This is a genomic window from Pseudomonas syringae, from assembly GCF_021606685.1.
Lineage (GTDB): Bacteria > Pseudomonadota > Gammaproteobacteria > Pseudomonadales > Pseudomonadaceae > Aquipseudomonas > Aquipseudomonas syringae_R.
The window spans coordinates 1-40,898 of the sequence record NZ_WKCB01000052.1 but is presented as its reverse complement, the minus strand read 5'-3'; the positions used below and the strand labels follow the sequence as shown (position 1 = coordinate 40,898).

Genomic DNA, 40,898 nt, shown 5'->3' with positions numbered 1-40,898 from the left:
CAGCAAGCCCCCAACAACACCCCCACCTCATCATGGCAAACAGCAAACGGCGGACCCGCCTTTTGCGTCTGATCATAATCAAGCGTAATCAGCAGCCCCTGACAACCCGACGGCAGCAGCCTATTCAAATGCTCGGCATACCGCGCCCGCATCAACGGCGGCAAAGCGATCAACGCAGCGCGATCATAAAGCGCATCACACCCCGCTAACACCTCACCCTCCAGGGCGAAAAAATCCCCACACCACAACTCGATCAAATCGGCCTGGTACACCTTGAACCCACCCCGCTGGGTAATGCGCGGCGCAAGCCCCTGCTCACTGAAAAACGCCTCAACCGCCTGCTCCGACAGCTCCACCCCCATGACCCGCAGCCCCTGGCTTGCCAGCCACATCAAATCCAGGCTTTTGCCACACAGAGGCACCAAGACTTTGGCGCCCTCCTCCAGGCTCAAATGCGGCCAATGGCGTTGCAGGTAAGGATTAACCTGCGGCAAATGAAAGCCAATCTGATTGAGCGCCCAGCGCTCCTGCCAAAACGTGGGTTCCATGGATCACCCCGAAAAATCGATCAAATTGCGCTAAAACTTATATTAGATTTAGATCAATGATCTGATTGAAGATGGGCCCATATTAACGCTCAGGACCCCACTTATGCTCCCCAGCCTGTTTATCTCCCACGGTTCGCCCATGCTCGCCCTGCAGCCCGGCGCCAGCGGCCCGGCGCTGCAACGCTTAGCAGCGCAATTGCCTCGCCCCAAGGCAATTGTGGTGGTGTCGGCACATTGGGAAAGCCAGGAATTACTCGTCAGCGGCAGCGCCGCCCCCGAAACCTGGCACGACTTCGGCGGCTTCCCGCGCGAACTGTTTGCCGTGCAGTACCCGGCGCCGGGCGACCCTCAACTGGCCGGCGAGATTGCCCAACGGCTGCAGGCCAATGGCCTGAACGCGCGTATCGATGACCAACGGCCCTTCGACCACGGCACCTGGGTGCCGCTGTCGCTGATGTACCCCGCCGCAGACATTCCGGTGGTGCAAGTCTCCCTGCCCAGCCGCATGGGCCCTGCCCTGCAGACACGGGTCGGGCATGCCCTCGCCGGCTTGCGCGAGCAAGGCGTGTTGCTGATCGGCTCTGGCAGCATCACCCACAACCTGGGCGAGCTGGACTGGCACGCAGGGCCCGAGAGCATCGAGCCCTGGGCACGCGAGTTCCGTGATTGGGTAGTGACCAAGCTGGCGGCCAACGACGAAAGCGCCTTGCATGACTATCGCCGCCAAGCACCGCATGCCGTTCGCAGCCATCCCAGTGATGAGCATTTATTACCGCTGTACTTTGCACGCGGCGCCGGGGGCGAGTTCAGCATCGCGCACCAAGGTTTCACCATGGGCGCTCTTGGGATGGACATCTACCGCTTCGGCTAACGGAAGTCTAAAGGTGGTAGCTGGCTTGTGTGGGAGCTGGCTTGCCTGCGATGGCATCACCTCGGTTTACGATACGACCGAGGCGCCTGCATCGCGGGCAAGCCCGGCTCCCGCACAAGCCAGCTTCCAAAGCTCATCGAGTGCCACCCCAGAAACCCCAGGCAAAAAAAATCCCCGAACCAGTCGGGGATTTTTTATGTGCGATCAATCAGCCCAAAGGCGGATCAATCTTCGCGGTAGCGACGCAGCTTGAGCTGCTTACCGGCAACGCGAGTGTCTTTCAGCTTGGCCAGCAGTTTTTCCAGACCGTCTTCCGGCAGCTCCACCAGGGAGAAGCTGTCACGGACCTGGATGCGACCGATGGCTTCACGTGCCAGGCCACCCTCGTTGAGGATAGCGCCCAGCAGGTTCTTGGCAGCGATACCGTCACGCGCGCCCAGCGCGGTACGGCAACGAGCACGACCTTCAGCCAATGGCACCGGAGCACGACGCTCACGATCACCACGGTCTGGACGGTCGCCAGTACGCTCTGGACGATCACCGCGTGGCGCGTTGTTCGGCACCAGTGGGCGCTCTTTCTCGATGGCAGCCAGAGTCAGGGCCTGACCGTTGGTCGCTTTGCGCAGCAGGGCTGCGGCCAGGGCACGTGGGGTGCAACCGATATCGGCGGTCAGGCGGTCCAGCAGATCGCCGTGGGTCGATTCAGCGTCAGCCACCAGTGGCGCCAGGCTGTTGGTCAGTTTCTTGATGCGCGCATCGAGAACGGCCTGAGCATCCGGCAGGCGGACTTCGGCAACTTTCTGACCGGTCACACGCTCGATCACTTGCAGCATGCGGCGCTCACGTGGAGTCACCAGCAGCAGTGCACGACCTTCGCGACCGGCACGGCCGGTACGGCCGATACGGTGAACGTAGGACTCTGGATCGTACGGCATGTCAACGTTGAACACGTGGGTGATACGTGGAACGTCGAGACCACGAGCAGCAACGTCGGTCGCTACAACGATGTCCAGGCGGCCATCCTTGAGGGAGTCGATCACCCGCTCACGCTGGTTCTGGGCGATGTCACCGTTCAGCGCAGCGGCTTTGTAGCCTTTGGCTTCCAGGGCACTGGCCAGGTCCAGGGTCGCTTGCTTGGTGCGTACGAACATGATCAGGGCGTCGAAGTCTTCGACTTCCAGCAGGCTCAATACAGCCGAGGTCTTCTGGTCAGCGTGAACCAACAGGTGAGCCTGTTCGATCGCGGTAACGGTCTGAGTCTTGGTCTGGATCTTCACGTGTTGCGGATCGCGCAGGTGGCGTTCGGCAATGGCACGGATCGACTGCGGCAGGGTGGCCGAGAACAGCACGGTCTGACGGGTCGGTGGCAGCGCCTTGAAGATGACTTCCAGGTCATCCATGAAGCCCAGCTTCAACATTTCGTCAGCTTCGTCGAGAACCAGGTGGTTCACGGTCGACAGGACTTTCTCGTCACGACGCAGGTGGTCGCACAGACGGCCCGGGGTGGCGACAACAATCTGTGCGCCGTTACGGATTGCTTTCAGTTGCGGGCCCATCGGCGCGCCGCCGTAAACGGCCACAACAGTAACGCCTGGCATTTGCTTGGCGTAGGTTTCGAAAGCGGTTGCTACTTGCAGCGCCAACTCACGGGTTGGCGCCAGGATCAGGGCTTGCGGCTCGCGCTTGGCAGGATCGATGCAATGCAGGATAGGCAGGGCGAACGCGGCGGTTTTACCGGTACCGGTTTGCGCCTGGCCAATCATGTCCTGGCCGGCCATGATGATCGGGATCGATTGCTGCTGAATCGCCGAAGGTTCTTCGTAGCCGGTCGCGATGACGGCTGCAAGAATGTTCGGGTTAAGATTAAAAGCGGCGAAGCCGCCGGTTTCCTGGGTCATGGGTCTGCCTCTAAGTGCATCCGCAAAGACCCATGCTCCAAAGCTGCGCATGCCGTGTTGAGACTCAAGAGTCGCCCTGGCTGCTTTGTCGGCGGGGATTTGCGAAAACGAATGAATGAAAAAGATTCGTCAAGGGAGAGTCCGCTGTGCGGACGTGCAGCCGAAGCTGACTTCGGGGAATTGCGCTACCTAAACGCGGCCCGGTTAAAGGCCGGCGCGCACTATACCGGAAATAGCTGAAAAAGGGAGCTTTTTTTATCGCAAACAGCCGATAAACCGCGCTGCGTCACAGGCTTTGCAGATAAGCGCGCCAGGGTCTATTTTTCAAATGCCCGGCCCTGCTGGTCACAACGCTTAACCGGTTCACCTACCATGAGTCCGAAACCCTTCCCCGCGCCCGAGGGCACACCCGATGAATCAAGCCAGCAGCAGCCGCGTCAGCCGTGAACTCCGGGGCCATGTCCTGCTGCTGGGTCTGGACCGGGTGGCCAAGCGCAATGCCTTCGACCTGGATTTGCTCAATGAACTGAGCCTGGCCTATGGCGAATTTGATCGAAACGACGACGCGCGAGTGGCCGTGGTATTTGCCCACGGCGACCACTTCACCGCCGGGCTGGACCTGGCCAGCGTCAGTGGCGTAATGGCCGCAGGCTGGAAACCGCCGCTGGGCGGCTGCGACCCATGGGGCGTGTTTGCCGGCCCCCGGGTGAATAAACCGGTGATCGTCGCGGCTCAGGGTTACTGCCTGACTATTGGCATAGAGCTGATGCTGGCGGCGGATATCAACCTGTGCGCGAGCAACACGCGTTTCGCGCAGATGGAGGTGCAGCGTGGGATCTTTCCATTCGGCGGTGCCACATTGCGCTTTCATCAGATCGCGGGCTGGGGCAATGCGATGCGCTGGTTGCTCACCGGCGATGAGTTCGACGCCCATGAAGCCCTGCGCCTGGGGCTGGTGCAGGAGGTGATGGCCAGTGAAGACCTGCTGCCGCGCGCCATCGAGCTGGCCAGCCGCATTGCCCGCCAGGCACCACTGGGCGTTCAGGCTACGTTGATGTCGGCGCGGTTGGCGCGCATGGAAGGTGAAACTGTCGCGGCCGTTGCGCTTGCGCCGATGGTGGAGAAGTTACTCAACAGCGAAGATGCCAAGGAAGGCGTGCGGGCGATGGTAGAAAAGCGGCCGGGGGTGTTTAAAGGTATTTAAGTGCTGGCAGTGATGGCATCATCGGGGGCAAGCCCCCTCCCACACTTGGAATGCATTGCAAATGTGGGAGGGGGCTTGCCCCCGATGAGGCCGGCAAAGACAACTCAGGTCGCCGGCCGAATCGCCTTGATCAACGGCTGCAACGAGTACCCCAACCGCGGCGCCAACGCCTCGGCCCGCGCCGTCAGCGCATCCAGGTCCAGTTCCTGATCCAGCTCCGACGGCACCAGCAAAATCACATTGCCCTCCTTCACCGGCAGCTCCCAGTAGTGCCGGTGATACAAGCCACGCAGCAATGCGGCGCCCAGCGGCTTGCCATCGTCGGTGGCCCACTGGTTGATGACCAGCCAGCCGCCGGGGTTGAGTTTCTTCTGGCAGTTCTCCAGGAAGCTCCAGGCCAGATGCCCGACGCCGGGGCCAACGTCCGTATAAAGATCGACAAAAATCAGGTCGGCCGACTCGGCGGTGTCGAGCAATTGCAAGGCGTCGCCAATCCGGATGTAGAGGCGCGGATCATCATCCAGCCCCAGGTACTCGATGGCCAGGCGCGGCACATCGGGGCGCAGCTCGATGGCTTCAACATCTTCCAGCGGCAAGAACTTGAGGCACGCCTGGGTCAGCGTGCCGGCGCCCAGGCCGAGGAACAGCGCGCTCTCCGGCAGCTCATGGCACAACGCGCCAATCAGCATTGCGCGGGTGTAGTCGTACTCCAGCCAGCTCGGGTCGGCGGTAAACACACAGCTTTGCTCGATGGCGTCGCCAAACTCGAGAAACCGGTAATCGGCCACTTCGAGCACCCGGATCATGCCGAAATCATCATGGACTTCGGCCAGCAGGTGCTCGACACGCTCCTCGCTCATCACTACTCCTAAAGGGTTTACCGCACGGCAAAGGCGCGATTGTCAGCCAACCGGCGGCAACAGGTCACGCACTAATTGCTGATAACATTGGCGCCCCACCGTCAATCAGCCAATCGAGTTCATGATGAGCCAACCCTGGAGCCCCGACAGCTGGCGCGCCCTGCCGATCCAGCAACAACCCCAGTACCCGGACGCTGCACACTTGCTGCACGTGGAGCAGAACCTGGCCAGCTACCCGCCACTGGTGTTTGCCGGGGAAGCCCGCGAGTTGCGCCGTCAGTTTGCCGAGGTGACCCAGGGCCGCGCGTTCCTGCTGCAAGGGGGCGACTGCGCCGAAAGCTTTGCCGAGTTCTCGGCGGCAAAAATCCGCGACACCTTCAAGGTGCTGCTGCAGATGGCCATTGTGATGACCTTCGCCGCCGGTTGCCCGGTGGTGAAGGTCGGGCGCATGGCCGGCCAGTTCGCCAAGCCGCGCTCATCCAACGATGAAACCATCGACGGCATCACCCTGCCCGCTTACCGTGGCGATATCGTCAACGGCATCGGTTTCGATGAAAAAAGCCGCGTGCCGGACCCGGACCGCCTGTTGCAGTCTTACCACCAGTCCACCGCCACGCTGAACCTGCTGCGGGCGTTTGCCCAGGGTGGTTTTGCCGACCTGCACCAGGTACACCAGTGGAACCTGGACTTTATCGCCAACTCCGCCCTGGCCGAAAAATACAGCCAACTGGCCGACCGCATCGACGAAACCCTGGCCTTCATGCGCGCCTGCGGCATGGACAGCTCGCCGCAGTTGCGCGAAACCAGCTTCTTCACCGCCCACGAAGCGCTGCTGCTCAACTACGAGCAAGCCTTCGTGCGCCGCGACAGCCTGACCAACGACTACTACGATTGCTCCGCGCACATGCTGTGGATCGGCGACCGCACCCGTCAGTTGGACGGTGCCCACGTCGAATTCCTGCGCGGGGTGAACAACCCGATCGGGGTCAAGGTCGGCCCGAGCATGAACCCCGACGACCTGATCCGCCTGATCGACATCCTCAACCCGGACAACGACCCCGGCCGCCTTAACCTGATCGCGCGCATGGGCGCAGGCAAGGTCGGCGACCACCTGCCCAACCTGATCCGCGCCGTGCAGCGCGAAGGCAAGCAGGTGCTGTGGAGTTCCGACCCGATGCATGGCAACACCATCAAGGCCAGCAGCGGCTACAAGACCCGCGACTTTGCGCAGATCCTGGGCGAAGTGAAGGAGTTCTTCCAAGTGCACCAGGCCGAGGGTTCCTACGCCGGCGGGATTCACATCGAGATGACCGGGCAGAACGTGACCGAATGCATCGGCGGCGCGCGGCCGATTACCGAAGATGGCTTGTCGGACCGCTACCACACCCACTGTGACCCACGGATGAATGCCGATCAGTCGCTGGAACTGGCGTTCCTGATCGCCGAAACGCTGAAACAGGTCAAGCGCTGAGGCTGTAGTTGCCTGGACTGGCCCCATCGGGGGCAAGCCCCCTCCCACACTTGAATGTATTCACAGATCAAAATGTGGGAGGGGGCTTGCCCCCGATGGGGCCCTAAAGACCAATACCCAGACTAAGCATCGCCCCCCTCAACCGATCAGCACTCGGCCGCTGGCAGTTGAGCTGGACCTCTTCCAGCCCCAGCCAGTCGGCCATGTGCAATAGGTTCTGCGCCAGCGCCTGCATCCCCTCCTCATCCAACCCTGGCTCTTCTTCATGCACGGCGTGCACCGCCAAGCGCCGATTGGCGCGCTCGGCACGCAGGTCGACACGCGCGGCGATCCGCTCGTTGTGCAAAAACGGCAGCACGTAGTAGCCGTACACCCGTTTGTGTTGCGGGGTGTAGATCTCCAGCCGGTAGCGGAAGTCGAACAGTCGCTCGGTGCGGGCACGCTCCCAGATCAGTGAGTCGAACGGCGACAGCAAGGCGCTGGCCGGTACTTTGCGTGGCACTTTCGGCTCGGGCAGGCAGTATGCCGGTTGCTTCCAGCCCTGCACCTGGCAGGTCAACAGTTGCCCGCCTTCGACCAGTTCGGCCAGGCGGGCACGGCTGTCGGCGGGGTCGAGACGAAAGTAATCACGCAGGTCTTTTTCAGTGCCGACACCCAATGCGCTGGCGCTGTGCAGCAGCAGGCCGCGCTGGGCCTCGGCTTCGTTCACGGATGTTTGCAGCGTCTCAGCGGGGATCACCCGTTCCGGCAAATCATAGAGGCGTTCAAACCCACGCCGCCCAGCCACGGTGACCAGGCCCGCGGCAAACAGCCATTCCAGTGCGAGCTTTTCATCGCTCCAGTCCCACCAGGGGCCGGCGCGCTCCTCACGGGTCGACAAACTGCCCGCGCCGAGCGCGCCCTGCTGCTCTACCGTCGTCAGCACGCGCTGGATGACCGCCTGCTGCTCGCGGCCAAAACGCGCCATCTGCGAATAAATGCCCTGCCCCTGCTGCGCCCGCTGCATGCGCCAGCGCATCAACGGGTATAACGCCATCGGCAGCAGCGACGCCTCATGCCCCCAGTATTCGAACAACGAACGCCGCCGACCCTGGCTCCAGGCGGCCTGCTCAAGCAGCAGCGGGGAGTAATGCCCCAAGCGGGAAAACAGCGGCAGGTAATGGGAGCGCACCACGGCATTGACCGAATCAATCTGCAACACGCCCAGGCGTTCGATCATGCGGTTAAGGTGCGCGGCCCTGATCAAGGCAGGCGCTTGGCGCCCGGAAAACCCCTGGGCCGCCAGCGCCATGCGTCGAGCGTGCTTGAGTGAAAAAGACAGGTCGGCGGCCATGGGGTTCTCCGGATGGGCTCGCCGACCACCCTACTGCATCGCGGCTCATTTTCGCAGCGGGTCTTGCCAGAAATGCAGGTGACGCTCCTGCTCTACGTTGCTGCGGTTGAGGCCGATGTCCTTGAGCGCATCATCACTCAAGGTCGCCAGCCTCTGGCGTTCCTCATGCACCGTCTGCCACCGCGCAATCGTGTGTAACAGCCCCGAAAAGGGACGTTTCGCCAACCCTACAAAACCTTTTTGACCTTTCATCTTCTCGCCCTCCTGTGGGGATGACGTCAGTGTGTGCGCGGCCTTATGATCAATCCAACGAATGTTTCTTATGCAATACATCTCGGAGATTCATCAATTGACCAGCTACCCGAGCATCGACACCGAGGTGCTGCGCACCTTCGTCGCCATCGCCGACCACGGCGGTTTTACCCGCGCGGGCGAGGCGGTCAACCGTACGCAGTCGGCGGTCAGCATGCAGATGAAACGCCTGGAAGAAGACGTGCTGCAGCGCAAGCTGTTCGAGCGCGACGGCCGCCAGGTGCGGCTCACGCCCCAAGGTCAGGTGTTACTCGGCTATGCGCGACGCATCCTGAAACTGCACAGTGAGGTGTTCAACACCCTGCGCGAGCCGCATATGGTGGGGTTGGTACGCATCGGCACGCCGGACGACTACGTGATGCGTTTTTTGCCGGGGATTCTCAAGCAGTTTTCCAAGGCCTACCCGTTGATCCAGATCGAATTGCACTGCGAGTCTTCATCCGTGCTGATGCAGCGAAAGGACTTGGCGTTGACTGTGGTCAGCCGCGAGCCCGGTAGAGAAATCGGTGAGTTGCTGCGCACCGACCGCATGGTGTGGGCAGCAGCGCCGTGCTTCTGCGTCGACGAACACGACGCCGTACCGCTGGCAGTTTCCGGCGCAGACTGCCTGTACACCGAGTGGACCCGTACCGCGCTGGATGCCATCGGACGCGATTATCGCCTGGCCTACCACAGCACCAACGTGGCAGCGATCCAGGCAGTGGTCAGCGCGGGCCTCGCGGTGATGATCAGCATGGAAAGCCTGGTGACGGATGATTTGCGCGTACTGGGCAGCGAAGAGGGTTTCCCTGCGCTGCCCTCGATGAACCTGCACTTGCTGCGCAACCCGCAGATGACCTCGCCGATCACCGACTGCCTGGCCGAGTACATCGTCGAAGGCTTCAGACTTTAAAGGTCAGCATCACCGCGCACACCACCAGAAAGCCGCAGAACAGCGCGCGCAGCACGCGCTCCGGCAGCGCATGGGCGACTTTCACGCCCCAACTGATACTCAGCAAGCCGCCGATGGCCAGCGGTACGCCGATCGCCCAGTCCACTTCGTGGTGCCAGGCGTAGGTGACCAGGGTCACGCCGGTGCTGGGCAGCGCCAAGGCCAGCGACAGGCCCTGGGCAACCACCTGGGTGGTGCCGAAAATGCTGGTCAACACCGGCGTGGCAACCACCGCGCCGCCCACGCCAAACAGCCCGCCCATGGAGCCGGAAGCTGCGCCCAGCACGCCCAGCCATGGCCAGGAGTAGCGCATCTGCGCCGTCGGCGGGGCGTTGCGGGTGAACATGCGCAACAGGTTGTAGGCCGCCAGCACCACCAGAAACGCGATAAAGCCGATGCGCATCGCGCCGGCATCCAGGCCCACGGCCCAGATCGAACCCAGCCAGGCAAAGCTGAACCCCATCACCCCCAGCGGCAAGGCGTGGCGCAGTTCAATACGGTTGCGCTGGTGATACCGCCACAGGGCCAGCATCACGTTCGGCACCACCATCACCAGCGCAGTGCCTTGGGCCAATTGTTGATCCAGACCGAACAGCACGCCGAGCACAGGGATGGCAATCAGCCCGCCCCCGATTCCGAACAGGCCACCCACCGTGCCAAGGGCCGCGCCCAATACCAGGTACATCGCTAAATCCAACACCACGCGTTACTCCACACTCTCAAGGTTTGCATGCTACGCAGTCGGCTATGGCACGGAAACGCACAGCAACGCACAATGGCTGTGCCAATCTCGCATAAGCGCACGCCCATGAACCCCAATACCCTCACCGATCAACTGAGCTTGTTCCTCGATGTGCTGGAGACCGGCAGTTTTTCCGCCGCCGCACGTCGGCATCCGCTGACACCGTCGGCGGTGGCGCGGCGTATCGACAGCCTGGAAAGCTCGGTGGGCAGCCGCCTGTTCCAGCGCAGCACCCACGCGGTGGTGCCGACCTCGGCCGGCCTGGCGTTTGCCGAACGGGCCAGGCGGATTGTCAGCGAGTTGCAACTGGCGCGGGCCGAAGCGGTGTCCCTGAGCCATGCGCCAGAGGGGTTGATCCGCGTGGATGCACCAGCAGCGTTCGGCCGACGGCACCTGGCACCGGTGATTGCCGACTTTTTGAAGGTGTACCCGGGTCTGGATGTGCACCTGCATTTGATCGACAGCTTCGTCGATATGCAGGGCGCGCACCTGGGCAAGGTCGACCTGGTGCTGCGCGCCGGGCATATCGTCGATACACGGCTGATCGCTACCCCTCTGGCCAGCATCGTGCGCATCGCCTGCGCCAGCCCGGCGTACCTTAAAAGCCGTGGCACACCGACCCATCCGCGCGAACTGAGCGAGCACGACGGCCTGGATTGGGATGGCCTGGCGCCCATGTTTGCCTGGCGTTTCGAGCTGGACGGACGCCGCGCCACGTATCGCCCCCAGCGCATCCGCATGAGTGCCAACAACGCCGAAGCGCTGTTGTCCGGCGCGCTCGCCGGGCTCGGGATTGCCCATCTGCCGACGTGGCTGGCCAGCGAGTACCTGGTGCGCGGCGAACTGTTGCCGCTGTTTTGCGAAGACGGCTTGCCCAGCCCGGAAACCTCCGGGATCTACGCGCTGCGCCTGGAACAACAGGCCAACGCCCGCAGCCGCTTGCTGCTGGAGTACCTGAAATCCCGATTCAGCCCGGTGCCGCCCTGGGATCTGGCGCTGCAGAGTGGGCTTGTCTGACCGCCCGGACAGAATTATCTGGCGCATTAAAGATTTGCCCGCTAGATTCCAGCCCAGACACGCTTTTTCGAGGCACCGCCATGAGCAAAAACCCTGACCCTTGCGAATCCCTGCTGCTGGACAACCAGCTTTGTTTCGCCCTGCACTCCACCTCGTTGCTGATGACCAAGGTCTACAAGCCGCTGCTGCAGGCGCTGGGCCTGACCTATCCGCAGTACCTGGCCATGATGGTGTTGTGGGAAGAGGACGGTTTGACTGTCGGTGAAATCAGCAGCCGGCTGCTGACCGATCCAGGCTCCCTTACGCCACTGCTCAAGCGCCTGGAAGCCGAAGGCCTGCTCAGCCGTACCCGCAGCCGCGAAGACGAGCGCGTGGTGGTGGTGGAATTGACGGATGCCGGCCGGGCCTTGCAGGGAAAGGCCATGGATATTCCGCAGTGCATCCTTGGTGCCAGCGGGTTGGAGCTGGAGCAATTGCGCAAGCTGCAAGCTGACCTGGTTGCACTGCGCAGCAACCTGCAGAACGCCATCTAAAACACAAAGCGGATCGAAATGTGGGAGGGGGCTTGCCTCCGATAGCGGTGAATCAGCCAATGAATCTTTGACTGATACACCGCCATCGGGGGCAAGCCCTCTCCCACATTGGTTTTAGGTACTCCAAAAAATATTTTGTGAATTTATCTTGCGCGCTAAACATTAGCGCTATACATTTGCCTCACCAACTACTTAGCGCGCAAACATTTAGCGCATACAACCCAGAGGACGACACCATGCAAACTCTCTACACCGCAGTAGCCACCGCCACCGGCGGCCGTGATGGTCGTGCTGTTTCCAGCGACAACATCCTCGACGTCAAACTCTCCACCCCCAAGGAATTGGGCGGTGCCGGTGGCCAAGCCACCAACCCTGAGCAACTGTTCGCTGCCGGCTACTCGGCGTGCTTTATCGGCGCCCTGAAGTTCGTCGCCAGCCAGACCAAACGCAAAATCCCGGATGACGCGTCGATCACCGCCCACGTCGGCATCGGCCAGATCCCGGGTGGTTTCGGCCTGGACATCGACCTGCACATCAGCCTGCCGGGCCTGGCCCAGGACGAGGCGCAAAGCCTGGTCGACGCCGCCCACCAGGTGTGCCCGTACTCCAACGCCACCCGTGGCAACGTCGACGTCCGCCTGCACGTCACCGTGTAACGACCTTTGCCGCCCCAGGAGAAGAACATGAACACAATGGGTAAAGCGCTTGCGGGCACCCTGCTCGCCCTGTCGATCAATACCGCCTTCGCAGCGACGGGCGATGTGGAACACACCACCCAGGCGTTTCTGGACGTATTGAACGCCGGGACCGGCAAACGGATGGAACAACTGACGCCCAAGGAGGCCCGCGCTGTGCTGACGGGCGCCCAGGCGGGTGTGAAGTTGACCCTGCCCAAGGCCGATGTCAGCCAGAAGACCATCCAGGTCGATGGCCAGCCGTTGAACCTGACCATCGTGCGGCCGGCCGGGGTCAAAGGCACGTTGCCGGTGTTCATGTTCTTCCACGGCGGCGGTTGGGTGCTGGGGGATTACCCCACGCACGAACGGCTGGTGCGAGACCTGGTGGTGGGCTCGGGGGCGGTGGCGGTGTTCGTCAACTACACGCCATCACCCGAAGCGCACTACCCGGTGGCGATCAACCAGGCTTACGGCGCCACGAAGTGGGTGGCTGAACACGGCGAGCAAATCAATGTCGACGGCAAACGCCTGGCGGTAGCGGGCAACAGCGTCGGCGGCAATATGGCAGCGGTCGTCAGCTTGATGGCCAAGGACAAGGGCACGCCGGCGATCAAGTTCCAACTGCTGCTGTGGCCGGTGACCGACGCCAACTTTGATACCGCGTCGTACAACCAGTACGCCCAAGGGCACTTCCTCACGCAGAACATGATGAAGTGGTTCTGGGACAACTACACCACCGACGCCAACCAACGCGCCGAGATCTACGCCTCGCCGCTGCGGGCAACCACCGACCAGCTCAAGGGCTTGCCGCCCGCGCTGATCCAGACCGCCGGCGCCGACGTGCTGCGCGATGAAGGCGAAGCCTATGCCCGCAAGCTGGATGCCGCCGGTGTGCCGGTGACCGCGGTGCGCTACAACGGCATGATCCACGACTACGGTTTGCTCAACGTGGTCAGCCAGGTGCCTGCGGTGCGTTCGGCCTTGCTCCAGGCCTCGGATGAGCTGAAACAACACCTCAAGTAAATGCAGCGCCCATGAAAAAGCCCGACGCAAGGTCGGGCTTTTTTTTCGTATCGGCGGGGCCAGAATTACTTCTTGGCGCGACCTTTGTACGAACCACCTTCACGGGTGTCGATCTCGATCAGGTCGTCGATTTCGATGAAATCAGCAACTTGCAGTTCGGTACCGTTGCTCAGCTTGGCAGGCTTCATGACCTTGCCCGAAGTGTCGCCGCGAGCGGAACCTTCGGTGTAGGCAACCTTACGCACGATAGTGGTCGGCAGCTCTACGGAAACCAGACGCTCTTCGAAGAAAATAGCTTCGCAGACGTCTTCCATGCCTTCTTCGATGAACGGCAGAACGGCTTCGATATCTTCAGCGTTCAGCTCGTACATGGTGTAGTCGGTGGTGTCCATGAACGTGTAGGTGTCGCCGCTGATGAAGGACAGGGTCGCTTCTTTGCGGTCGAGGATTACGTCGTCCAGTTTGTCGTCGGCGCTGTAGACGATCTCGGTCTTGTAACCGGTCAGCAGGTTCTTCAGCTTGGTCTTCATGATTGCGCTGTTACGACCAGACTTGGTGAACTCAGCTTTCTGAACCAGCCAAGGGTCGTTTTCGAGACGGATCACTGTACCGGGTTTCAGTTCTTTACCAGTTTTCATTGCATATATCCGAAATTTGGATGGGATTTACAAAAATCAAGGTGGCGTATCATATCCAACTTTCATAAAACTGTACCAGCGCCGTCGCAAGATCGTCCTGCAAGCCTTGTTCCAGACACCACGCTTGTGCGTGCTGGCTGACTTGGGGCCAGTGTTCCAGCAGCATTTTCCACGGCTGAGCCATATCGCCCTCGGTGTTCCAGGCCTGCCACAGTGCAACCAGCGCGGCGCCTGCCGCCGGGGGTAAGGCAGCGGTGTACAGGCTCAGGAAGGCGTCGAGCTTGTCGAGGTGGATGTCTTCGTCCTGGCGATAGATATGCCACAACAGCGGCCGGCCGGCCCATTGGGCGCGCACGAACGAGTCCTCGCCGCGCACCGCATTGAAGTCGCAGCACCACAGCAGCCGGTCGTATTGCTCCTGGCGCACGAACGGCAGCACCTGCACGGTCAGCGCTTCACGCTGATGCACATCGCCCGGCGTCAGGCCTCCTACCTGCAGCCAGCGCGCTACATCACCGAGAATGCGCCCCTCCGGCACCAGTAGATGAGTGGCACGCCCGTCTGTCGATAACACGTCCAGCCAACCGGCAAGCCCGGCATTTTCATAGGCAAACAGCGAGATCAACCGCGCACCCTCTGCCGCAAAAACCCCCAGCCCCTGCAGGAATTGCCGCTGCGCAGCGCCATCCTGCTGAAACGCCTGACGCTGCTCGAGCAGCCCCGCCTCGCGCAACAGGCCACCGGTGCCCGGCCTGAACCCTGGGAAAAAGAAGTACTTCTGCACCCCCTTGAATTTCACCGAGGGCAGCCGGTGGCACCCCACCACCCAGTCTTCGGCACTCAGGTAATCCAGGTTCATCCACAAGGGCACCTGCGCGCGCGCGGCCATGGCTTCCATATACTCAGGCGGCAACTGGCAGGCGAAGGCGGCGATCACCACATCCGCCGCCGGCGCCCCTGCCCAATCGGCCGGCCAGTAGCGCACATCGACGCCTTCCTGCCATTGCTGGTGCACCTGCACATCGATTTCCGGGCACATGCGCTCGAAGGCCCGCAGGTCATCGACCCACAGGCGCACTGCACAGCCGTGCTCCGCCACCAATTGCCGGGCCAGGCGCCAGGTCACGCCAATGTCGCCGTAGTTGTCGACGACGCTGCAAAAAATATCCCAGCGGGCTTTCATCCCGGGCTCCAACGATCAAAGGCTCGATTGTCCGTATAAATGCACCGATGCAGAAGGCTTGATCACAATTATTCTGCACAGCGGCTGTGCGACAATCACTGCCACGCCGCAAATGCCTGCCAGGAGGCCATCATGTCGAATCAATCGTTGTCGCTGCCCAAGCTCACGCTCGCCATCGCCCTGGGTGTATGGCTGGGGTTTATCGCCATTGCACTGACTACCTGGCTGGCATCGCGCTACCTGTTCGCGCATAGCCTGGCGCCAGTGGCCCAGGCGGTCGAGCAATTGGGCAAGCCCGCTGTGGCTGCGCCGGAGCCGCCTAACCGGATGTTCGAGCAATACACCGAGAACCTTCGCAAGCAGGAACAGCAGCAAACCCTGGACCAGGCGCGCAACAACACGCGCAACCTGGCCAACCCCAAATGCCAGTTCTGGCTGCAACAGGACCAGAACGCGCCCTCTGAAAAGAGCCGGGCGAATGTCCTGCAATTTTGCCAATGATCAAGCACAGCCATGAATAAACACGCCGTCCACCAGCTTGTGCTGGAGAAGCTCAGCGCCGACCTCGGCATCGCCCAACGTGCCGCGCAAACCGCCTACGAAACCGCGACCCACGAAGAAAATATCGCCGAAAACAAATACGACACCCTCGGGCTGGAGGCCTCTTACCTGGCAGCCGGGCAGGCCAAACGCGTCGAGGAAATCAAGCAGGCCCTGGCGCTGTGCCTGAACATGCCACTGCGGGCTTACGATGATCAGCGCGGTATTGAAGTGGGCGCGCTATTGGGCCTGGAGGACGAGAACGCTCGCCAGCAATGGCTGTTTCTGGCGCCGGACGCCGCGGGGTTGAAGGTAGATGTGGTGGGCCAGCCGGTGACCGTCATCACCCCGCGCTCGCCCTTGGGCAAAAGCCTGCTGGGCAAGTTCGAAGGGGATGAGGTGGAGATTCTGGTGGCAGGCGCTCGGCAACTCTTCACGGTTACCGAGGCCAAATAAATCCCTTTAGAGCGAGCTTGCTCGCGCTCGGGTGCGCAGCGTCCGCAAAATGTTCGGGGCCGCTTCGCTGCCCAACGGGAGCAAGCTCCCTCGCCACACAAGCTTTTCTCTGCTGGGACGTGTATCAGTGAACCGGCAGTTCTACGCCGTCGAACAGCTCTTCCAGTTCCTGCTTGTTGTGGCACTGGATCGCCTTGGCCATGACTTCGCGGGTCAGGTGCGGTGCGAACTTCTCGATGAAGTCGCACATGAAACCGCGCAGGAAGGTGCCACGACGGAAGCCGATCTTGGTCACGCTGGACTCGAACAGCTCGCTGGCATCGAGCACCACCAGGTCTTTATCCAGGTTGGTATCGACCGCCATCTTGGCGACGATGCCCACGCCCAGCCCCAGGCGAACGTAAGTTTTGATCACGTCGGCGTCGGCGGCAGTGAACACCACTTTCGGCGTAAGGCCGCGATGGCTGAAGGCTTCGTCGAGCTTGGAACGGCCGGTGAAACCGAACACATAAGTCACGATCGGGTATTCCGCCAGGGCTTCCAGGGTCAGCTTCGACAGCTTGGCCAATGGGTGGCCCTGAGGCACGACCACGCAACGGTTCCAGCGGTAGCACGGCATCATCACCAGGTCACCGAACAGCTCCAGGGCCTCGGTGGCAATGGCGAAATCGACGGTGCCATCGGCAGCCATCTCGGCGATCTGCATCGGCGAGCCCTGGTGCATGTGTAACGCCACATCCGGGTACTGCTTGATGAAATCGCGGATCACCGGCGGCAGTGCATAGCGTGCCTGGGTGTGAGTGGTGGCGATCGACAGGGTGCCTTTCTTCTCGTTGGAGAATTCCTGGGCGATCTGCTTGATGCTTTCGACTTTGCGCAGGATTTCGCCGGCAGTGGTGATGATGCGCTCACCGGCCGGGGTAACGCGGGTGAGGTGCTTGCCGCTGCGCGCGAACACTTCAACGCCCAGCTCGTCTTCGAGCAGGCGGATCTGCTTGCTGATACCGGGTTGCGAGGTGTACAGGCTTTGAGCAGTAGCGGAAACGTTGAGGTCGTGGTGCGCCACTTCCCAGATGTAGCGCAGTTGTTGAAGCTTCATATGTGTCCCTCAAAGCAGATAGACGCCACGGGTATCAGCGACGGTATATAACTATATTAAAGGTTTGATGGATAAATCTAGAACTTTTTATCGTTTTCTACCCATCACACGTCATCGCTGCGCCGACGTTGTAACGAGGGCACCAGGTAAACCGGCACCGTAGACAGCTGCAACACCCGAGCGACGGTGCGTCCAAGCGGTGTGGCGGCCGCCGTCGCATGGCTGTGGCTGCCGAGGATCAGCAAATCTACCGAGAGTTTGCGCAATTGCTCAAGGATGACTTCGCACGGGTCCCCCTGAATCACCCGCACCGAGCGGATCCACTTGAGATCCTGCTCGCCCTCCCCCAACTCCTCGCGAAAACTGTCCAGCACGCGCTGCTCGATGGTCGCCATCACGGTGGTCAGCCCCTGGCTCTGCCATTCACTCAAGGCCTTCTCATCAAGGTAGCTCTGCAACACCGATTCGGCGAACAACCCGATGGGCTCGACCACATGAATCACATACAGGTCAGCCTTGAACGTTCGCGCCAGCGCCAGCGCATGTTGCATCACATAAGGCGCGTACAGACCAAGGTCCGTGGCGTACAGCATCGAACGAATCATAGAACCTCCTGGGCTGCCAGGACGGCGGAGATTGAATCAGCTTAGCAGCGCCGCAGCCACATGGATTGACTTAGATCTTCACCTCATTACTGATGCCATGGGGCACATGCCCGGTGGCAACCACCTCCCTGGCCTTCTCGCAATGCCCGGCCTGGTCATCGAAAAACACATCGGCGGCAAACGCCTCCAGAAACGCGGATTTTTCCAGGCCGCCCAGAAACAGCGATTCGTCGAGGCGGATGTCCCACTCGCGCAAAGTGCGGATCACCCGCTCATGGGACGGCGCCGAACGGGCAGTGACCAAGGCAGTGCGGATCGGGCAAGCCTCGTCCGCAAACTCCCGCTGCAACAGGTTCAGCGCGGCCAGAAACCCCTTGAAAGGCCCGCCATGCAAAGGCTGGCGTGCCGACTCACGCTCGCTGGCCTGGAACGCCGCCAGGCCACCGGCCTGGTACACCCGCTCCGACTCATCGGAGAACAGCACCGCGTCACCGTCAAAGGCGATCCGCAGTTCTTCACTGGAAGCCCGGCGTGCACCGCCCGACAAAATGGTCGCCGCCGCAAAGCCGGCGTCCAGAGCGCTGCGCACATCGTCGGCATGGGTCGACAGAAACAGGTGGCAACCGAACGCGGCCAAATACGGATAGGGACTACGACCGCCTACGAACGCGGCGCGGGATATATCCAGGCCGTAATGCTGGATCGAATTGAACACGCGCAAGCCAGTGTCGGCACTGTTGCGCGACACCAACACCACTTCGACTCGGGCACGCCCCAGGCTGGCATTGAGGCTCAGCAATTTCTTGACCAGCGGAAAGGCGTCGCCGGGCTCGAGGATTTCTTCCTCGTGTTCGATCTGGTATTTGCGATAGGCCTCCACCCCTTGGGCCAGGTAGACCTTGTGGCTGTCGCTCAGGTCAAACAGCGCCCGCGACGAAATTGCCAGCACCAGCTTGTCACCCATTCCCTTCGCCATCGTGTTCCCCCCAATCAGCGGTTGTGCCGATCAATAAAACTCAAGGCCTGATACAGCGCCTGCATACGTGGCAACTCGCATCCGGCGGCCCTGGCAGCAGCCAATGGGCGCGCGTAGATAGCCTCCAGTTCCAGCGGGCGTTTGTGCACGTGGTCGTGGTACATGCTCGGCAGGTAGTCGTCCATGGTTTCGGTCATGGCGAACATTTGCTCGGCGTAGCTGGCAGGGATTTCGTGGCCGCAGGCGTGGGCGCCCTTCACCACTTCGGCCATCAGCGCCCGGATCAGCTCGCGGCTGGATTCGTCCGCCATCATCGCCGTAGTCCCGGTGCCCAGCAAGACGGAGAGGCCGTTGTAGGGCACGTTCCACACCAGCTTGTGCCAGCGCGCCTGATGCACATTGGCCATGGCCTGGGACTCGATGCCGGCCTGGCGAAACAACGCGGCGCCGGCTTCGACAATTGCCTTCTGCAACGCGTCGTCATTGGCCGCAGTGCCACTGTGATAACCCAGGTTGACCCGGCCCAGCGCCTGATGCTCGACCACGCCGGGCGCGGAGCGGTGCACGCCGATATAGCACAGCCCACCCAGCAGATGCAGCGACGCCGGCAGGTGTTCACGCAGGCTGTCTTCCACATCGAGGCCGTTCTGCAGCAACACCACTTTGGCATCCGGTGCGGCGACCTGGGCAATGGTCGGCGCCAGGTCCACATTGCCGGTGGATTTGGTGCCCACCAGCAACCAGTCGCACGCCGGCATATCGGCGGCGTTGGCGTAGGCCTGCACCGGGTGCAGATGCAGCTTGCCGTGCAGCGTGCTGTTGAGATGCAAGCCGTGCTCACTAACGGCAGCGTATTCACTGCGCAACAGAAAGTGCACATCGAACCCGGCACGCGCCAGCATCAGGCCGTAGAACCCCCCGATAGCGCCGGTGCCGATAATGCCGATGCGGGGCGAGTGTGCGGTCATGGCAGATCCTCTGGTGTACGGGTGAGTGCTTGATTGATCGCGTCGGTAAGGTCAGCAAGGGTAAGACGTGTCTGTATTTGCCCGAGGAACTGACCCTCGCACACCACGAACAACGCGGGCAAATGAAAGATCTGATAGCGCTCGACCGCCCCCCCGTTCTGCCCGGCATCCACCCAGCACACGCGGTCCAGCGGCAAGCGCCAGCCCGGCAGTTGCTGGCGTGCCCAACGGCAGCTGGAACACCCCTCGCTTGCGAACACCACCAGCGAAACCCCTGGTAATCCCAGCAATTGCTGGTCAATATCCAGATCGGTCAATTCCAGTTCCTTCACTATACTGCTGCTGCCGCCGTCAACTGGACGGTGCTTGGAGTCCGTGTACATGGGTCGTTTTTTACCTCACCCTGATGATGTCGCTGTCGAGTTAATCCAACGTCCCTCTCCTGCCATCCGCCGCCAACGCCTGCACACTATCGGCCTGGGCGGCGTCGCCTGCAATTGGCCGCGCGCCTGGCGCCCGGGTACGGCGGTTGATCTGCAGATCCCGTCGCTGGGCGCCAGCGCACGCTACCCAGGCTATGTGGCATGGTGCCGCAAGGTCGAAAACGGCTATCGCATCGGCATCTCGTTTACCGATGAGCATGCCCTGTTCGGTGCACGCATGGGTGAGCAAGCATGCCGGATAGAGCGCTACTGCCGCCAGCATGAAGACGCCGAGCCCACCCCCGCACAACTCGAAGCCCTGGCCCGTGAGTGGGTGGCGCGCCATGCCGGCGAGTTCTCCCATGAGGCATTTGTGCGCCCGGCACTCGATTAAACCGGGCTTTGCCCATTGTCGCGGGCCCGTGTTACGCGCTAAGGTTCCTCCCCCCTGCATTCAAATCATGCTGTGCCCGCCGCACGGGGATGGCTGGCGGCCGGCACCCGTGACCCTGGCGAGTAACACGATGGCTGATTTACCGATCAACGACCTTAACGTCGAATCCAACGAGACACTGATCACACCCGATCAGCTCAAGCGCGAAATCCCCCTGAGCGACGCTGCCCTGCAGACCGTCACCAAGGGCCGCGAAGTCATCCGTGACATTCTCGACGGCACTGACCACCGCCTCTTCGTGGTGATCGGGCCTTGCTCGATCCACGACCTCAAGGCTGCCCACGAATACGCCGAGCGCCTCAAGGTGCTGGCGGCAGAAGTGTCCGACACTTTGTACCTGGTGATGCGCGTCTATTTCGAGAAACCGCGGACTACCGTCGGCTGGAAAGGCTTGATCAACGACCCGTACTTGGACGACTCGTTCAAGATCCAGGACGGCTTGCACATCGGTCGTCAGTTGCTGCTGGACCTGGCCGAAATGGGCCTGCCCACTGCCACCGAAGCGCTCGACCCGATCTCCCCGCAGTACCTGCAGGACCTGATCAGCTGGTCGGCCATCGGCGCACGCACCACCGAATCCCAGACCCACCGCGAAATGGCCTCCGGCCTGTCATCGGCCGTCGGCTTCAAGAACGGCACCGACGGTGGCCTGACGGTTGCAATCAACGCGCTGCAATCGGTTTCCAGCCCGCACCGCTTCCTGGGCATCAACCAGGAAGGTGGCGTGTCCATCGTCACCACCAAGGGCAACGCCTACGGCCACGTGGTACTGCGCGGCGGCAACGGCAAGCCCAACTATGATTCGGTCAGCGTTGCGCTGTGTGAACAGGCGCTGAACAAGGCCAGGATCAAGCCAAACATCATGGTCGACTGCAGCCACGCCAACTCCAACAAGGACCCGGCCCTGCAGCCGCTGGTGATGGAAAACGTCGCCAACCAGATCCTCGAAGGCAACCAGTCGATCATCGGCCTGATGGTCGAGAGCCACCTGAACTGGGGCTGCCAGGCGATTCCAAAAGACCTGGCCGACTTGCAGTACGGCGTGTCGATCACCGATGCCTGCATCGACTGGTCCGCCACCGAAAACACCCTGCGCAGCATGCATGCCAAGCTCAAGGACGTATTGCCCAAACGCAAACGCAGCTGAATTGCGCACACAAAAACGCCGGGCTAGCCCGGCGTTTTTTATTGTCTGCTGATCACTCAGAGTTTGGCGGCGTGGCGCTGGTGGCGCTCCATGTAGCGTTCGACATAGGAGCACGACGGGATCACCGTGTAGCCGGCCTCTTCGGCAAACTTCAAGGCCTCTTCGGTCAATGCCGCCGCAATACCACGGCCGCGCAGTGCGTTGGGCACGAAGGTCCGATAGATATCCAGGGTCTGCTTCCCGAGGTCCATATAGGTCAGATAGGCACGATGACCGTCCACATTGGTCTCGAACTGATGACCAGCCTGGTCATGGTGGATGGACAACGCCTCGCTCATCACTACTCCTCGCGGGTCTTGGATTCTGACCCCTACCTTACCGATGTTTTTCCGGCGAAGGAACATCTACGCCACCCCGTGCCGGTTTCGACCACGAGAAAACCTTGAGCGCTTACAACCAGCACGTAGGGAATAGTAGGCGCCAATCCTGCAATTGCTCAAGGCGCACTCGTCATCCCCTGCGGCGGGTGGATATAGAAAGGGCCTCGATCACCCGGTGACCGAAAGCCTGAACATTGCCGGCAGTTGAACCTTGAGACGAACAGGCGCTCTTAAAGTCACTCTACATGGGTAAAATATGCCGACAACGGTAAAGTCAGCCGAGGCGTAAGTGTCAGCCGTGTTATATAAAATTTCATTGATTTACAAGGCCTGATGCATGCGGGGCGGCGCTTTCAGCCTGGATCCAACTCTTACCCCAATGCAAAAAACTGGACGCTTTTTATACAAACCGTCAACAGATTTGCCAAAACAGATTCGGCACAAGAATTTTTTTTGCTTCTTGCGCTACGTCAGTTTACTTACTACAAGTAATGAGTAGTATGTACGCCGGCTATCAGCTCACTCTGAGAAAGTAGCCATTTAATAGAAAGTCCTTGAAGGGGAACACGATGAACAACGTTCTGAAATTCTCTGCTCTGGCTCTGGCCGCAGTTCTGGCTACCGGTTGCAGCAGCGTCTCCAAAGAAACCGAAGCTCGTCTGACTGCAACTGAAGACGCAGCAGCTCGCTCCCAGGCCCGTGCAGACGAAGCCTACCGTAAAGCTGATGAAGCGCTGGCTGCTGCTCAAAAAGCACAACAGACTGCTGACGAAGCTAACGAACGCGCTCTGCGCATGCTTGAAAAAGCAAGCCGCAAGTAATAATCCCTCGGGGTTGTTATCAAGCCGATCCATTTATGGGTCGGCTTTTTTATTGCCTGAAATATGAGAGGGGGCTTGCCCCCGATGGCGGAGGTCAGTAACTCATGTGTTTACTGATACACCGCTATCGGGAGCAAGCCCCCTCTCACAAGGTTTACTGTTGCAGGTCGATCGGTGCGCTGGACGCTATAGGCGCGGCACCCGGCACCCCGATCTCGGTTGGCAAACCGTCTTCTGCCGCGACCACATCCCGCACCTGATCCCAGTTCACCCGCAGGTTATTGGCCAGGTCTTCACGCTTGAGCAAGGCGTTGATCACAGCCGTGTGCTTGTCGACCACCGACGGTGTGCCGTCGTCGTTCAACGGCGTATGCGCCTCGAGATAGACCTTGCCGCCGCTGCTGCCGAACTTGTAGGCATCGTTGATGATGCGCACCGACGTACCCACCGGCACCATGCCGGCCATCTCCAGCACGTTGTTGTTGAACATGCGGAAGCAGCCGTGGCTGGTACGTGTGCCGATGCCGAACTTCATGTTGGAACCGTGGATCAGGTAACCCGGCGTGCCCAGGGTGAACTTGAACGGGCCCAGCGGGTTGTCCGGGCCAGCCGGCACCACGTTGGGCAGCGGGTCGCCGTTGGCCGCGTGCTCGGCCTTGATCGAGGCCGGCGGGGTCCAGGTCGGGTTGGGGGTCTTGGCGATAATGCTGGTGTGCGCAATCGGCGAGCCCCAGCCTTCACGACCGATCCCCAACGGGAAGGTGTAGACCACGTTCTGGCCCTTGGGGAAATAGTAGAGCCGATATTCCGCCAGGTTGATCACGATGCCTTCCCGAGGCCCCGGCGGCAGGATGAAACGCGTCGGCAGCACGATCTCGGTGCCCGCGCCCGGCAACCAGGCGTCGACGCCCGGGTTGGCCGCGACCATCTCCGAATAGCCCAGGTCATAGGTGGTGCCCAGGTCGGCAAAGGTGTCTTCGTACTTGGCCTTGATCACCTGGACCTGACCGACGATATCTTCACCCGGTGGTGGCAAGGGCAACTGCAAAGCTGACGCAGAACCGGCCGCACAGAGCGCAGCAAGAGACAGGCAGCGGGTGACGACGGAAAGGCGCGACAACATCCGGAAAATCCTTCGCAGAACGACGGGTAGGTAAAAATCGATTGTATACGTGAAGCGGGCGTCTAGCTGCAAGCTTGTCGGCCCACCTACAGCTCGAAGCGCAGCTCCGGCCAGATCGGCGGCGTACCGCGCTTCTGCGACTCAAGAATAGCCCGGCACAAGGGGCACAGGCGTTGGTCCTGGAAGATCGAGCGGTCGACCCGCGACCAGCGCGGTTGCGCCGGCAATAAAGTGCCGCACAGCGTGCGATCGATGGAGCCGCCCAGTTCCAATTGACGCGTCACCAGATGCACCCGCACTTCCTGGCAGGCGAACAGATCCAGCTGCTCGTCCGGCTCGATCAGTTGGTAGTTAAACAGGGACCAGGCAGGACGCGACATCAGGGGCTCCAAATCGGGGGGGCGCCACCTTAGCCGAAAGCCTGCCGGTAGAAAAGCGTCATAGCAGCGGTTTTAGCGTCGGCCAGACATTTTCCAGCAACTTGCCCTGGGCACCGACCGCCGGGTGCAGTTGATCCGCTTGCATCAGCTGCGGGTTACCGCCAACGCCCTCAAGGAAAAACGGTACCAGCGGGACGTTTTTTTCCTCGGCCAACGCGCCATAGACCTGGGCAAACGCAGTGGTGTAACGCGGGCCATAATTGGGCGGCAACTGCATGCCCAGCAATAACACCTTGGCACCGCCGGCTTTGGACTGATCAATCATCGACGCAAGATTTTGTTTCAATTGCGCCGGAGGCTGCCCGCGCAAGCCGTCATTGCCACCCAACTCAATAACCACCACGTCCGGTTTATGCTCTGCAAGCGCCGCCGGCAGCCGCGCCAGGCCTCCGGCACTGGTATCGCCACTGATGGACGCGTTGACCACCTTATCGTCGAAACCTTCCTGCTTGAGCCGTTGCTCCAGCAGCGCGACCCACCCTTTGCGGGTATCCAGGCCGAAACCGGCACTGATACTATCGCCAACGATCAGGACTGTACCCGCCGCTGCGTTCTGGGCCATGCACATCAAGGCCAGGCCAGCACTCAAAAACCACATTCGCATCGGATTCTCCATGGGCGCAAGCATTCTCACCGCGCGGAACCTTAGCAAAGTGGTTCCCAGCGCGGAAGGTGAACTGACTATCCTGCACGAACTGAGCCTGGAACTGAACAAGGGCGATAGCCTGGCTATCGTCGGTGCTTCCGGTTCCGGCAAATCCACCCTCCTGGGCCTGCTGGCCGGCCTTGACCTGCCCAGCAGCGGCGAAGTCACCCTCGCCGGGCAAGCCCTGAGCAGCCTCGACGAAGACCAGCGCGCGCGCATCCGTGCCGAGCACGTGGGCTTCGTCTTCCAGTCCTTCCAGTTGCTCGACAGCCTCAACGCCCTCGAAAACGTCATGCTGCCGCTGGAACTGGACGGCCGCAAAGACGCCCGCGAGCGCGCCAGGCACCTGCTGGAGCGCGTGGGCCTGGGCCAACGCCTCACCCACTCGCCACGCCAGCTGTCCGGTGGCGAGCAGCAACGGGTCGCGATTGCCCGTGCATTTGCTGCAGAACCGGACGTGCTGTTTGCCGATGAACCCACCGGCAACCTCGACAGCCACACCGGCGAGCGCATCAGCGACCTGCTGTTCGAACTCAATAAAGAAAGCGGCACGACCCTGGTGCTGGTCACCCACGACGAGCGCCTGGCCCACCGTTGCCGACGCCTGATCCGCCTTGAAGCCGGCCTGATGGTCGCGCCCCTGGAGCCTTGATGGCACGCTTGCCGCTGTTGCGCCTGTTCAGCCTTGCCATGCGCCAATTGCTGCGCGATGCCCGCGCCGGTGAATTGCGCGTGTTGTTCTTCGCCCTGTTGGTGGCCGTGGCCGCCAGCACTGCCATCGGTTACTTCGGTGCGCGCCTCAATGGCGCCATGATGTTGCGTGCTACCGAGTTCCTCGGGGCCGACCTGGTGCTCGAAGGCAGCTCGCCGGCCCGCCCGGAGCAAATCCTGTCCGGCACCGAGCTGGGCCTTGATCACGCCCGCGTGGTGGAGTTTTCCAGCGTCATAGCCACCGACAACGGCATCCAGCTCTCCAGCATCAAGGCGGTCAACGAGCAGTACCCGTTGCGTGGCCAGCTCAAAAGCGCCGCGGCGCCTTTTGGGGATGAAACCCCGGGCGGCGGCCCCAAGCCCGGTGAAGCCTGGGTGGAGGCGCGACTGCTGACGGCACTCGACCTCAAGGTCGGCGACAGTATCGACGTGGGCATGAAGACCTTGCGCCTGGCGCGCATCCTCACCTACGAGCCCGACCGCGCCGGTAACTTCTACAGCCTCACGCCCAGGGTCATGATCAACCTGGCGGACCTCGATGCCACCGGCGTCGTCCAGCCCGGCAGCCGCGTCAGCTACCGCGAACTGTGGCGTGGGCCGCAGGCGAGCACGGCGCTGCAGACCTATCGCGACCTGGTCAAGCCAGGGCTTGCGGCCAACCAGCGCCTGCAGGACTCACGGGACGGCAACCAGCAGATTGGTGGCGCCCTGGGCAAGGCCGAGCGCTACCTGAACATGGCCAGTCTGGTGGCGGTGCTGCTGGCCGGTGTGGCCGTAGCCTTGTCGGCCAACCGATTCGCCACGCGACGTTTCGACGCCAGTGCGTTGTTGCGTTGCCTGGGGCTGTCGCGACGCGAAGCCATGTTGCTGTTCACCCTGCAATTGAGCGTACTGGGCCTGCTCGCGAGCTTGACCGGCGCCCTCCTCGGCTGGCTGGCACAGTTCGGCCTGTTCTACTTCCTGCATGACCTGCTACCGGCGGACGTACCCCCCGGCGGACTGTTGCCAGCGATTGCCGGGATCGGCACCGGACTGGTCGCCCTCGCCGGCTTCGCCCTGCCGCCCTTGGCCGCACTGGGCCGTGTACCGCCGCTGCGGGTACTGCGCCGCGACATGCTGCCGATCCCGTCCAGCACCTGGATGGTCTACGGTGCCGCGCTGCTCGCGCTGGGCCTGATCATGTGGCGCCTGAGCCTCGACCTGCTGCTGACCTTCGCGTTGCTCGGTGGTGGTGTGGTCGCGGCGCTGATCCTGGGCGGTCTGCTCCTGCTGCTGTTGCAAAGCCTGCGGCGCCTGCTGGCCCGCGCCTCCCTGCCGTGGCGCCTGGGCCTGGGGCAGTTGTTGCGCCACCCACTGGCCGCGGCGGGCCAATCCCTAGCGTTTGGCCTGATCCTGCTGTCCATGGGGTTGATCGCGTTGCTGCGCGGCGAGTTGCTCGACACCTGGCAAAACCAGTTGCCCAAGGACGCCCCCAACTACTTCGCCCTGAATATCCTGCCGGCCGACAAGGACGCCTTTGGTGCGCGCCTGCTCGAACTGCAGGCACAGTCAGCGCCGTTGTACCCGGTCGTGCCAGGCCGCCTGATCAGCATCAACGGCGAACCGGTACAGGAGATTGTCAGCAAGGATTCCAGTGGCGATCGCGCGGTGCAGCGTGACTTGAGCCTGACCTGGGCCGCCGACCTGCCGCCAGGCAATGCGCTGACTGCAGGCAGCTGGTGGTCGCAGCAACCCACCGATGAGATTCCCGGAGTCTCGGTAGAAGCCAAGGTCGCGCAAAGCCTCAAGCTCAAACTCAACGACCATCTGGTCTTTACAGTGGCTGGGGAAAATCGTGAAGCGCGGGTCACCAGCCTGCGGACCATCAACTGGGATAACTTCCAGCCCAACTTCTTCATGATTTTCCAACCAGGCACCTTGAAGGACCTGCCCGCCACCTACCTGACCAGTTTCTACCTGGCCCCAGGTCACGACCAGCAGATCGTCGATCTGTCCCGGGCATTCCCCGCAGTGACCATTCTGCAGGTGGAGGCGCTGCTGGAGCAGTTGCGCAGCATCCTCGCCCAAGTGACCCTGGCGGTAGAGTACGTGCTGCTGTTCGTGCTTGCGGCGGGCATGGCGGTGTTGTTCTCCGGCCTGCAAGCCACCCTCGACGAGCGTATCCGCCAAGGTGCGCTGCTGCGTGCCCTCGGTGCCGAACGCAAGCTACTGGTCAAGGCCAGGCGCATCGAGTTCGGCTTGCTGGGCGCAGTCAGCGGGTTGCTTGCGGCATTGGGCACCGAGCTGGTGACCTGGGTGCTGTACCGTTATGCGTTTGACTTGGCCTGGCAGCCGCACCCATGGTTACTGCTGCTGCCGGTGATCGGTGCCGTACTGATCGGTGGCGCCGGGGTGTTTGGTACCCGCCGCGCCTTGAACGCCAGCCCGCTGACGGTATTGCGCGAAGGCTGAAACCTCGCTGGCCCGCGTCCTTTACAGAGGCGGGCCAGCGTCAACTACTTCACATACTCGATACCGGTGATCCACCAGCAGACGTCACCACCCGGCGTCTGCACGATGGCCTCATCGTCGACTTCCTTGCGCAACAACGCGCGAGCCATCGGTGAGTCGATGGAGATGTAGTCCATCCGATCATAAATCTCGTCATAGCCGACGATGCGAAAACGCTTGGTTTCGCCTTGCTCGTTTTCAATATCGACCCAGGCGCCGAAAAACACCTTGCCCTCCTGCTCGGGCATGTACTCCACCACACGCATGTCTTCGAGGCGCTTGCGCAGGTAGCGAACCCTGCGGTCGATTTCACGCAGCAGTTTCTTGTTGTACTGGTAGTCGGCGTTTTCGCTGCGGTCCCCCAGCGACGCAGCCCAGGTGACTTTGCGCGTGGTGTCCGGACGCTTTTCGCGCCACAGGTAATCCAGCTCTTTCTTTAGCGCTTCATGACCTTCTTTGGTAATCAGCTTGGTACTCAAACGCACGCATCCCCGAGCAATGTCCATAGGCGCCGACAGGCCAGGGAATCGTTCCCTGGCGTCGGCTGGCTGGCGTTGATGATAAATGAACCGGGGAAAGTAGCCAGGCCAGTCTAGCTATCCAACGCCTGATCCAACTCAAGCAGTATGCCTCGCAAACTCTGACGCAAGACCGACATCTGCGACGCCATCGCCTTGAGTGCTTCGGTCCTTTGGCTGACTGCCTGGGACTGGTCGTGCAGTTGAGTGGTGCGCTGCTCGAGTTCTCGGGCTCTCTCATCCAGCTGGCTTTGCTGCTGCTGCACTTGGATTTGCCATTGCTCAAGCCTGGCCTCCCGCTCGCCGGCAGCCAGTTTTTGCTGGGTCAGTTCCTGAGCGACGCGCGCAAGGCTGGTCAGCGTAGTGTCCACTTCAAACAATGTGCTGTCGTCCACCGGCGCCACCAATTTAGGTTGTGCCAGCACTTTTGGTGCCGGCTGGATGACCGGTGCGGCCGGCACCGGTTGCGGTTCTTCGACAGGATATTCAGCCGCCGCTCCCCGGCCTGCCTCGGCGGGGCTCACCACCTTGGGCACAGAGCTCATTTGCGACGAAAAACGAATGGACGGCACGATCAATGAAGCGCTTTCGATGGCCGGTAACGCCGGTGCAGACATCCCCAAGGTAATCACCTTCATTACCAAGGCCTTTTTGATGATCATCGAGTGATGATCATCAGGCTTGGCCGGCGGCAGCTTGCAGCCTTTGAGATCGACAAAATGATAGGGCACCTGAGTGTCGGTTACCGCGCCCGGCTTGGCGCCCGACGCAGCCAACGTCAGGATTTGCTTGAACACATGCATGGCCACTTGCAAGTCTTCCTTGGACTCAACACCGTCCAGAAAATACCGTTCGGCTTTTTTGCGCAAGGTCGCGATATAGACCCTGGAACTACCCGGTTCAACTTCTTCATCCAGACTGTAAACAAGAAAATTGGAGGCAATCTGACCTACAGCAAATCCACAGAGCAGTGCCCCGTTGACGGGAGCATCCTCACCATTACGTTCAAGAACAAGGGTACGTAGAAGCATCATGGTAATCAGGCCTCATTACGAAGGGCGACAATTAAAAGGTTAAAAACACATCACAATTGTCCCAGCGCCCTACCTAACAAGCACGTAGGACTTGTCTTATAAATGCCGAGCGGCGTTCCCAAAAGACACTATTATCCGTACCCTTTTTCAGCGCCTCCTACTTTTTGATTCAAAACTTGCCCGGTAGCAAAATGATCGAAATCAATAATCTGACGAAACACCTGGGCAAGAAAACTATCATTAACGACCTATCGTTCAATGCCAATCAAAAAGAATGTCTCGGACTGTTTGGCGAAGATCCTGCAATTAAAACAACACTGTTAAATATGCTCTCGGGCGCTACCCCTCCTTCCAGCGGACATATAAGTATCGAGGGGTTCGACATGCAAACTCAACGACTAAAAGCGCGAAGGCTTATCGGCTACCAACTTGATCAAGAGCTTGATCACCCTACGATGTCGGTTAAAGACTTTCTCAACTTCATCGCCGCCCTTCGTGGGTTCCACGGCAACGAAAAGCGAGCGCGGGTGGAGGAAGCTGCAACGCGCCTGGAGTTATGGCCAATCCTCAGCATGCCGCTCAACGCCCTCTCCGTCGGGTCGAAGCGCAAAGTTGCCATTGCTCAGGCCATCCTGCATGGCCCGGCCTTGTTGTTATTGGATGAACCGACCGAGGGGCTACCGCCTGATCAGAAGCAGCGATTCAAAGCGCTCATCCAATCGCTGACGCAGGAAATGACGGTCATCATTGCTTCCCGCCACTGCGATGACTTGTCCCACGTCTGCACACGCGCACTGATTCTCGCGAATGGTCGCCTGGTGGCCGATAGCCCACTGCCCGATTTGCAACGCGACTCCCGGCATTTCCAAGCAGTCACCCTAACCGCGGATGCCCCGCTGGACCTCCTGGCCCTGGCGGTCCTGCCGGGTGTAGCGGGCATCGAAGAACATCGACATGCACCCGGCACGGTAACCGTTCTGGCCATGCCGGGGCACGCGATCTATCCCCACATCAACACGCTCGTTGCCAATCGCCGTTGGAAAATCAACTCAATGAGCCTGGAACCGGGCCGGCTAAACGACGTGGTCCATCATCTGAGCCGAGAGGCCTCCTCTTGAAACTGCTGCCCGTCATCTTCAAGCGTCAGCTCGCGAGTTATGCCAGCACGCCCGGCACCTACCTGAGTATTGCCATTTTTCTAACCCTGTCCGTGGTAGCGGGGCTGCACATGAGCCCGTGGTTTGAGCAAGGCAGCAGCGATCTACAGGTGTTTTTTCAGTTTCATCCCTGGCTCTACTTCCTTTTGATACCGCCCCTGGCCGCACAACTTTGGTCAGATGAATCGAATGCCGGCTTTCTCGACCTGATGAAAACATTCCCCATCACAACCTTTGACTGGGTCGTCGGTAAGTTTTTAGCCGCCTGGGTGGTGGCGGGCATTGCCCTGATATTAATGTTCCCCTTGGTCATCATCGCCAATTACCTGGGCAGCGCAGACAACGGCGTTATTGCCTCGCAATTCCTCGCAAGTTGGCTATTGGCGGGCACTTACTTGTCCGCCAGTTGTTTTATTTTCACCCTGGTCCGGCAGCGTACCGTTATCGCTATCCTGACCATCGGCTTACTGCTGATCGCCAGTGGACTTTCATCTTTGCTGGATGCGCTTGAACATCAACAACCCATCTGGTTAATCGACAGCCTGACCGCCCTTAGTCCTTTTTCTCGGTTCAGCACTATCGACGAGGGTAAGTTCACACTTCGCGACCTGCTTTACTTCACCAGCACGATCCTGGCCTTTCTCGCTGCCACGACAGTCACACTCAACTATAAACACAGTTGAGAAAGGAAGCCCCGCATGCGATCCGCTCTGCTTACCGGCATGACACTCACGGTCATACTGTTACTTTTCCTGGCATTCAACTTGGTGTGGGTGGGGCACCTTCCCACTCTCCGCTGGGATTACTCACAGCAAAAAATCCATACGCTATCCCCGTCCGTCCAACAATCGCTCGCGTCACTGGAAAGCCCCCTGGACTTGTATTACTTCAACGCGAACCGCGACCCGCAAAGAAGCTACACGGTAAAACGCTACGGCAAGCGCATTGAGGACGTGCTCAAGGAATATGAAAAAGCCGCCAAAGGCATGATTAATCTGCACGTTATCGAGCCTGCGCCTTTTTCAGAAGATGCCTACAAAGCAGGCTTATTTGGCCTTGACAACACCGCTGGCTTTCTTGGCCTGATCGGCACCCGTGCCGGTCACGGTGCGCAACGCATCGAATCCTTCAGCGTCGAACGAGAGCCTTTGCTGGAGTATGAAATCAGTCACCTGATCGCCAAGTTGCAACACCCCGAACGCCCCATTGTCGGGCTGTTGCCAGGGCTGGCCATGGAGCCGTCCAGTGATCGTCTGCTCAAGGCATTGCAGCAGCACTTCAACCTGGTCAACTTGACGTCGGCCACCGAACGCATACCGGAGCACATTCAGACACTGATGGTCGTTCACCCGCGAACGCTGTCTCAAGCAACCCTCTATGGGATTGAACAATTTGTATTGAAGGGCGGCAGATTGATGATGTTCATCGACCCGCTCAGCGAGCAAAGCTCAAACGCCACACCCGCCGACTCCCGGCTGGATGGGCTGCTTGCCGCCTGGGGCATCCAGATGCCGGCGAACAAGTGGCTGGTCGACATTGGCTACGCAGCCAGTGCTGGCAACCGTGCGGCGCAGCATCCGGGCAGACTGACCCTGCCCCGACAGGCGATGAACACACATGATGTCAGCACCTGGAAAGTGAACAGGGTAACGGTGTCGAGCAGCGGCGCCCTTTCACGGCTGCATAAAAGTCGCACAAGCTTTACCCCCCTGCTGCAAAGCTCAGAGCAATCCGAGCTACTGGATACCGAGCGCTTCGCGGGTGCAACCGAGTTCGACTCTCTGCATGAAGAAGCGCTGCCTCAAGGCAAACGCCATGTGATTGCAGCCCGTATCGAGGGGCCGGGTTATTCGGCATTTCCTGACGGTATCAGCGGCCAGCCACCCGGTTTGCAAAAGGCGGCGCAGATCCGTGTCGTGGTAGTCGCCGATACGGACCTGCTCTCGGACAAGGTCAGCGATTTGGCGAAGAACGACAACGCGCTGTTTGTCTTGAACACATTGGATAACTTGTCTGCTCCTGAAGCACTCGCCAGTATTCGCCCGCGCGCCGCGCAGGAAAGCCCGCCTTCGCTGCTGGCAACCCTGCGCACCGCCGCAGAGCAAGCCTACCGGGTGAAGGCCAGCGAACTGGAACGGCGGCTGCGGCGCACGGAACAGGAGTGGCAACACCTGAGCCTGCCGACCACCACCCTCAGCAGCCAGACCGTGGACACCACCCAACTGCAAGCACTTAACAAGGAGCGCCTGCGCCTACCCATGGAGTTGCATGCCGTGCGGGCCGAGGCCTACGCCCAGGTCAATCGACTGGAGATCGCGATAAAGCTGGTGATGACCTTCACGATACCCGTGACGTTATGCCTGATGGCCGGGCTGGTCTTCGTGGGGAACCGCCGGCGGCGTCGGCACGCCGGCAGTGTGATTCGCTAAGCGCTCAACGCCTGGCAATCAACCCTTGCCTGGCAATGCGGGTCAGTTGCTGGATCACTTCAGCGGCGTCGCAGGCGCTGGGGGCCTGGATCACTGCCAAATCAAAGCTGTTGCTGGCAAAGCGCGCAAGGGAATCGCCGTCTTCGACAAACTGGATCAGGAACGCCGAAGGCCGGCCGGTACGACGCGGCCAGCCATCCAGATAACGCAAGAGCGTCGGCTGGTGCTTACCGCCAAGCAAAATTTTCGGATTGCGCTGAGTGAGGTCCGCAGTGATCGGGGCCAGGCGTATCAGGGGGCGTAGTGCATTCATTGTGTCGTGTCTCTGCCTCAAAAGTCTGCGGGCAGGTGAGAGGCAACACCGAACCAGCGCTTTAGCGGTATTTCGAAGCCGTCCAGCCCTGAAAAAAAGGTCATGGAAACTGGCTTCTGTCGGGCTCATCGAGTCCCAGTGGCGCCCCGCAATTAGCTGTTTAAATCGGCGCATGGGCAGCATCCTAGAGAAGCCGGTGGGCCGGTGTCAAGAATCCCGAGCAACGAAAAGGCCCACGCAGTGGTGGGCCTTTTCAGAGATTTGTGCGAGTGATCAGTTAGCGATGGCACGGTCCGCAGAGAGTTTGCCGGCACCTTCCAGCAGCACCGCCAGCGAGCCGCCCAGCAGGGCCAGTGCGAACTCATAACCGTTGTTGGCCATGAACAGACCGTTGTGGATATGCACCGAGAAGATCGCCACCACTGACAGGATGGTCAGGCCCAATGCCGCAGGGCGAACCAGCAGACCGATGATCAGGGCCAGGCCGGCGAAGAATTCGGTACCGCCCGACAACAGTGCCATCAGGGTACCCGGCGCCAAGCCGATGCTCTCCATCCACTGGGCAGTGCCCGCCAGGCCGTAGCCACCGAACCAGCCAAACAGCTTTTGCGAACCGTGAGCGGCGAAGATGATGCCGACAACGATGCGCAGAATGGTCAGGCCGTAGCCGGCGCGGGTGGACAGGACGCTTTTGATCAGTGGGCTCATGGTGTTAATCCTTTTAGAAGTAGGGGTTGGTTGGCCGCTATATTAATCAGTTTAAACAATGATAAAAGCCGAAAAAATGCCTGATTAATATCGATAAAATCGATTACTTCCGTGAGGCGATTTTCGGCGCCGGTGGTTCAAGGGACTCGCGCTCGCGATCGAATGCCAGGTAGTACTTGTTGACACTATTAACATAGCTGACGCCGCCCATGCCCACCTGCTCCATGGCAATGCGCTCGACCTGGAAGAACCACTGATTGGGGTTGAGCCCCCGGCGCTTGGCTTCGGTGCGCATGCCCTGCACCCGCTCTGGCCCCATGTTGTAAGCGGCCAGCACAAACGCCATGCGCTCGCGCTCGTTGAGCTTGGGGCTGGAGAAAAACTTGCGGCGAATCATCGACAGATAACGCGCACCCGCCTGCACATTGCTGTCGAGGCTCTCGATATTGTTGACCCCCACCCGCTGCGCCGCCGAAGGCGTGATCTGCATCAGGCCGGTGGGGCCGCCACTGTTGCGTGCGCCGGGGTCAAGCGCCGACTCTTTGAAGGCCAGCGCTGCGAGGTTCAGCCAGTCCATACCCTGTTCCCGGGCATGTTTTTGCAGCACCGGGCGAAGCTTCTCCAGGCGCTGGCGGTCCACTCGCGCCAACGGATTGCGCACTTGATAGAGGCGGCGATAGATACGCTGGAACGCCACATCCTGGTCGGAGGGGGTTCGGTAGGTCTTGAGAAATCGATCGATGCTGGCGCGCAGCATCGAAGCATCCTGGCGCACAAACCAGTACTCGTCGCCGGGTTCGCTGATGGCCACCTGCTTATCGAAACGCAACTTGGGCAAAATCTTCGACCAGCGTTCGGCAATCGGCTTTTCGACAATGGTCAGGTGAAAAATACCGGCCTGCACCATTTCCAGCACATCCTCCACGGCCAGGGTCGGATCGACCCACTCCACCTTGATCGGAGGCTGCTTGTGCAGGGCCAACTTCTGGTTGACCTGGCTGATGGCATCCGCCGCCGCGCTGCCGGTGGTCAGCGCCAGGGTCCGTCCAGACAGTTGCTCCAGCCGGGTAAACCGCCGCTCACCTTTCACCCCTACCAGCCATAACGGCACATCGCTGTTAATCGGGTCGCTGGTGGCAATCTTGTGCATGGCCTTTACATCGAGCAATTCCCCTGGGGCCACCAAGTCGCCTTCACCCCGCGCCAATGCGCCCAGCAGTTGGTCCTTGGCCTTGGGAATGATCTTGAGGTTAATTGCCTGGCCATCCCGGGCATGGCCATTGAGGTATTGCTCGAAGGCGCGCAGGCGATGGTATTCAACGCCGATAGCCTGACCTTGCACTTCACCGGAACTGTTGCGGCTCTGGTTGACCAATACGCGCAAAGTGCGGCTTGAGCGGATCTCCGCCAGGTCGCGGACCTTGCCGGGCCGGGTAACTTCCAGCGGCCCGTCCAGACGCGCGACCGCCGCCATGGGCAGCAGTAACGTCAGGCACAACATAAGCAAAGCCGAGGGTCGGATCATCCGCTCTCCGGAAAGAATACTGGCCAACGCTGTCGCGAAAAACGAAGCGGTGGAGGTCAGAAACAGAGCGCTTTATGCGCTGGCAAAGCGCGCAACGGTGGCACAGGGCAAGGCGCACAGCCAGCCACAATGTCACTTGCGACGTTCAAAGACAGCTATAACTCGTTGTAGTTCTTCGATTTTCTTATAAATCTACAGCTCTGATATGCTTTCCGGCCGCAGGCGGAGATAGCACCATGCAACTCATTGATATCGGCGTCAACCTGACCAACCCCAGTTTCGACGAGAAGCACCAGGCCGTGCTCGACCGCGCTTATGCCGCTGGCGTGCAACAATTGGTGCTCACCGGCACCAGCGTCGACGGCAGTGAACAGGCCCTGGAACTCTGCGTAAAACTCGATCCAAGCGAGCAACGCCTGTTCAGCACCGCCGGCATCCACCCCCACTCGGCCAGTGACTGGAACGCTGACAGCGCCCAGCGTTTGCGCGCCCTGCTCGGCGAAAGCCGCGTACGTGCGGTGGGCGAATGTGGGCTGGATTTCAACCGGGACTTTTCCCCGCGCCCACAACAGGAAAAAGTTCTGGAGCATCATCTGGCCCTGGCCGTCGAGCTGAAACTGCCGGTGTTCCTGCATGAGCGCGATGCCAACCAGCGCCTGCTGGAGATCCTCAAGGATTACCGCGACCACCTCACTGCCGCCGTGGTGCACTGCTTTACCGGCGAGCAGCACGCGTTGTTCAGCTACCTCGATCTCGACCTGCACATCGGCATCACGGGCTGGATCTGCGATGAACGCCGTGGGACGCATCTGCACCCGCTCGTCAGGGAAATCCCCCGTGGTCGTCTGATGCTGGAAAGCGACGCGCCCTACCTGCTGCCGCGTACCCTGCGGCCCAAGCCGAAAAACGGTCGCAACGAACCGGCCTACCTGCCAGAAGTGCTGCGCGAAGTGGCCCTGCACCGTAACGAAACCGTGGAGGACCTGGCCGAGCACAGCAGCGCCAGCGCCCGGGCCTTTTTTGGCTTACCCGCCGTGGATTGATGCGGCGCATTGACCCACGTCAAAATCGTTTCCCTGGATAGCGGCACAATAATGGCACCTTGCCAATGCTGTTTCCGCTATCAGAGAAAACCTTCCATGGGTGCCTGGCTTAGCAACATCTCGCTGAAATATAAATTTTGGGCGGTCAACGCGGTCGCCTTCATCACCACCCTGCTGCTGGTGCTGTACGCCGTGCAGCTCGAGCAACAGGCGCGCAGCGCTGCGTCCCAGGCCTCGGCCCAGGCGCAAGGGCGATTGCTCAGTGCCTGGCCCGCCGATAAAGCATTGCCCAAGGGCGAGCAATGGCTGACGTTCACACGGGGCCAAGTCCCACAACTGGCTGATCAGGATCTGTCAGCCCTGAGCCGCGCGACGGGTTGGGTCGAACTCGACGCCATGCCACTGTTCGGCGAAAACCCGTTGATGGGTGCGGACGTGATCGCCCGCGCCGATGGGCAATACATCGCCGTACTTGCCTACGCGCCCAGCTTGAGCCAGGTATTCAGCGACCGCTTCGCCAACTATGCCGTGGCCGTGGCCATTTTGATGCTGGCGATGCTCGGCGCCTCGCAGTTGCTGATCCGCTTTCTTCTCAGCCAACTCAACACGCTCAAGGACGTGATGCTGCACGTCGAAAAAACCGGCGACCTGTCGGCCCGCGTGCCCCTGGCCTGCAAGGACGAAGTCGGTCAGATGGCCAGTGCCTTCAACGCCATGCAGGCTGGCTACCAACGGGTGGTCAACACGGTGGCACGCACCGCCCGGCAACTGGATGAGGGCGCCGCGCGGCTGGCCAGCAGCATGAACGAGGTGCAGCACGGCATGCTCGGCCAACAAAGCGAAACCGACCAGGCCGCCACCGCGATCAATGAAATGACCGCCACTGTCTACCATATCGCCCAACATGCCGGCGCCACGCGCGACCTGTCCCAGACCGCCGACACCCTCGCCGGCAGCGGTCAGGAAGTGGTCACCCGCGTGCAGCGCTCAATCGCCGGGCTGTCCACCGGCGTGCAACAGACCGCCGAAATGATCCAGAAACTGGCCGAAGACAGCCAGAAAATCAACGGCGTGGTCGGTGTGATCCACAGCATCGCCGAACAGACCAACCTGCTCGCCCTCAACGCCGCTATCGAAGCTGCCCGCGCGGGCGAAATGGGCCGTGGGTTTGCCGTGGTCGCCGACGAAGTACGCAACCTCGCCAAGCGCGTACAAAACTCCACCGACGAAATCACTCGCATGGTTTCAGCCCTGCAGGCCGGTACCCGCGACGCGGTGGACTTTATGCAGGAAAGCTCGTTCAAGGCCGACGACTGCGTGCAACAGGCCCAGGAAGCCGGTGCGGCACTCGCCGAAATCACCGGCGCCGTAGCGCAGATGCGCGAGAGCAACACTCAGATCGCCGTCGCCGCCGAACAACAAAGTCACGTAGCCGAAGAGATGAACCGCGCGGTGGTGAGCATCCGTGACGTGACCGAAAACACCGTACAACAGACGGTGGATTCGGCGACAACCAGTAATGAGTTGGCGACCCTGGCTGGGGAACTGAGTAAGGCGATTGGGCAGTTGAAGTTGTAGGAGGATTCAACGTGTAATCCGCCACCTACAACCATCCCTCCGTTTGCTCGACGCGTTTGCGAAAGGTCCTAGCCCTGCTGTCGAATAACACCTACTTCTTTTCCCTACCAACCTCTCCAAAGTCTCTCGCCTGATCAATCAGCGCGAGGGACCGCCGATGCACTTCTCCGTTAATGCCCTGTTCAAAGGGGCCGCCTCTTGAACCCGGCCATTGGCCGGTTGGCCCTGACCCCCATGAATGCGAAGGCGCCCGATATCGAAGGCGTCTTCCGCGATTTCCGCGAATGCCTGAACACCTTTGACGAGTGGGCCGAAAGCTTCTGGAGCTTTTCGGCGCTGGACCTCGAGCAGGTGTTCAAGGTGGGGGATGAGGTGGCGCTGGTCACGCCGGTTTCCTCCCAGGCCCCCAGCCCTGTCGTTGCCACCTGCAAGGCCCAGGGTTCGCTGACCTTGGTGCATATGTTTGAAAGCACGCGGTTCGTGCCGATCGGCAACACGCCGGTGATGCTGCAAGCCATTGCAGCGGATGGCCGCCCGACAGGCCCCCCGCTCCCTCACACTATTGGCCCCAGCGGCATCCTTGAAATCAAGGGCTGCACGCGCGACCAGCAGTACCAAGTCACCTTCTACCCCAATGTTTCCAAGGATCACGTCAAGGCGCTGTATGCGTCTTATCAGTCGGTGATCCAGGACTTGGAAGCGCGGTTGCGCGAAGAGTGGGACAACACCTTCCAGGATCAATGGAAAGACTACACCGACGCCACCCCGCTTGATCGTCGCAGGATGGTCGAAGCGGCGTTTCTCAGCGGCATGGGTAAAGCGCTTTACAACCTGTGGGACAACATCGCACAGCTGTATGAGCTGCTGGGGGACCTCAAGGCCAACAGCGACAAGCTATTGCAATACGTTTCTCAAGCCGAACTCGATGAACTGTTGGCGCTGGGTAAGGACAAGGTCGCCCTGGGTTTGCTGGTGCTTAGCGATGAACCACTGCTGTTCATCTATCTGTCGACGATGGTCAGCTGGATGCGATTGCTGCCGCCGCCACAGATGAATGAGTTGATGGGGGAGATCACCGGGGAGGTGTTGATCAACCTGCTGCTGGCCAGGGTAGCGGGCGCGATGGGCGTCGGTGTGCGCCTCGGCGCGCAGGTGCTGAGTCATATCAAGTCCGGTAATGCACGGCACTGGTTGGAGTTGCTGGCTAAACAGCTGGTCGGGCCTGAGCTGAAACCACATGTGGAGGCCGCTAGACCTTTGCTGCTTGGGAGCCCGGCGACGGCGATCAAGACCGTGCCGGCTGCGCCGTTGAAGGCTGGAGAGCAGCTGGTTTCCAACCCGGTGCCGGCGGTGCGCAACAAGACACAGCAGACGGTGTTGGTGCGGCAGGAGCACGTTGATGACGTGCCCGTGTCGGCGAAAAATCCTAAGGGGGATGCGGCAGCTTCTGCGGATAAAACCGCCACCAATGGCTGCCCGGTGTCGATGGTCACGGGCGAGGAGTTGCTGACGCTGACCGATGGGACGCTGGACGGGGTGTTCCCGTTTGAGTGGACGCGGCTTTACCGCACCAGTGCGGTGGAAGTGGATTGCGGGTTGGGGTTTGGCTGGAGCCATTCGCTGGCGCAGCGGCTGGCTGTTTCTGGTGATTCGGTGGTTTGGACGGACCATGAGAACCGACGCACTGAGTTCCCTTTGCCTACGGCCTCTCGGCCGGCGATCACCAATAGCCTGGCTGAAGCAGCTATCTATCTGGGGGATTTGCCCGATGAACTGGTCCTCGCCCAGGCCTCGCGTTTCTATCATTTTCGCGATGGTGTGCTGGTCTCGATCAGCGATGCGTATGACAACCGGCTGCGCATTTCTCGGGATTATTCAGGGCGGATTGAGCGGCTGGATAACGGTGTTGGGCGCTCGCTATTCCTACGCTATGTGGCTGGCCGCATTGTGGCGGTGGACTACCAGATTCAGCGCGCCAAGGGTTATGAGCCTTTCGAGTGGATTACTGAATACCCCGTCGTTTCCTACGCTTACGACGACCTGGGCCGACTGATTTCAGCGACCAACGCCGTAG

Annotated in this window: 43 protein-coding genes; 21 read left to right on the top strand and 22 right to left on the bottom strand. The window is 60.7% G+C overall.

Annotated elements, in window-relative coordinates:
* Nucleotides 1–548: thiopurine S-methyltransferase (locus GIW02_RS19020; protein ID WP_236421980.1), on the bottom strand; the 548-nt coding region annotated here is incomplete at its 3' end.
* A 103-nt stretch (nt 549–651) separates the two neighbouring features.
* On the opposite strand from GIW02_RS19020, the gene GIW02_RS19015 reads away from it, so the two are divergent.
* Nucleotides 652–1,419, top strand: coding sequence for a DODA-type extradiol aromatic ring-opening family dioxygenase (locus GIW02_RS19015; RefSeq protein WP_236416539.1), 768 nt, complete (start codon nt 652–654; stop codon nt 1,417–1,419).
* A gap of 224 nt (nt 1,420–1,643) precedes the next feature.
* On the opposite strand, the gene GIW02_RS19010 is transcribed toward GIW02_RS19015, so the two are convergent.
* Nucleotides 1,644–3,317: a DEAD/DEAH box helicase gene (locus GIW02_RS19010; protein WP_065885148.1), complete on the bottom strand. Its 1,674-nt coding sequence runs from the start codon at nt 3,315–3,317 to the stop codon at nt 1,644–1,646.
* A gap of 412 nt (nt 3,318–3,729) precedes the next feature.
* Between GIW02_RS19010 and GIW02_RS19005 the strand changes: the two genes are divergently transcribed.
* Complete coding sequence (locus tag GIW02_RS19005) at nt 3,730–4,521, top strand: crotonase/enoyl-CoA hydratase family protein (protein ID WP_236416541.1); 792 nt, start codon at nt 3,730–3,732, stop codon at nt 4,519–4,521.
* A gap of 104 nt (nt 4,522–4,625) precedes the next feature.
* Here GIW02_RS19005 and GIW02_RS19000 read toward each other — a convergent pair whose 3' ends face one another.
* Nucleotides 4,626–5,381 (bottom strand): spermidine synthase, encoded by a 756-nt coding sequence (locus tag GIW02_RS19000; RefSeq protein ID WP_236416542.1) that lies wholly within the window; start codon nt 5,379–5,381, stop codon nt 4,626–4,628.
* Nucleotides 5,382–5,505: 124 nt separating this feature from the next.
* Between GIW02_RS19000 and GIW02_RS18995 the strand changes: the two genes are divergently transcribed.
* Entirely contained in the window at nt 5,506–6,852 is a 1,347-nt protein-coding gene (locus GIW02_RS18995; RefSeq protein ID WP_236421979.1) for a class II 3-deoxy-7-phosphoheptulonate synthase, read from the top strand.
* A 103-nt stretch (nt 6,853–6,955) separates the two neighbouring features.
* Here the strand turns inward: GIW02_RS18995 and GIW02_RS18990 are convergent, their stop codons facing one another.
* Both GIW02_RS18990 and GIW02_RS18985 read right to left on the bottom strand, forming a co-directional pair.
* Nucleotides 6,956–8,185, bottom strand: a complete 1,230-nt coding sequence (locus GIW02_RS18990; RefSeq protein ID WP_236416546.1) for a winged helix-turn-helix domain-containing protein — start codon at nt 8,183–8,185, stop codon at nt 6,956–6,958.
* A 45-nt stretch (nt 8,186–8,230) separates the two neighbouring features.
* Nucleotides 8,231–8,437: a DUF1127 domain-containing protein gene (locus GIW02_RS18985; RefSeq protein ID WP_236416548.1), complete on the bottom strand. Its 207-nt coding sequence runs from the start codon at nt 8,435–8,437 to the stop codon at nt 8,231–8,233.
* Between the two features lie 70 nt (nt 8,438–8,507).
* Between GIW02_RS18985 and GIW02_RS18980 the strand changes: the two genes are divergently transcribed.
* The gene (locus GIW02_RS18980; RefSeq protein ID WP_236416550.1) at nt 8,508–9,389 is read left to right on the top strand and encodes a LysR family transcriptional regulator; all 882 of its coding nucleotides are present in this window, start codon (nt 8,508–8,510) and stop codon (nt 9,387–9,389) included.
* On the opposite strand, the gene GIW02_RS18975 is transcribed toward GIW02_RS18980, so the two are convergent.
* Nucleotides 9,379–10,128, bottom strand: a complete 750-nt coding sequence (locus tag GIW02_RS18975) for a sulfite exporter TauE/SafE family protein (protein WP_236416577.1) — start codon at nt 10,126–10,128, stop codon at nt 9,379–9,381. The two genes, GIW02_RS18980 and GIW02_RS18975, sit on opposite strands and share 11 nt — an antisense overlap.
* Nucleotides 10,129–10,236: 108 nt before the next feature.
* Here GIW02_RS18975 and GIW02_RS18970 point away from each other — a divergent pair, with 108 nt between their 5' ends.
* From GIW02_RS18970 to GIW02_RS18955, 4 genes are all read left to right on the top strand, one after another.
* On the top strand, nt 10,237–11,187 hold the full coding sequence (locus tag GIW02_RS18970; protein ID WP_236416562.1) for a LysR family transcriptional regulator: 951 nt from the start codon (nt 10,237–10,239) through the stop codon (nt 11,185–11,187).
* 80 nt (nt 11,188–11,267) lie between these two features.
* Nucleotides 11,268–11,720 carry a MarR family transcriptional regulator gene (locus GIW02_RS18965; protein WP_236416564.1) on the top strand — a complete coding sequence of 151 codons (453 nt, stop codon included), beginning with the start codon at nt 11,268–11,270 and terminating at the stop codon, nt 11,718–11,720.
* Nucleotides 11,721–11,956: 236 nt separating this feature from the next.
* Nucleotides 11,957–12,376, top strand: coding sequence for an organic hydroperoxide resistance protein (locus GIW02_RS18960; RefSeq protein ID WP_056857183.1), 420 nt, complete (start codon nt 11,957–11,959; stop codon nt 12,374–12,376).
* 27 nt (nt 12,377–12,403) lie between these two features.
* The gene (locus tag GIW02_RS18955) at nt 12,404–13,420 is read left to right on the top strand and encodes an alpha/beta hydrolase (protein WP_236416566.1); all 1,017 of its coding nucleotides are present in this window, start codon (nt 12,404–12,406) and stop codon (nt 13,418–13,420) included.
* A gap of 65 nt (nt 13,421–13,485) precedes the next feature.
* On the opposite strand, the gene GIW02_RS18950 is transcribed toward GIW02_RS18955, so the two are convergent.
* Both GIW02_RS18950 and earP read right to left on the bottom strand, forming a co-directional pair.
* Nucleotides 13,486–14,058, bottom strand: a complete 573-nt coding sequence (locus tag GIW02_RS18950) for an elongation factor P (RefSeq protein WP_003172723.1) — start codon at nt 14,056–14,058, stop codon at nt 13,486–13,488.
* Between the two features lie 49 nt (nt 14,059–14,107).
* A complete protein-coding gene (earP, locus tag GIW02_RS18945; RefSeq protein WP_236416568.1) occupies nt 14,108–15,241 on the bottom strand; it encodes an elongation factor P maturation arginine rhamnosyltransferase EarP in 1,134 nt (377 codons plus the stop codon).
* A 132-nt stretch (nt 15,242–15,373) separates the two neighbouring features.
* Between earP and GIW02_RS18940 the strand changes: the two genes are divergently transcribed.
* Both GIW02_RS18940 and GIW02_RS18935 read left to right on the top strand, forming a co-directional pair.
* The gene (locus GIW02_RS18940; protein WP_236416570.1) at nt 15,374–15,742 is read left to right on the top strand and encodes a hypothetical protein; all 369 of its coding nucleotides are present in this window, start codon (nt 15,374–15,376) and stop codon (nt 15,740–15,742) included.
* 12 nt (nt 15,743–15,754) lie between these two features.
* Nucleotides 15,755–16,237, top strand: coding sequence for a GreA/GreB family elongation factor (locus GIW02_RS18935; protein ID WP_236416572.1), 483 nt, complete (start codon nt 15,755–15,757; stop codon nt 16,235–16,237).
* Nucleotides 16,238–16,361: 124 nt separating this feature from the next.
* Here GIW02_RS18935 and cysB read toward each other — a convergent pair whose 3' ends face one another.
* From cysB to GIW02_RS18910, 5 genes are all read right to left on the bottom strand, one after another.
* On the bottom strand, nt 16,362–17,336 hold the full coding sequence (gene cysB, locus GIW02_RS18930) for an HTH-type transcriptional regulator CysB (protein WP_101267947.1): 975 nt from the start codon (nt 17,334–17,336) through the stop codon (nt 16,362–16,364).
* Between the two features lie 104 nt (nt 17,337–17,440).
* Nucleotides 17,441–17,941 (bottom strand): universal stress protein, encoded by a 501-nt coding sequence (locus tag GIW02_RS18925; RefSeq protein WP_236418397.1) that lies wholly within the window; start codon nt 17,939–17,941, stop codon nt 17,441–17,443.
* Between the two features lie 70 nt (nt 17,942–18,011).
* Nucleotides 18,012–18,917, bottom strand: coding sequence for a 5'-nucleotidase (locus tag GIW02_RS18920; protein ID WP_236418399.1), 906 nt, complete (start codon nt 18,915–18,917; stop codon nt 18,012–18,014).
* Between the two features lie 14 nt (nt 18,918–18,931).
* The gene (locus tag GIW02_RS18915) at nt 18,932–19,885 is read right to left on the bottom strand and encodes a putative 2-dehydropantoate 2-reductase (RefSeq protein WP_236418400.1); all 954 of its coding nucleotides are present in this window, start codon (nt 19,883–19,885) and stop codon (nt 18,932–18,934) included.
* Nucleotides 19,882–20,268, bottom strand: coding sequence for a thioredoxin domain-containing protein (locus GIW02_RS18910; RefSeq protein ID WP_236418403.1), 387 nt, complete (start codon nt 20,266–20,268; stop codon nt 19,882–19,884). The genes GIW02_RS18915 and GIW02_RS18910 overlap by 4 nt, the downstream gene beginning before the upstream one ends.
* On the opposite strand from GIW02_RS18910, the gene GIW02_RS18905 reads away from it, so the two are divergent.
* Both GIW02_RS18905 and GIW02_RS18900 read left to right on the top strand, forming a co-directional pair.
* Nucleotides 20,267–20,701, top strand: a complete 435-nt coding sequence (locus GIW02_RS18905) for a PilZ domain-containing protein (protein ID WP_236418405.1) — start codon at nt 20,267–20,269, stop codon at nt 20,699–20,701. The genes GIW02_RS18910 and GIW02_RS18905 overlap by 2 nt on opposite strands.
* Before the next feature lie 130 nt (nt 20,702–20,831).
* Nucleotides 20,832–21,908: a 3-deoxy-7-phosphoheptulonate synthase gene (locus GIW02_RS18900; protein WP_236418406.1), complete on the top strand. Its 1,077-nt coding sequence runs from the start codon at nt 20,832–20,834 to the stop codon at nt 21,906–21,908.
* Between the two features lie 56 nt (nt 21,909–21,964).
* Here GIW02_RS18900 and GIW02_RS18895 read toward each other — a convergent pair whose 3' ends face one another.
* Nucleotides 21,965–22,246: a GNAT family N-acetyltransferase gene (locus GIW02_RS18895; protein WP_003189869.1), complete on the bottom strand. Its 282-nt coding sequence runs from the start codon at nt 22,244–22,246 to the stop codon at nt 21,965–21,967.
* A gap of 611 nt (nt 22,247–22,857) precedes the next feature.
* Here GIW02_RS18895 and oprI point away from each other — a divergent pair.
* A complete protein-coding gene (gene oprI / locus GIW02_RS18890; RefSeq protein ID WP_003172710.1) occupies nt 22,858–23,109 on the top strand; it encodes an outer membrane lipoprotei OprI in 252 nt (83 codons plus the stop codon).
* A gap of 154 nt (nt 23,110–23,263) precedes the next feature.
* On the opposite strand, the gene GIW02_RS18885 is transcribed toward oprI, so the two are convergent.
* The 3 genes from GIW02_RS18885 to GIW02_RS18875 all read right to left on the bottom strand — a co-directional run bounded on the left by GIW02_RS18885 (nt 23,264) and on the right by GIW02_RS18875 (nt 25,276).
* A complete protein-coding gene (locus GIW02_RS18885) occupies nt 23,264–24,232 on the bottom strand; it encodes a L,D-transpeptidase family protein (protein WP_236418407.1) in 969 nt (322 codons plus the stop codon).
* Between the two features lie 86 nt (nt 24,233–24,318).
* Entirely contained in the window at nt 24,319–24,612 is a 294-nt protein-coding gene (locus GIW02_RS18880) for a hypothetical protein (RefSeq protein WP_025859175.1), read from the bottom strand.
* A gap of 58 nt (nt 24,613–24,670) precedes the next feature.
* The gene (locus GIW02_RS18875) at nt 24,671–25,276 is read right to left on the bottom strand and encodes an arylesterase (RefSeq protein WP_236418408.1); all 606 of its coding nucleotides are present in this window, start codon (nt 25,274–25,276) and stop codon (nt 24,671–24,673) included.
* A 10-nt stretch (nt 25,277–25,286) separates the two neighbouring features.
* Here GIW02_RS18875 and GIW02_RS18870 point away from each other — a divergent pair, with 10 nt between their 5' ends.
* On the top strand, nt 25,287–25,970 hold the full coding sequence (locus GIW02_RS18870) for an ABC transporter ATP-binding protein (RefSeq protein WP_122718983.1): 684 nt from the start codon (nt 25,287–25,289) through the stop codon (nt 25,968–25,970).
* Nucleotides 25,970–28,480, top strand: a complete 2,511-nt coding sequence (locus tag GIW02_RS18865) for an ABC transporter permease (protein ID WP_236421978.1) — start codon at nt 25,970–25,972, stop codon at nt 28,478–28,480. The genes GIW02_RS18870 and GIW02_RS18865 overlap by 1 nt, the downstream gene beginning before the upstream one ends.
* Nucleotides 28,481–28,524: 44 nt before the next feature.
* Here GIW02_RS18865 and greB read toward each other — a convergent pair whose 3' ends face one another.
* Together greB and GIW02_RS18855 are read right to left on the bottom strand one after the other, a co-directional pair.
* Nucleotides 28,525–28,998, bottom strand: coding sequence for a transcription elongation factor GreB (gene greB, locus GIW02_RS18860; RefSeq protein ID WP_236419456.1), 474 nt, complete (start codon nt 28,996–28,998; stop codon nt 28,525–28,527).
* Between the two features lie 113 nt (nt 28,999–29,111).
* On the bottom strand, nt 29,112–30,071 hold the full coding sequence (locus GIW02_RS18855) for a hypothetical protein (protein ID WP_236419455.1): 960 nt from the start codon (nt 30,069–30,071) through the stop codon (nt 29,112–29,114).
* 191 nt (nt 30,072–30,262) lie between these two features.
* On the opposite strand from GIW02_RS18855, the gene GIW02_RS18850 reads away from it, so the two are divergent.
* From GIW02_RS18850 to GIW02_RS18840, 3 genes are read left to right on the top strand one after another with little or no spacing between them, the layout of a single operon-like run.
* A complete protein-coding gene (locus GIW02_RS18850) occupies nt 30,263–31,189 on the top strand; it encodes an ABC transporter ATP-binding protein (RefSeq protein ID WP_236419453.1) in 927 nt (308 codons plus the stop codon).
* Entirely contained in the window at nt 31,186–31,911 is a 726-nt protein-coding gene (locus GIW02_RS18845) for an ABC-2 transporter permease (RefSeq protein ID WP_236419451.1), read from the top strand. The genes GIW02_RS18850 and GIW02_RS18845 overlap by 4 nt, the downstream gene beginning before the upstream one ends.
* Before the next feature lie 15 nt (nt 31,912–31,926).
* On the top strand, nt 31,927–33,657 hold the full coding sequence (locus GIW02_RS18840) for a Gldg family protein (RefSeq protein ID WP_236421977.1): 1,731 nt from the start codon (nt 31,927–31,929) through the stop codon (nt 33,655–33,657).
* 4 nt (nt 33,658–33,661) lie between these two features.
* Here GIW02_RS18840 and GIW02_RS18835 read toward each other — a convergent pair whose 3' ends face one another.
* The 3 genes from GIW02_RS18835 to GIW02_RS18825 all read right to left on the bottom strand — a co-directional run bounded on the left by GIW02_RS18835 (nt 33,662) and on the right by GIW02_RS18825 (nt 36,203).
* On the bottom strand, nt 33,662–33,970 hold the full coding sequence (locus GIW02_RS18835) for a class I SAM-dependent methyltransferase (RefSeq protein WP_236419102.1): 309 nt from the start codon (nt 33,968–33,970) through the stop codon (nt 33,662–33,664).
* A gap of 273 nt (nt 33,971–34,243) precedes the next feature.
* On the bottom strand, nt 34,244–34,678 hold the full coding sequence (locus GIW02_RS18830; protein WP_236419105.1) for a DoxX family protein: 435 nt from the start codon (nt 34,676–34,678) through the stop codon (nt 34,244–34,246).
* Between the two features lie 103 nt (nt 34,679–34,781).
* The gene (locus tag GIW02_RS18825) at nt 34,782–36,203 is read right to left on the bottom strand and encodes a transglycosylase SLT domain-containing protein (protein WP_236419107.1); all 1,422 of its coding nucleotides are present in this window, start codon (nt 36,201–36,203) and stop codon (nt 34,782–34,784) included.
* A gap of 236 nt (nt 36,204–36,439) precedes the next feature.
* Here GIW02_RS18825 and GIW02_RS18820 point away from each other — a divergent pair, with 236 nt between their 5' ends.
* The 3 genes from GIW02_RS18820 to GIW02_RS18810 all read left to right on the top strand — a co-directional run.
* Nucleotides 36,440–37,246, top strand: coding sequence for a TatD family hydrolase (locus GIW02_RS18820; protein ID WP_236419109.1), 807 nt, complete (start codon nt 36,440–36,442; stop codon nt 37,244–37,246).
* 96 nt (nt 37,247–37,342) lie between these two features.
* Nucleotides 37,343–38,824, top strand: a complete 1,482-nt coding sequence (locus tag GIW02_RS18815; protein ID WP_236419111.1) for a methyl-accepting chemotaxis protein — start codon at nt 37,343–37,345, stop codon at nt 38,822–38,824.
* A 198-nt stretch (nt 38,825–39,022) separates the two neighbouring features.
* The coding region (locus GIW02_RS18810) for a DUF6531 domain-containing protein (RefSeq protein ID WP_456361657.1) at nt 39,023–40,898 on the top strand (1,876 nt) is incomplete at its 3' end.

Excerpts from the sequence above, each read along its gene's own strand:
- GIW02_RS18850 (WP_236419453.1), top strand. The coding sequence starts at position 30,263 with ATGATCGAAATCAATAATCTGACGAAACACCTGGGCAAGAAAACTATC.
- GIW02_RS18960 (WP_056857183.1), top strand. The coding sequence starts at position 11,957 with ATGCAAACTCTCTACACCGCAGTAGCCACCGCCACCGGCGGCCGTGAT.
- earP (WP_236416568.1), bottom strand. The coding sequence starts at position 15,241 with ATGAAAGCCCGCTGGGATATTTTTTGCAGCGTCGTCGACAACTACGGC.
- GIW02_RS18920 (WP_236418399.1), bottom strand. The coding sequence starts at position 18,917 with ATGGCGAAGGGAATGGGTGACAAGCTGGTGCTGGCAATTTCGTCGCGG.
- GIW02_RS18820 (WP_236419109.1), top strand. The coding sequence starts at position 36,440 with ATGCAACTCATTGATATCGGCGTCAACCTGACCAACCCCAGTTTCGAC.
- GIW02_RS18935 (WP_236416572.1), top strand. The coding sequence starts at position 15,755 with ATGAATAAACACGCCGTCCACCAGCTTGTGCTGGAGAAGCTCAGCGCC.
- GIW02_RS18825 (WP_236419107.1), bottom strand. The coding sequence starts at position 36,203 with ATGATCCGACCCTCGGCTTTGCTTATGTTGTGCCTGACGTTACTGCTG.
- GIW02_RS18915 (WP_236418400.1), bottom strand. The coding sequence starts at position 19,885 with ATGACCGCACACTCGCCCCGCATCGGCATTATCGGCACCGGCGCTATC.
- GIW02_RS18880 (WP_025859175.1), bottom strand. The coding sequence starts at position 24,612 with ATGTCGCGTCCTGCCTGGTCCCTGTTTAACTACCAACTGATCGAGCCG.
- GIW02_RS18950 (WP_003172723.1), bottom strand. The coding sequence starts at position 14,058 with ATGAAAACTGGTAAAGAACTGAAACCCGGTACAGTGATCCGTCTCGAA.
- GIW02_RS18905 (WP_236418405.1), top strand. The coding sequence starts at position 20,267 with ATGGGTCGTTTTTTACCTCACCCTGATGATGTCGCTGTCGAGTTAATC.
- GIW02_RS18865 (WP_236421978.1), top strand. The coding sequence starts at position 25,970 with ATGGCACGCTTGCCGCTGTTGCGCCTGTTCAGCCTTGCCATGCGCCAA.
- oprI (WP_003172710.1), top strand. The coding sequence starts at position 22,858 with ATGAACAACGTTCTGAAATTCTCTGCTCTGGCTCTGGCCGCAGTTCTG.
- GIW02_RS18875 (WP_236418408.1), bottom strand. The coding sequence starts at position 25,276 with ATGCGAATGTGGTTTTTGAGTGCTGGCCTGGCCTTGATGTGCATGGCC.
- GIW02_RS18965 (WP_236416564.1), top strand. The coding sequence starts at position 11,268 with ATGAGCAAAAACCCTGACCCTTGCGAATCCCTGCTGCTGGACAACCAG.
- GIW02_RS18855 (WP_236419455.1), bottom strand. The coding sequence starts at position 30,071 with ATGATGCTTCTACGTACCCTTGTTCTTGAACGTAATGGTGAGGATGCT.
- GIW02_RS18955 (WP_236416566.1), top strand. The coding sequence starts at position 12,404 with ATGAACACAATGGGTAAAGCGCTTGCGGGCACCCTGCTCGCCCTGTCG.
- GIW02_RS18815 (WP_236419111.1), top strand. The coding sequence starts at position 37,343 with ATGGGTGCCTGGCTTAGCAACATCTCGCTGAAATATAAATTTTGGGCG.
- GIW02_RS18840 (WP_236421977.1), top strand. The coding sequence starts at position 31,927 with ATGCGATCCGCTCTGCTTACCGGCATGACACTCACGGTCATACTGTTA.
- GIW02_RS18985 (WP_236416548.1), bottom strand. The coding sequence starts at position 8,437 with ATGAAAGGTCAAAAAGGTTTTGTAGGGTTGGCGAAACGTCCCTTTTCG.
- GIW02_RS18830 (WP_236419105.1), bottom strand. The coding sequence starts at position 34,678 with ATGAGCCCACTGATCAAAAGCGTCCTGTCCACCCGCGCCGGCTACGGC.
- GIW02_RS18940 (WP_236416570.1), top strand. The coding sequence starts at position 15,374 with ATGTCGAATCAATCGTTGTCGCTGCCCAAGCTCACGCTCGCCATCGCC.
- GIW02_RS19000 (WP_236416542.1), bottom strand. The coding sequence starts at position 5,381 with ATGAGCGAGGAGCGTGTCGAGCACCTGCTGGCCGAAGTCCATGATGAT.
- GIW02_RS18980 (WP_236416550.1), top strand. The coding sequence starts at position 8,508 with ATGCAATACATCTCGGAGATTCATCAATTGACCAGCTACCCGAGCATC.
- GIW02_RS18995 (WP_236421979.1), top strand. The coding sequence starts at position 5,506 with ATGAGCCAACCCTGGAGCCCCGACAGCTGGCGCGCCCTGCCGATCCAG.
- GIW02_RS18970 (WP_236416562.1), top strand. The coding sequence starts at position 10,237 with ATGAACCCCAATACCCTCACCGATCAACTGAGCTTGTTCCTCGATGTG.
- GIW02_RS18925 (WP_236418397.1), bottom strand. The coding sequence starts at position 17,941 with ATGATTCGTTCGATGCTGTACGCCACGGACCTTGGTCTGTACGCGCCT.
- GIW02_RS19005 (WP_236416541.1), top strand. The coding sequence starts at position 3,730 with ATGAATCAAGCCAGCAGCAGCCGCGTCAGCCGTGAACTCCGGGGCCAT.
- GIW02_RS18870 (WP_122718983.1), top strand. The coding sequence starts at position 25,287 with ATGGGCGCAAGCATTCTCACCGCGCGGAACCTTAGCAAAGTGGTTCCC.
- GIW02_RS18900 (WP_236418406.1), top strand. The coding sequence starts at position 20,832 with ATGGCTGATTTACCGATCAACGACCTTAACGTCGAATCCAACGAGACA.
- GIW02_RS18910 (WP_236418403.1), bottom strand. The coding sequence starts at position 20,268 with ATGTACACGGACTCCAAGCACCGTCCAGTTGACGGCGGCAGCAGCAGT.
- cysB (WP_101267947.1), bottom strand. The coding sequence starts at position 17,336 with ATGAAGCTTCAACAACTGCGCTACATCTGGGAAGTGGCGCACCACGAC.
- GIW02_RS19015 (WP_236416539.1), top strand. The coding sequence starts at position 652 with ATGCTCCCCAGCCTGTTTATCTCCCACGGTTCGCCCATGCTCGCCCTG.
- GIW02_RS19010 (WP_065885148.1), bottom strand. The coding sequence starts at position 3,317 with ATGACCCAGGAAACCGGCGGCTTCGCCGCTTTTAATCTTAACCCGAAC.
- GIW02_RS18835 (WP_236419102.1), bottom strand. The coding sequence starts at position 33,970 with ATGAATGCACTACGCCCCCTGATACGCCTGGCCCCGATCACTGCGGAC.
- GIW02_RS18885 (WP_236418407.1), bottom strand. The coding sequence starts at position 24,232 with ATGTTGTCGCGCCTTTCCGTCGTCACCCGCTGCCTGTCTCTTGCTGCG.
- GIW02_RS18895 (WP_003189869.1), bottom strand. The coding sequence starts at position 22,246 with ATGAGCGAGGCGTTGTCCATCCACCATGACCAGGCTGGTCATCAGTTC.
- GIW02_RS18990 (WP_236416546.1), bottom strand. The coding sequence starts at position 8,185 with ATGGCCGCCGACCTGTCTTTTTCACTCAAGCACGCTCGACGCATGGCG.